We start from the raw sequence: 56,350 nt of genomic DNA, 5'->3' as shown, positions 1-56,350 counted from the left end.
TGATCGGCATCTCGACGCCCAGCGCACGCGCGCGCTGCAGCACCGTCGCGGCGCTGTAGACGCCTTCGGAGACGTGGCCGAGCTCGGCCAGGATGTCGGGCAGCGCCTTGCCGGCGGCCAGCGCCAGGCCGACCTTGCGGTTGCGCGACAGGTCGCCGGTGGCCGTGAGCACCAGGTCGCCCAGGCCCGACAGCCCCATGAAGGTGGCCGCCTGGCCGCCGAGCGCGACGCCCAGCCGCGTCATCTCGGCCAGCCCGCGTGTGACCAGCGCGGCGCGGGCGTTCAGGCCCGTGGCGGCGAGGCCGTCGCCGATGCCGGTGGCGATCGCCAGCACGTTCTTCACCGCGCCGCCGACCTCGACGCCGACGATGTCGCGTGCCGTGTAGACACGCAGCGTGTCGCTGTGGAAGGCCTCGACGGCGGCCGCGGCCAGGGCGTCGGACTCGCTGGCGGCGACCAGCGCCGTCGGCTGGCCGCGCAGCACCTCGAGCGCGAAGCTCGGGCCCGACAGCACGCCGCCGGCGGCGCCGGGGCGAAGTTCGCGCGCGATCTCGTGGCCGAGCAGGCCGGTGCCGCTCTCGAAGCCCTTGCAGGCCCAGAGCGCGGGGCGATCGTCGGGCAGCGAGCCCAGGTGTTCGCGCAGCCCGGCCATCGGCGTGGCGATGACCAGCAGGCCGCCTTCGCAGTGCGCAAGCGCGGCGTCGCGGTCGGCGCTGACGCGCAGGCCGGCGGGCAGCGGCTCGTCGCCGAGGTAGCGGGTGTTGCGGCCGGTGGCCGCGATCTCGGCAGCCTGGGCGGCGTCACGGGTCCAGAGCAGGACCTCGTGACGCGGCGCGGCCGCGGCGGCGAGCGCCGTGCCCCAGGCACCGGCGCCGAGGACGGCGATCTTCATCGTGTCGGCAGCGCGGGGGCGGGGCCGGGCGGCCCCGCGAAGGCGATCAGTTCGCCGAGGTGATGATCGGCGAGCCGCCGTTGGCCTGGGCGGCCTCGGCCTGCATGCGGGCCTCGAACATGGCCTGGAAGTTGACCTCGTTCAGCAGGATCGGCGGGAAGCCGGCGCGCGTGCAGACGTCCGAGACGATGGCGCGCAGATAGGGGTAGACCATCTGCGGGCAGACGATGCCCAGGATGCCCTGCATCTGCTCGTCGGGGATGTTGCGGATCTCGAAGATGCCGGCCTGCTTGGCCTCGACGAGGAACAGCGTCTTGTCGGCGACCTTGGTCGTCACGGTGGCGGTGACGGTGACCTCGAAGATGCCGTCGGCCACGACCTCGGCGGCCATCGCGAGGTTGATCTCGACCGCCGGCTGCTGCTGCTCGAGCAGGATCTGCGGCGAGTTCGGCTGCTCCAGCGACAGGTCCTTCAGGTACATGCGCTGGATCTGGAAAACGGGGGTCTCGTCGGCCATGGTGCTTCCGTGTTGGGAGGTGGCCGCCCGGGTTCGGGCGGCAGCGGCCGGCGATTATGGACCAGCGCACCGGGGCGTCCGCCCCGGGCCGGTCAGCCCGCGAGCAGGGGCGCGAGGCCGCCGCGCTGGTCCAGCGCGATCAGGTCGTCGCAGCCGCCGACGTGGGTCTCGCCGATGAAGATCTGCGGCACGGTGCGGCGTCCGGTGAGCGCGATCATCGTGTCGCGCTGGGCGGGGTCCAGGTCGACGCGGATCTCCTCGATCGCCTCGACGCCGCGCTGCTTGAGCAGCGCCTTGGCGCGCAGGCAGTAGGGGCAGACCTGGGTCGTGTACATCCGGACGGAACTCATGCGCTTTCCTCGCCCGCACGAGGATGGCGGGCTCAGGCCGGATTGTCCGGCGGATGAGAAGACCCGGAGGGCGCGTGGGGCGAGCGCCGACCGGGCGAGGCTCAGGCGCCCTTCGGCGCCTGGGGCGGCTCCGACGGCTCGGCGGCCGGGGTCTCGGCGACGGGGGTCTCGGCGACCGGCGCCGGGGCGGGCGCGGGCTCGGCAGCGGGCGCCTCGGCGGCCGGCGCCGGCAGCGGCTTGGGCTCGGCCTTGGCGGCCTTGGCCTTCTTCTCGGTCTTTTCGGCCTTCTCGGGCTTGTCGGCCTTGGCACCGCTTTCCATCGGCAGGTTGGCTTCGCGCCAGGCGGCATTGCCGCCGGCCACCGCGACGGCCTTCTCGTAACCCGCCTTCTGCAGCTGCGCCGCGGCGCGGCCGGCGCGTGCGCCCGAGGCGCACAGCAGCAGGATCGGCAGCGTCTTGTTGCCCGGCAGGCCCTTGGCGTCGGCCAGCGTCGCCAGCGGGATGTTGCGCGCGCCGACGGCGTGGCTCTTCTCGTACTCGGCGGGCTCGCAGACGTCGATCAGCACGCCCTTCTCGCGGTTGATCAACCGCACCGCCTCGGCAGGCGGCACGCCGCGGCCGGTGCCGCCTTGGATCGTCTGCCACAGGAGCAGGCTGCCGGAGAGGGCGGCCATGAAGACGAGCAACCAGTTTTCGATGAGGAAGTTCAAGGCGTCGGGGTCAAGGGCGGCAGAGGGCGCGAATTATAGAATTCGGGCCATGCACAAGCTCGTCCTGATCCGTCACGGGGAATCCACCTGGAACCTCGAGAACCGTTTCACCGGCTGGACCGACGTCCCGCTGACCGACACCGGCGTCGCCCAGGCGCGCGAAGCGGGCCGCCTGCTGAAGGCCGCCGGCTACGAGTTCGACGTCGCCTACACCTCGGTGTTGAAGCGTGCCATCTGGACGCTGTGGCACTGCCTGGACACGATGGAGCGCACCTGGCTGCCGGTCGTCAAGGACTGGCGCCTGAACGAACGCCACTACGGCGCGCTGCAGGGCCTGAACAAGGCCGACATGGCCAAGCAGTACGGTGACCAGCAGGTGCTCATCTGGCGCCGCAGCTACGACACGCCGCCGCCGGTGCTCGACGCCGCCGACCCGCGTGGCCAGCGCCAGGACCCGCGTTACGCCAAGCTCGCCCCCGAGCAGGTGCCGCTGACCGAGTGCCTGAAGGACACCGTCGCGCGCGTGCTGCCGTTCTGGAACGAGGAGCTCGCGCCGGCGATCAAGAGCGGCCAGCGTCTGGTCATCGCCGCGCACGGCAACAGCATCCGCGCGCTGGTGAAGTACCTGGACGGCATCAGCGACGCCGACATCGTCGGCCTCAACATTCCCAACGGCATCCCGCTGGTCTACGAGCTCGACGACGAGCTGAAGCCGATCCGCAGCTACTACCTCGGCGACCCCGAGGCGGCCGCCAAGGCCGCGGCTGCGGTGGCGAACCAGGGCAAGAAGGCCTGACGCGCCCTCCCCCGAGCACGACGGACGACGCCGGCCTCGCGCCGGCGTTTTCGTTGGCGCAACCAGCGGGTGGGGTCAGGTCTCGCGCCGGGAGGGGTCACGCCGGGAGGGGTCAGGTCTCGTGAGACCTGACCCCGGCCTGCCTAGAGGGGGTCATGCCTAGAGGGGGTCAGGTCTTGTGAGACCTGACCCCAGCCTGCCTGACCCCAGCCTGCCCAGCCTGCCCCGTCCCGCAGCGCCGCCGCCAGCAGCGGCACCACCGACACCGCGTTGCTCTCGTGCGCGATGCAGTCGCTGCTCCAGACGTGACGCACGCCGGCGGTGCGGAGTTCGGCCAGCGCGTCGCCGACGAACAGCGCGTGCGTGACGGCGACGTCGACGCTGGCCGCGCCACGTTCCAGCAGCCCGCGTGTCGCGGCCTGCAGCGTGCGCCCGGTGCTGGCGACGTCGTCGAGCAGCACGACGGCGCGCCCGGCGACGTCGGCCGCCGGCAGCGCGACGGCGACGTCGCGGTCGCCGTGGCGCTGCTTCAGGCAGACCGCGTGCTCCAGCCCGGCGGCCTCGGCGGCCACCGTCACCCACTGCTCGGACTCGGCGTCCGGGCCGACGAGCAGCGCACCCGGCACACGTTCTGCGGCCAGCCGGCCGAGCAGCGGCGCGGCACCGAGCGCGACGCCGCGCCGCCCGGGCACGACCTCGGCCATCGAGGCGACACGGTGCAGATGCGGGTCGACGGTGATCACGGCGTCGAACCAGGCCGCCAGCGCCCGCCCCAGGTGGCGCTGGCTGACGACCTCGCCCGGCGTGAAGGCGATGTCCTGGCGCATGTAACCGAGGTACGGCGCGACCAGCGTCAGCTCGGTAGCACCGAGTTCACGCGCGCCGCCGGCGACCAGCATCAGCTCGGCCAGGCGCTCGTTGGGCCGCTGCAGACCACGCAGCAGCGCGACCCGCGGCGGCAGCGCCGCAGGCAGCCGCAGCCGCGACTCGCCGTCGGGGAAGACGTGGCGCTCGACCACCGCCAGCGGCCAGCCCAGCGCCGCGGCCAGCGGCCGGGCCAGCGTCAGTTCGTCGTCGAAAGCGAGCAGCAGACTCATCGGGCAGCTCCGGCGAGGGCGTAGGCGCAGTCGTGCAGCGCCTCGCGGCGCGCGAACTCCAGGTCGGCGGCGACGCAGGCGTGGATGCGGTACAGCGGCTCGCCGCGGCGCACCGCGGCGCCGATCTTGACGAACAGGTCCAGCCCGGCGCCGGCCATCTGCGGCGCGCCCGACAGCCCGGCGATGCGCGCCAGGCGCAGGTTGTCGATGCCGGCGACGACACCGTCGGCAGGCGCCGGCACGTCGAAGACCAGCGGCCCCGGCGGCGGCGGCTCGGCGCGCCGGCCCTGGGCCTCGATGATCGCCTCCAGCCGCGCCAGCGCGCGGCCCGAGTCGAGGATCTGCGTGGCGATGCGCTCGCCGTCACCGCCACGCACCGCGGGGTCGAACTCGATCATGCGGCCGGCCAGGCGGATCGCCTTGGCGCGCAGGTCCTGCGGCGCCTGCGGGTCGTGGCGCAGCACCTGCATCACGTCGCGCGCCTCCAGCACCGGGCCGATGCCGCGGCCGATCGGCTGGCGGCCGTCGGTCAGCATGACCTCCAGCGTCAGCCCCAGGCGTTCGGCGACGAACTCGAAGACCCGCTTCAGGCGCTGCGCCGCGGCCTCGCCATGCACCTTGGCCGTCGGCCCGACCGGGATGTCCAGCACCAGGTGCGTCGAGCCGGCGGCGATCTTCTTGGACAGGATGGAGGCGATCATCTGCCCCGGCGAGTCGATCGCCAGCGGGCGTTCGACGGCGATCAGCACGTCGTCGGCCGGCGACAGCGCCGCCGTGCCGCCCCAGGCCAGGCAGCCGTTGACGGCGTGCACGATCTGCTTGAGCCGTTCTGGCGCGAGTTCGACCTCGGCCAGCACCTCCATCGTGTCGGCGGTGCCGGCCGGCGAGGTGATCGCGCGCGACGAGGTCTTGGGGCACAGCAGGCCGTGCTCGGCGACGATGGGCACGACGAGCATCGAGGTGCGGTTGCCCGGCACGCCGCCGATGCAGTGTTTGTCGACGATCGGCCGGCCGCCGCCGCTGCCGTTCCAGTCCAGGCGCCGGCCGGCGGCGATCATCGCCTCGGTCAGGTGCAGCACCTCCTCGCGGTCGAGCTCGTACTGCTGCGTCGCGACGACGAAGGCGGCGAGTTCGACCTTGGTGTAGCGCTCGGCGGCGATGTCGGCGACGACGGCGTGCAGCTCCTCGCGGCCCAGGCGCTCGCCGGCGATCTTGCGCCGCAGCGCGGCGTGCGACGGCGGCGGCGCGGCGTGTTCGATCGAGACGCTGTCGCCTTCGGCGGCGCCCAGCCGCGCGAACGCCTGTTCGCTCAGGCCCAGCTGCAGCGGCTCGAGCAGGCGCAGGTCGTCGACGACGTTGAGCACCGCGGCGATGCTCCGGCCGCCGGCGGCGATCGTCACCTTGGACAGCGCCTGGAAACCGGCGGCGCGCACCACCGGGCAGTCGCGGTGCAGGAAGGCGACGTTTTCGCGCCAGGTGTCGATGCCGAGGCGGCGCACGGCGAGGGTCGGACGGTTCATCGCGGGCACGCTCGCTCGCGCGAGGCGTTCAGTCGGGCAAGACGCTGGCGATCTGTTCACGCACCCGCGCCGCCAGCGCGCGACGGTCGGCGTGGGCACTGGCTTCGGCCGGCAGCACCGTCAGGTGCAGCACGACGCCGCGCGCCCGGGCGAGTTTCCAGACGTTGGCGGCCAGCGTCTCGGCGCCGACCCAGCGGGCCGACGGGCTGACGGCGTGGCCGGGCTCGGCATAACGCAGCGCCACCGCCTGCACCGGCGTGGCGGTGGCGATCGCCGCCTGCAGCAGGTTGGCATGGAAGGGCAGCAGCGCATGGCCGTCGCCGGTCGTGCCTTCGGGGAAGACGGCGACGGTGTCGCCGGCCTGCAGCGCCTCGGCCATGCGGTGCACGACACGCAGCGCATCGCGTTTGCTCTCGCGCTCCAGGTACAGCGTGCCGGCGGCGTCGACCAGGCGGTTGGCCACCGGCCAGTGGCGCACGTCGGCCTTGGAGACGAAACGCGCCTCGGGGCAGACGGCGTGGATGGCCATGATGTCCAGCCACGACAGGTGGTTGGCGACGATCAGCTTGGCGCCGGGGCGGAATTCGCCCTGCACCCGCAGCTCGACACCCAGGCAGCGCAGCATCGTCGCGGCCCACCAGCGGGTGCGCCGGTGACGGCCCGCGGCGTCCAGCCGAGGGAAGACCCACAGCGCCATCGCCACGCCGCGCAGGCCGTGCAGCAGCACGCCGGCGACGCGCCAGGGGGCGAGCAGCACCGCGGTCAAGCGGCCTCGTAGGCGACCGTGCCGGCGACCAGCGTCGCACGCACCCGGCCCGGCAGCGCCATGCCGGTCGACGCGAACGCGAACGGCGTGTGTTTGCCCTGGCTGGCCAGCGCCGCCGGCGCGACCTGCCATTCGGCTTCGGGATCGAAGACGCAGACGTCGGCGACACCGCCTTCGACCAGCCGGCCGGCACTCGACGCCAGCGAGCCGACGGCCTCGCCGAGCACCCGCACCGGCGCCTGCGTCACCGGCGCCAGCGCCTGCGACAGCGTCAGGCCGTGGTCGCGGCCCCAGCGCAGCGCCAGGCTCAGCAGCAGCTCCAGCCCGGTGGCGCCGGGCTCGGCCTCGCCGAACGGCAGGTTCTTCATGTCCTCGGCGACCGGGTTGTGGTCCGAGACCAGCGCGTCGATCGTGCCGTCGGCCAGCGCGGCGCGCAGCGCGTCGCGGTCGGCGCCCTGGCGCAGCGGCGGCGTCAGGCGCATGTCGGCGTTGAAGAAGCCGATGTCGACGTCGGTCAGGTGCAGCGAGTTGATGCTGACGTCGGCCGTGACCGGCAGGCCCTCGGCCTTGGCGGCACGCACGAGCCTGACGCCGGCGGCGCTGGACAGCCGGCACAGGTGCACGCGGCAGCCGGTGACCCGCACCAGCTCGAGGATGGTCTGCAGCGCCACCGTCTCGGCGGCCACCGGCACGCCCGACAGCCCCATGCGCGTGGCCACCGCGCCCGAGGCGGCGACGCCCTTGCCCAGCCAGCCGTCCTGCGGCCGCAGCCAGACGGCGTAGCCGAAGGTCGCGGCGTACTGCATGGCGCGCAGCAGCACCTGGGTGTCCTGGATCGCGACGTCGACCTGCGAGAAGCCGACGCAGCCGGCTTCGGTCAGCTCGGCCATCTCGACCAGCGTCGTGCCTTCGAGCCGGCGCGTCAGCGCGCCCAGCGGGAACAGCCGGCAGCGGCTGAGCTTGCGGGCACGGAACTTCAGCATCTCGACCAGGCCGGGCTCGTCGAGCACCGGGTCGGTGTCGGGCAGACAGACGAGGCTGGTGACGCCGCCGGCGGCGGCGGCCGCCAGCTCGCTCTCGAGCATGCCTTCGTGTTCCTGGCCGGGTTCGCGCAGGCGCGCGGCGAGGTCGACGAGGCCGGGCGCGACGACGAGGCCCGAGGCATCGATCGTGCGGTCGGCCTGGAAGTCGCCGACGGCGCCGAGGCCGACGATGCGGCCGGAGGCGATCGCGAGGTCGGCCGTCTCGTCGCGGCCGGTGGCCGGGTCGACGACGCGGCCGTTGCGGATGAGGATCTTCATGGGGTTCAGGCCTGGTTGCCGGCGATCGTCGACATCACCGCCATGCGCACCGCGATGCCGAAGGTCACCTGCGGCAGGATGACGCTGTGCGTGCCGTCGGCGACCGAGGACTCGATCTCGACGCCGCGGTTGATCGGCCCCGGGTGCATGACGATGCAGTCGGGCTTGGCCAGCGCCAGCTTCTCCGGCGTCAGGCCGTAGTTCTTGAAGTACTCGCCGGCCGACGGCAGCAGCGCGCCGCTCATGCGCTCGTTCTGCAGGCGCAGCATGATGATCACGTCGGCGTCGCGGATGCCTTCGGCCATGTCGTGGCAGACGCGCACGCCCATGCCGGCCAGGTCGCCCGGCACCAGGGTCTTGGGGCCGACGGCGCGGATCTCGGGCACGCCGAGCACGTTGAGCGCGTGGATGTCCGAACGCGCCACGCGCGAGTGCACGATGTCGCCGACGATGGCCACCGTCAGCTGCGTGAAATCGCGCTTGTAGTGGCGGATCGTGTACATGTCGAGCAGCGCCTGCGTCGGGTGCGCGTGGCGGCCGTCACCGGCGTTGACCACGTGCACGTGCGGCGCGCAGTGCTGGGCGATCAGGTAGGGCGCGCCGCTTTCGCTGTGGCGCACGACGAACATGTCGGCGTGCATCGCCGACAGGTTGGCGATCGTGTCCAGCAGGCTCTCGCCCTTGGCGGTGCTGCTCTTGTTGATGTCGAGATTGATGACGTCGGCCGACAGCCGCGTCGCGGCGATCTCGAAGGTCGTGCGGGTGCGCGTGCTGTTCTCGAAGAACAGGTTGAACACGCTCTTGCCGCGCAGCAGCGGCACCTTCTTGACCTCGCGGTCGTTGACCGACAGGAAGGTGCCGGCGGTGTCCAGGATCTGCGTCAGCACCGCACGCGGCAGGCCTTCGATGGACAGCAGGTGGATCAGCTCGCCGTGGCGGTTGAGCTGGGGGTTGCGGCGCGACAGCATCAGCGGGCCTCCCGCCGCAGGGCGCGGTCCTGAGGTCTCATGCGGCCTCCTCGATGGCGAAAGTGAAGCGGCCGTCCTCGGCACGCGCCAGCGACAGGCGCTGCGTGGACGGCAGGGTGATGCGCGCCGCGGCCAGCGCCGCGGCGATCGGCAGCTCGCGGCCGCCGCGGTCGACCAGGACCACCAGCGTCACGCTGGCCGGGCGGCCGAAGTCGTAGAGCTCGTTGATCGCGGCGCGGATCGTGCGGCCGGTGTAGAGCACGTCGTCGACGAGCACGACATGGCGGCCGTCGACGGCGAACGGCAGCTGCGTCGTGGCGGTGCCGGCGGCCAGCCCGCGCGAGCCGAAGTCGTCGCGGTGCAGCATGCTGGAGATGACGCCGTGCGCGCCGGGCAGGCCCAGGTCGCGCTGCAGGCGTTCGGCCAGCCAGGCGCCGCCGGACCAGATGCCGACGAGCACCGCGTCGGGCGGGAGGACGGCGCGCAAGCCCTGGCGCAGTTCGGCGTAGAGCGCCTCGGCATCGAGCTGCAGGACGGTCATGGGGCGAGGGTTCTCAGGTGTTGGTCGAGGATCAGTGCGGCGGCCGCGGCGTCGGCGTCGCGGGCCCCGGCGGCCAGCGCGTCGACGGTCGTGTAGCGCTCGTCGACCTCGTGCACCGGCAGCCGGAAGCGGCCGTGCAGCTGGCGAGCGAAGCGCCGCGCGCGGCGCGTATTGTCGTGCTCCGCGCCGTCGGGATGGAACGGCACGCCGACGACCAGCGCGTCGGGCTGCCACTCGTCAATCAGCCGGGCAATGGCCTCGAAACGTGCGTCGCCTTCGGCGGCGACGGTCTTCAGCGGCCGGGCTTCGGCCAGCAAGGTGTTGCCGACGGCGACGCCGACGCGGCGCACGCCGAAGTCGAAGGCGAGAAAACTGCGCGCGGGGGCAGGCGGAGCGGCCGGGCTCATTCGGGAACGACGTGACGGGTCACGCGTCAGGCGTGCCCGGCCTCCTGCGACAGCATGCGCGGGTCGACACCCAGCAGCGACAGCGCCTGGTCGTAGCGCTGCTCGACGGGGGTCTCGAAGATGATGCGCGGGTCGGCGTCGACGTTGAGCCAGCCGTTGCGGCGGATCTCGTCCTCGAGCTGGCCGGCCTCCCAGCCGCTGTAGCCCAGCGTCACCAGCACGCGGCGCGGGCCGCCGCCCTGCGACATCGCCTCGAGCACGTCCTTGCTGGTCGTCATCTCCAGGCCGCCGGGCACCGACATCGTCGAGCTGTAGGCGCTGCCGTCGCCGGCCTTCTCGTGCAGCACGAAGCCGCGTTCGGTCTGCACCGGGCCGCCGAAGAACACCGGCTGCTCGGCGAACTCGTCGCGGTCCAGCGGCAGATCGACACGCTCGAACAGGTTGCGCAGCTTGATGTCGATCGGCCGGTTGATCACCAGCCCGAGCGCACCACGCTCGTTGTGCTCGCACAGATAGACCACCGAGCCGGCAAAGGTCTCGTCGGCCATGCCGGGCATGGCGATGAGGAACTGGTTCGACAGGTCGATGGCGGCCATGCGCCTATCTTATTCCGCGGCACACTGGCGGATGTGAAGAACGGCATCGACAACGCCCTGGTCTGGCTGCGCCGCGACCTGCGCACCGAGGACAACGCGGCCCTGTACCACGCGCTGCGCGCGGCGCGGCGGGTCTGGTGCGTGTTCGTCTTCGACCCCGAGATCCTCGAGCCGCTGCCGCGCGCCGACCGGCGCGTGGAGTTCATCCGCGACAGCGTCGTCGGCGTCGACGCCGAGCTGCGCGCGCTGGCCGCCTCGCACGGCATCGACGGCGCCGGGCTGATCGTGCGCCACGGCCGGCCGCTACAGGAGATCCCGCGGCTGGCGGCGGCGCTGGGCGCGCAGGCGGTCTACGCCAGCCACGACGACGAGCCCGAGGCGCTGGCGCGTGACGCCCGCGTGCGCGGCGCGCTGGCCGACGCCGGCATCGCCTTCCACGGCTCGAAGGACCACGTGATCTTCGAGCGCGACGAGGTGCTGACCCAGGGCGGCGGCCCGTTCTCGGTGTTCACGCCGTACCGCAACGCCTGGCTGAAGAAGCTCGACGACTTCTACCTCTCGTCCTACCCGGTCGAGCGCCACGCCGGCGCGCTGGCGCCCAAACCCGCCGGCGAGACGCTGCCGACGCTGGCCGACATCGGCTTCGAGAGCACCAACCTGCACGCGCTGAAGCTGCCCAGCGGCCCGGCCGGCGGCCGCGAGCTGCTGGCCGACTTTCTCGAGCGCGTCGACCACTACGCCGACTGGCGCGACTTCCCGGCCGTCAAGGGCCCGAGCTACCTGGGGCCGCACCTGCGTTTCGGCACGGTGTCGATCCGCCGCCTGGCGCGCGAGGCCCACCAGCGTTTGACGGCCGGCTCGCGCGGCGCCGAGGTCTGGCTGTCGGAGCTGGTCTGGCGCGACTTCTACCACCAGCTGCTGCACCACCACCCGCGGGTCGTCGGCGGCTGCTTCAAGCCCGAGTACGAACGGCTGCACTGGGAGCACGGCAAACACGCCGACGAGCTCTTCGCCGCCTGGTGCGAGGGCCGCACCGGGTATCCGATCGTCGACGCGGCGATGCACCAGCTCACGCGCACCGGCTACATGCACAACCGGCTGCGCATGATCAGCGCCAGCTTCCTGACCAAGGACCTCGGCATCGACTGGCGCCGCGGCGAGGCCTGGTTCGCACGCCACCTGAACGACTTCGACCTGGCATCGAACAACGGCGGCTGGCAGTGGGCGGCCTCGACCGGCTGCGACGCCCAGCCCTACTTCCGGATCTTCAACCCGGTCAGCCAGAGCGAACGTTTCGACCCCGAGGGGCGTTTCATCCGCCGCTACCTGCCGCAGCTGGCCAAGCTGCCCGACGCGGCGCTGCACGCGCCCTGGCGCGCCCGCCCGGCTGACCTGGCCGCCGCCGGCGTCGTGCTGGGCCGCGACTATCCCGCGCCCGTCGTCGCCCACGAGGAGGCGCGCGAACGCACGCTGGCGCGTTTCGCGGCCGTCAAGCCGTCGGCCGCACGTGCCGCCGGCCGGGCCCGGCCGGCGGCGGGCCGCGACTCCTGAGCTGGCTCAAGATCCGGCGCGACGGCGGCGATTCGCGCGATTTCTCGCTTCATTCCATCCCCTCACGTGCCGATAAGACGACGGGGCCGGCCCGACATCCGGGGCCGGCATTGGACGTCAGGAGCGTGCGCGATGCACGTCGCACAAAAGAAGATCTGGGTACAGCTGATCAGCACCATCGCGATCGCGCTCACGGTGGTCTGGGCGGTGGGCATCGTCTGGCAGGGCCGGGTCAACCGCGAGGCCGCGATCGAGCAGGCGACCGCCTTCTCCAGCAGCATGCACGACGCCACGATGGCCGGCCTGACCGGCATGATGGTCACCGGCACCGTGGCGCAGCGCGCCGTGCTGCTGGACCAGGTGCGCCAGCTCGACAACATCCGTGACCTGCGCGTGCTGCGCGGCGAGGCCGTCAACAAGATCTTCGGCAACGGCACCGGCGCCGACGCCAGCGACCCCGACGCCGCCGAGCGCGCCGTGCTCGCCACCGGCAAGACCGAGATCCACGTCGCCAGCGACGACAAGGGCGAGTACCTGCGCGTCGTGCGCCCGGCGATCGCGTCCAAGAACTACCTCGGCAAGGACTGCACGACCTGCCACCAGGTGCCCGAGGGCACGGTGCTGGGCGCGGTCAGCATGAAGGTCTCGCTGGACCAGACCAACGCGCTGATGGCGCGCCAGCGCTGGCAGACCATCCTGATGGCCATCGTCACCTGCATCCCGGTGCTGATCGTCATCTACCCGTTCATCCGCCGCGTCGTCACGCGGCCGCTGGAACAGGGCGTCGACCTGGCGCACGGCATCGCCTCGGGCGACCTGACGCGCGACGTCGTCGTCGACAGCCGCAACGAGATCGGCCACCTGCAGCGTGCGCTGCACGAGATGCGCGGCAGCCTGGCGTCGATCGTCGGCCGCGTGCGCCGCGGCACCGACACCATCGCCCAGGCCTCGGCGCGCATCGCCGGCGGCAACAAGGAGCTGGAGTCGCGCACCGAGCACCAGGCCCAGGCGCTGCACGAGACCGCGGTGTCGATGTCGCGCCTGACCGACGCCACGCGCCAGAACGCCGAACACGCCAGTCAGGCCAACGCGCTGGCGATCTCGGCTTCCGACGTCGCCAAGGCCGGCGGCGCGGTCGTGGACCAGGTGGTGACGACGATGGACTCGATCAACGCCGCGTCCAAGCGCATCGCCGAGATCAACCGCGTCATCAACGACATCGCCTTCCAGACCAACCTGCTGGCGCTGAACGCCGCGGTCGAGGCCTCGCGCGCCGGGGAGCACGGCCGCGGCTTCGCCGTCGTCGCCAGCGAGGTGCGGGCGCTGGCCCAGCGCTCGTCGCAGGCGGCGCAGGAGATCAAGACGCTGGTCGACTCCACGGTCGAGCAGGTCGTCGGCGGCTCGCGCATGGCGCACCGCGCCGGCCAGACCATGACCGAGGTCGTCGACAGCGTGAAGCGCGTCACCGACATCATGTCGGAGATCGACGCCGCCAGCCGCGAGCAGATGGCCGGCATCGAGGAAGTCAACCGCACACTGTCCAGCCTGGAAGGCGTGACCGGCGACAACGCCCGCCTGGTGCAGGAGGCGGCGCATGCCACCGCCGCGCTGGCCGAGCAGGCAACCGCGCTGGACGAGGCGGTGAAGCTGTTCCGCCTGCCGGCGCGCACCGACGCCTGACGGCGGGCCGCGGCCGGCGGCCGCGGCTCAGAACAGGACGACGTCGTCGCCGCCCTGGCGGTGTTCGACGAGGTCGCCGCGGGCCACCAGCTCGGTGTGGCTGGCGACGCGGTTGCGGCCGGTCTGCTTGACGAAGTAGACCGCCTGGTCGGCACGCTCGAAGGCCGAGCTCGGCGTGTCGCCCGGCCGCACCGCGGTGAAGCCGATGCTGACCGTGATGCGGCCCACACGCGGGAAGGCGTGCTCCTCGATCGTCGTGCGCAGGCGCTCGAAGGCACGGCCGGCGGCCTCGCCGTCGTCGCAGCGCATCAGCACGACGAACTCCTCGCCGCCGAAGCGGTAGAGCTGGTCGCCCTGGCGGAACACGCCGCGCATCAGCCGCGACAGCAGCAGCAGCACCTCGTCGCCGATCAGGTGGCCGTGGCAGTCGTTGACGTGCTTGAAGTGGTCGATGTCGACGACGCCCAGCCAGGCGGCGCCACCGCCGCGGCGCTGCCCCAGCGCGTCGCGTGATGGCGGCGGCAGCGGCACGGTGCAGCGCATGAAGCTCTCGTCGAAGGTCTTGCGGTTGAGCAGACCGGTCAGCGTGTCGCGTTCGCTGTAGTCCAGCAGCGACTGGAAGTTGCGGTAGACGCGCAGCACGCTGCCGATCAGGCGCAGCTGCTCGGCGCCCAGCGGCGCATGGCTGCGCAGCTCGAGCACGGCGTCGCAGTCGCGCTCCAGGTCCAGCGGCAGCAGCGTCAGCGCCGGCTGGCCGTCGAGCATCAGGCCTTCGCGCTGGCGCAGACAGGTCTGGCGCACCGGGTGCTCGGCCAGCGGCGGCAGCGCCGACAGGTCGGCCCACAGCGGGTCGGCACTGGGCACCAGCTCGCCGGCGGCCAGCCGTGCGCGCGTGAACCAGCGGCGGTCCTCGCCTTCGCCGACGATGCGGTAGATGGCGATGTCCAGCGGGCGCAGCAGGTCATGCAGCGCGCTGACCAGCGTCGCGTCGAGCGCGTCGCGGTCCCGGAACCCGGTCAGTTCCGCAAGATGATCGGCAACCCGGGACACCGTTCAGCTCGGCCTGGCCGCTCCCGCGTAACGTGCGACGAGGGCCAGCAGCTCCTCTTCCGCATAAGGTTTGCCGAGGTAGTGGTCGGCCCCCAGGTCCGCGGCGTGGTCGCGATGCTTCTGCGCGATGCGCGAGGTGATCATGACCACCGGCAGCCCGGCCAGCGCGGCGTCGGCGCGCACCGCGCGCAGCAGGTCGAAACCGTCCATGCGCGGCATCTCGATGTCCGACAGCATCACCGCCGGCCGCTCCTGGGCCAGCCGCTCCAGCGCCTCGACGCCGTCCTTGGCGGTCTCGACGCGCCAGCCCTCGCGGTGCAGCAGGCGCTGGGTGACGCGGCGCACGGTCAGCGAGTCGTCGACGACCAGCACCAGCGGCGGCAGCGGCTCGGCAGCCACCGGCTCGGCGACGTCCGGCAGCCGCTCGACGCCGCGGCCTTCGAGCCGCGCCCGCGCCGCCGGGCCGTACAGCGTGGCCAGCGCCACCGGGTTGTAGATCAGCGCCACCGCGCCGCTGGGCAGCAGCGTCACGCCGGCCAGGCCGGGCACACGCGCCAGCTGCGGGCCGACGTTCTTGACGACCACGTCCTGGTTGCCGACGACCTCGTCGACGTGCAGCGCGACACGCTGCTCGGCCGAGCGCACGACGACGACGGCCTGGCTGCGTGTGCCGGCGGCGCCGCGTTCGGGGCCGTCGAGCAGCGCGGCCAGCCAGTGGAAGGGCAGCGCCTGGTCACCGTCGGTGTAGACGCCGCTGGCGTAGGCCGCCTCGACCTCCGCCGGCGAGGCACGCCGCACGGCCTCGATCAGTGTCGACGGCACGGCCACCGACAGCTCGCCGCAGCGCAGCATGACGACCTGCGTCACCGCGGTGGTCAGCGGCAGCAGCAGGCGGAAGCGGGTGCCACGCTCCGGCGCGTGGTGCACCTGCACGCGGCCGCCCATCGCGGCGACCTCGGCGCGCACGACGTCCAGGCCGACGCCGCGGCCGGCCAGCTCGGTGACGTCGGCGGCGGTGCTGAAACCCGGCGTGAAGATCAGCTGCGCCAGCGCCTCGTCGTCGACGGTGGTGTCGGCGGCGAGCAGGCCGCGCTCGACGGCGCGCGCGCGGATGCGCGCCAGGTCCAGGCCGGCGCCGTCGTCGCGCAGCTCGACGCCGACCTCGTTGCCTTCCTGCGTGATGACCAGCGTGATCGTGCCGGTCGTGTCCTTGCCGGCGGCAGCGCGCACCGCGGCCGGCTCGATGCCGTGCACGACGGCGTTGCGCAGCAGGTGCTCGAACGGGCCGATCATGCGGTCGAGCACGCCGCGGTCGACCTCGATGGCGCCGCCCAGGATGTCCAGGCGCACGCTCTTGCCGGTCTCCTTGGCGGCCTGGCGCACGGTGCGGTAGAGGCGGTCGCTGGCGCTGTCGAACTCGACCATGCGCGTGCGCAGCAGGTCACCCTGCAGCTCGCGCGTCAGGCGGGCCTGCGCGGCGAGGTCGTCTTCGGCCGACTGCAGCGTGCGCTGCAGGCTGCGCTGCAGCGTCGCGACGTCGTTGACCGACTCGGCCATGAAGCGCGTGAGCTCCTGCAGCCGCGTGAAGCGGTCCATCTCGAGCGGGTCGAAGACCTCGGCGGCAGCCTTGGCGGCCTCCAGCCGCGAGGCCATCTGCGACTCGGCCTGCAGCTCGATGTCGCGCAGCTGGCTGCGCATGCGCTCCAGGCTGCCGGTGAGCTCGCCCAGCGAGCCCTGCAGCTGGCGCACGCTGCCGTCGAGCCGGGCACGCGCGATGCTGACCTCGCCGGCATGGTTGACCATGCGGTCGAGCAGCGCCCCGCGCACCCGCACCGCGGCCGTCGAGGCCGGGGCGGCACGCTCCGCCGGCACCACGACGGCGGGCGCCGCCACGGCGAAGCGGCTCCAGTCGATCTCGGCCACCGGCGCGGCCGGCGGCTCGGCGGCCGCGGCCTGGGCCTCGGCCGGCGGCAGGGGCGCCGCCTCGACGGCCTCGGCGACCTCGGCCGGCGGCTCGGCGGCCGGCGGCGCACGCAGGGCCTCGAACTCGGCGACCATCGTGTCGGCGCGTGCGAGCAGCGTCTCGACCTCGCTGGCGTGCACGCCGCCGCGGTCGCCCAGGCGCTCGATCGCGGTCTCCATGCGGTGGGCCCGCTCGCCCAGGCGCATCGCCCCGGCCAGGCGGGCACCGCCCTTGAAGGTGTGCAGCGTGCGCAGGCAGGCCGCCGCGGCGCCGCCGTCGGCCGGGTTGTCGGCCCACTCGCGCAGGCGCGACAGCAGCTGCGGCAGCAGTTCGTCGGCTTCGTCCTCGAAGATCGGGAACAGCTCGGGGTCGAGCGCGTCCTCGGCGTCGAGCTCCTCGTCGCCATAGCCGCTGTCCAGCGGCCCGAGGCCGGAGGTGTCGGCCGCCGGCGGCGGCAGATCGGGCCAGCGCTCGTGGTCGGCCAGGCGCTCGACGATGGCCGGCGCCACCGGCCGCAGGAAGCCCGCGGCGAACTGGTGCAGCAGGCGGCGGACCTCCTCGGCGGCCTCGGCAAACAGCGTCGGTTCGCCGTCGCGGCCGCGGCCGCCGGCACGCGAGCGCATCAGCGCATGCTCCAGCGAACGCGACAGCGCCGACAGGTCGGCGTAGCCCACGGTGGCCGAGCTGCCGGCCAGCGAGTGGGCGAGCGCGATCGCGGTCTCCGACACCGGCCGGTGTTCGGCTTCCAGCGCCCATTCGGCGAGTTCGGTGCCCAGCCGGCGCGACAGCTCGTCGGCCTCGTTGAGGTAGATGTTGAACAGCGGCAGCGGCACACGCAGCGGGCCGATGACCTTGACCGGCTCCTCGTCGGGCACCGGCGACTCGGCCTCGGCCGGCTCGACGGCCCGGAGCTCCGGCGACGGCGCCTCGTCGGCCGACAGCGGCGCGGCGGCGGAGGCGTCGACGCTCTCCGGCTCGGGCGTGGCCGGCGGCGACACCGGCTCGGCGGCGGGCACGGCGAACACCTCCGGCATCGGCACGCCGTCGGCGTCGGCGTCGGCCTCGGGCGCCGCGTCGGGCTCGGCCCCGGCCCCGGGCTCGGGCTCGACTTCGGCGTCGATCTCGGCAGGCTGGAGGCCGGGTTCGGCGGCCTCGGGTTCAACCGGCGACGGCGGCACCGGCTCGGCCGGCGGCGGAGCCTCGGCCGCGGGCGCGGCGGCAAATTCGGCCGGCCAGTCGATCTCGGCGCCTTCGAGCACCTCGGCCGCGGGCAGCGGCCCGGGCACGGTCTCGACGAACACCGGCTGCGGCAGCGGCTCGTCGGCCGGCACCTCGAGGCGCTCGGGCCAGGTGGTCTCGTCGGGCGCCGGTTCGGCGTCGGCGGCAGGCACCGCGGGTTCGGCCGGCAGCGCCGCGGGCTCGGGGCCGATGGCGGCGAGTTCGCCGAGATCGAAGTCGAAGTCGGCGTAAGCGGCCTGCGGCGCGGGTTCGGCTGGCGCCGCAGGTTCTAGCGGCTGCAGGGCCTCGATGGCGTCGAAGCTCTCGGCGAGCTCGGCGGTCTCGACCGGCTCGGGAGCGGCTTCGGCTTCGGCCTCGGGCTCGAGCGCGCCGAGGTCGAGGCGGAAGTCGACCTCGTCGGCGGGCAGCGGCAGCGCCGGGGCGGCGGCCGGGGCAGCCCCGAGGTCCAGGTCGAGATCGGCCGCGCTCGGCAGGTCGGGCACACGCTCGGCCAGCGCCGGGGGCGAGGTGTCGGTGCCGAAGTCGAACTCGAAGTCCGGCAGCAGCGCCGCGTCGGGGACCGGCTCGACGACCGGCTCGGGCAGCGGCTCGACGGCCGGCTCGACGGCCAGCTCGGCCACGGGCTCGAACGCCGGCGCTGCGGCTTCGGCGGCCGGCACGACGGCCGGCGGCACCGCGGCTGCACCGATCGCCAGGCGCTGGCCGTCCAGGCGCAGGCCGTCGGCGGCGCGCACCACGGGTTGCGAGGCGTGGCCCTCGTCGCGGCCGGCGCTCAGCGCGGCGACCCAGGCCGCGAAGTAGTCCAGCGCCTCGGAGGTGAAGGAGCGCAGCGCCGGGTCCAGCCGCGGCGACTGCGCCAGGCGCGAGTTGAACAGCTGCTCGCAGGCCCAGGCGGCTTCGCCGAAGTCCTTCAGCCCGACCATGCGCGAGCTGCCCTTGAGCGTGTGGAACGCGCGGCGCACCGCGGTCATCTCGCCCAGGTCCTCGGGTTCGTCGGCCAGACGCGCGAGCGCCTCGCGCGCCGCCGGGATGACCTCGGCGGCTTCCTCGAGGAAGACGCCGCGCATCTCGTCGTCCTCGGCCGTGGCGGCGGCCGCCACGGGCTCCGGCGGCCGCGCCGGCGGCGCCGGAGGCGGCGGCAGCTCGGCCGGGCGGGCCGGCGGCGACGGCGGCGGCACCGTCGGGCGCGACGCCTGGCCCATCACGGTGGACAGGCGCCCGCTCTCGGCGTCGTAGCGGAACAGCGACTTGGCGAGCGCCGGCTGCACGCCCAGCATGTCGATCAGGAAGCTCAGCGCGCCCAGGTTCTCGGCCAGGCGCTCGAAGCTCAGCCGTGCCGGCTCGTGCGTCGGGTCGACCTCGGTCTGGGCCAGCGTGTCGACCTCGTCGCGCATGCGCAGCACGGCCTGCGAGGCCTGGTCCAGGCCGAGCACCGACAGCACGCCGCGCATCGCCGACAGCTGGCCCGGCACCGGGATCAGCGTCTCGCGCTGCGCCGGGGCCCGGAAATAGGTGTCGATCTGCTTCTCGATCTCGGACAGGCTGCTGCGCAGCTCCTGCACGACGCTGCCCATGGTCTGGCGGTCGCTGACGCGGCGGTACAGCTCCTCCATCCACGGCTCCAGCGGCAGCTGCGGCTGGCCGCGGCGCACGTCGTCGACGCGGCGCGCCAGGCGCTGCACGCGCTCGGGCAGCGCCGGATGGTCGAACTCGCCGTCTTCCAGCGACGCGTCCAGCGACAGCAGCGCGGTGGCGACTTCCATCGCCAGCGCGGCCGGCGGCGCCTCCTGCGCCGCGACGGTCTGCGTCGCGGCGTCCTGCAGCACGTTGGCCAGCACCTCGCCGGACGGGAACAGCCGCTGCACCGAGTCGCCGACCAGCGTGAACTGCTCGGCCAGGCCGGTCAGGCGGTGCAGCTCGCCGGCCGCGACCGCCGACCAGGCGTCCTTGGCGCCGCCCACACGCTTGCGCGCCTGCGCGACCCAGGCCGGGTCGAAGCGGCCCAGGCGCGCGACGTCGTAGTCCGCGGCGGCACTGTCGTCCAGGCGCCAGGCCTCGCGCACCGCGGCCAGCCGCGGCGCCTCGCCGCCGGCCGGTGCACGGGCGTGGGCGCAGAAGAACAGCAGGTCCTGCGCCAGACGGTCGGAGACCTCGTCGGCGTCGCGCATCGTCGTGCGCAGCTGCGACAGCAGGCGCGACGCGATGCGCTTGGTGTAGACGTCGCTGGACAGCAGGCCGCGGGCCTGGGCCTCGAAGAAGGCCGCCGCCAGACGCCACAGCGTCGACAGCCGGCCCTGCGTGCCGGCGGCCAGCGAGGCGCAGACCTCGCCCATCGCGTCCAGCCGCGCCGGCTCGGGCTGGCGCATCAGCGCCAGCGACAGCGACTCCATCGCCGTGCGCGCCGCGGCGTCGGGCGCATGCGGACGCACGCCGGGCTCGGGCGGCAGCTCGATCCAGCGCCAGTCCTGCGGCCAGAGGTCCGCCGGATGCGCACGCTCGGCACCGGCCAGGCCCTGCACCGCCAGGTACTGCGGGAACATCGCCACCGGCGACACCGGCCGGCGCGCGAGCAGCCGCGACAGGTAGTCCAGCAGCGCGAACGAAGCCTTCTCCAGCGTCTGCACCGCCTTGGCGTCGACCAGCGCCGGCTTGGCCACCCAGCGCTGCACCAGCGTCTCGCTGGCGCGCAGCATCTGCGCCGCCGCCGGCAGGCCGACGAGCTCGAGCGCGCCGACACCCTGGTGCAGGTGCACACGCGCGGTGCGCAGCACGGCCGGCTCGACGGCGTCGACGTCGGACGCGGCCGCCGCCTCCGACTCCTTGAGGTGCCGGTGCAGCGCCTTGTGCGCCAGCTCGAGCGAACGGCGCAGCTCGCCGTGCACCCAGGCCAGCGGGCTGAGGTCGTCGGCGCTGCCGCCGAGGCTGTCGGTGACGGCGTTCATCCGCGTGGCGTCAGCTGATCTTGAAGCGGGAGATCGACGCGCGCAGCTGCTCGGCGGCGCGCGAGAGCTCGTGCACCACCTGGGCGGTCGAGCGTGTGCCCTCGCCGGTCTGCTCGGTCACGGCCAGGATGTGCTGGATGTTGGTGGCCACGCCGCTGGCCGACTCGGCTTCGCTGGAGGCCTGCTCGGAGATGCGCCCGATCAGCTCGGCGAGCTCGCGTGTCACGCGGTCGATGTCCGCCAGCGCGCTGCCGGCCGCGTCGGACAGCCGCGCGCCCTCGATCACGCCCTGCGTCGAGCGTTCCATGGCGGCCACCGCGTCCTGGGTGTCGGTCTGGATGGCGCGCACGATGGCCGCGATCTGGCGCGTCGCCTCGGCCGAACGTTCGGCCAGACGCTGCACTTCCTCGGCGACGACGCTGAAGCCGCGGCCGGCTTCGCCGGCGCTGGCGGCCTGGATCGCGGCGTTCAGCGCCAGCACGTTGGTCTGCTCGGTGATGTCCGAGATCAGCTCGGTGATCTCGCCGATCTCCTGCGAGCTCTCGCCCAGACGCTTGATGCGCTTGGAGGTCTCCTGGATCTGGTCGCGGATGGCGTTCATGCCGCCGATCGAGTTCTGCACCGCCTGCTGGCCGGTGGCCGCCACCTCCAGCGACTGGCGCGCGACCTCGGCGCTGCGCTGCGCCTCGGCCGACACCTCGGTGATGCGGTCGGCCATCTGCAGCACCGACTCGCCGGTCTCGCGGATGACGCGCAGCTGCTCGGTCGACGCCGCCAGCAGCTCGGAGGAGGTCTGCTCGACCTGCTGCGTCGTGTCGGCCACGCGCGTGACGGTGCCCTGCACCGAGGTGACCAGCGAACGCAGTTCCTCGACGGTGTAGTTGACCGAGTCGGCGATCGCGCCGGTGATGTCCTCGGTGACGGTGGCCTGCTGCGTCAGGTCGCCCTCGGCGACGCTCTGCAGCTCGTTCATCAGGCGAAGAATGGCGGCCTGGTTGGCGTCGTTGACACGCTTGGCCTCCAGCTCCTGGCGCTCGGCTTCCTGGCGCTGGGCCTCGGCGAGGCGGGCGCGGTTGGTCTGGTCGGCGACGAACAGGCGCAGCAGGCCGAAGGCGCCTGCGGCCAGCAGCAGCGCCGACAGCAGCGCCGGCACGAGCACGATGGCGCGCAGGCCGCCGGCGTCGGCCAGTTCACCCTGCAGCTCGTCGAGGCCGCGGCGCAGCGGTTCGCTGTCGCGGATGATCGCCGCCTGGGCCTCGCGCGCACCGACCAGGCCCTGCAGGTTGCCCAGGATGGCGCCGGCCTCGGTGCGCGTCTTGTCGTACTGGGCGAGCAGCTCCTGCAGCTGCTCGCGCACCTGGGGCTCGCGCGTGCCGGGCAGGCGCAGCTCGGCGCTGCCGTCGAGCAGGCCCTGGGCGATCTCGCGGAAGGAGTTCAGGTCCTTGCCGAGCAGGAACACGGCCTCGGCGCTGACGCCCTCGGTGGTCTGGAACTCGTTGGCGCTCTTGCCGATGCGCTGCGTCAGCATGACCAGCTGGCCGACGGCCGACAGCTCGCCGGCCGAGGCGCCGCCCTGCAGCTTCAGCGAGGACACCGTCTCGGCGATCTCCAGCAGATCGGCCGACTGGCGGTTGATGGTGCGCAGCGCGGCGCCGACCTGGGTCAGCGTCTTCTGCTGGGCAAGCACCGAGCGCGCGCTCTTGTCGGCGCGCTCGACCATCGGCAGCAGCGCCTGCACCCGGTCGCCCAGGCTGCCGGAGACCGCCGGCACGTCGCCGCCCTCGGCCAGGCCGCGCACGTTGCGCGACAGGATCTCGGCGCTCTCGCGCAGTTCGGGGAAGGCCTGCGGGTTGCCCAGCAGCGCCTGCGACACCGACTTGGCGAGCCGCTGCGACTGCGTCTGCGCTTGGCCGGCGGCCGAGACCTGCTGCGCGCTGCGGCTGGCCGAGACGATGCCGGCACCGCCGCTGAGCACCAGCCCGGTCAGGCCGATGCCGAAGGCGAAGGCCATCAGCTGCTGCTGGCGCGCCAGCGGCATGCCGCCGACGATCGGCAGGCCGGTGGCGATCTCGGGGGCGCTGTCCTCGGGCACGCGGGTGTTGGCGTACTCGCCGGCCAGCTCCGACGGGGCTGCTTCCGAGATGATCGAGGAGTCCTCGGGGCGCGGCCGGCTGTCGGGCGCCAGCGTGCCGGGGCCGAGGCGGATCGTCGCGTCCATGGCGTCGCCGGCGACGGTTTCCTGGGACGGCGCGTCAGGCACCGACGGGCGGCCCCGCGCGGGGCCCTTCAACTTGTCGAGAAAGCTCATTCGATCCTCGCGGCGTTCGTCATCGGGCGATGCCGAGAAACTGTTCGTGCTGGACGAGCGCGGCCGGGTCGATCTCCTGCCACACGCGCTGACGGTCGTCGCGCCACCGGGCACCGGCGAACGACGGGCGCGACACGTCGTCCTCGGGTTCACGCTGCAGCTGGCCCGCGGTGCGCAGGCCGGCCAGACGCTCGAACATCAGCGCGACGTGGCTGCCGACGGCCGGGTTCAGCGCCAGCAGCCGGGCCTGCTCGCGCACGCCCTCGGCCGCCGACTGCGTCGGCCGCAGGCCCAGGAAGGCCGCCAGGTCGACGACGCCGTGCAGGCCGCCGCGCAGGTTGGCGACGCCGACGAACCAGGGCCGCGTGTGCGGCACCGGCGCCAGCGTGCCGACCGGGAAGATCTCGCCGGCGCCGGCCAGCGGCACGAGCAGGCCGACGCCGGCGCACTCGATGGCCAGCCAGGAGGCGGCGGGGGCTTCGCTGCGGACGGCGCTCAGCCGCTGGGCCAGGCGGCTCTGCAGGTCCCGCAGGGCTTCGCGCTTGGCCATCGCCTCAGTCGAAGGCGCGGATCTTGGACAGCAGCTCGTCGGCCTGGACCGGCTTGACGATGTAGTCGCGTGCGCCCTGGCGCAGGCCCCAGACCTTGTCGGTCTCCTGGCCCTTGCTGGTGCACATGATCACCGGCACCGCGGCGTAGCGCGGGTCGCGCGTGATCTGGCGCGTGAGCTGGAAGCCGTTCTGGCCCGGCATCACGACGTCCATCAGGATGAGGTCGGGCAGGTCCTCGTCGAGGCGGCGCATGGCCTCCTCGCCGTTCTCGGCGGTGCGCACGGCGTAGCCGCGCTTGCCGAGGATGTCCGACAGGTGGTGCAACTCGGTCTTCGAGTCGTCGACGACGAGGATCTTGCGGATGGCCATCGGAAGCGGGTCTCGGGTTCTGACGGGCGGCAGCGCCGCGGGTTCAGGCGGCGGTGCGGCGGAAGGACTCCACCGCACGCAGCAGTTGTTCCTTGGTGAACGGCTTGGTGAGGTAGTCCTCCGAGCCGACCATGCGGCCACGGGCCTTGTCGAACAGGCCGTCCTTGGACGACAGCATGATCACCGGCACCTTCGCGAAGCGCGGGTTGCGCTTGATGATGGCGCAGGTCTGGTAACCGTCCAGCCGCGGCATCAGGATGTCGCAGAAGATCAGTTCGGGATCGTGGTCGCTGACCTTGGCGAGAGCGTCGAAGCCGTCCTCCGCCAGCACGACCTCGTGGCCGCCCTGGCGCAGGAAGATCTCGGCACTGCGCCGGATCGTGTTGCTGTCGTCGATCACCAGGACCTTGGCGCCGGAGGACACGGCTTCGTTCACGTCACTGTCCACCTGTTGGAGTGCCCGGCGGCACGGAAGGCCGCCGACGGCGTTCAGATTTCGACCATTTCGAAATCTTCTTTACGGGCTCCGCATTCCGGACAGGTCCAATTCATCGGAACGTCGGCCCACGCGGTGCCGGCGGCGATCCCGTGCTCGGGATCCCCGGCGGCTTCGTCGTAGATCCAGCCGCAGATCAGACACATCCAGGTTCGGCTATGGCTCACTTCGGGGCGGTCCCTCACTACAATGGGCAACGATTGTAGTCACGCATATCCGCGAAAAATCAAGGATTTGTGAGGACATACGCACCATTCTTCAGGTTTCGCTCGAGGTCTCCGACAGGCCCCGGGCGGAACGCGCAAAGGCATCGCGATGACCCCCGACCCCCACCCCGCCACGGAGCTGCAGGATCCTGCGCAGGAGCCCCCGCCGCCGGCGTGCGTGATCAGCTTCAACGCCAGTGACCCGAGCGGTGCCGGCGGGCTGGCCGGCGACGTGGCGACGATAGCCGCGATGGGCGCCCATGCGCTGCCGGTGGTCACGTCGATCGTGATGCGCGACACGGCCGAGGTCTTCGATCAGCACGAAATCGACGACGACGCCGTCGTCGAGCAGGCGCGCACCATCCTCGAGGACGTCACGATCTCCGGCTGGAAGGTCGGCTTCCTGGGCAACGCCGAGACCGTGAGCGCCGTCGCCGAGGTGCTGTCCGACTACGCCGACGTGCCGCTGGTGGCCTATCTGCCCGGCCTGTCCTGGCTCGACGAGGAGCAGCTGCAGCCCTACCTCGACGCCTTCCGCGAGCTGATCCTGCCGGCCACCGAGGTGCTGGTGGGCAGCCACAAGACGCTGCAGGACTTCCTGCTGCCCGACTGGGACAGCGAGCGCCCGCCGTCGGCGCGCGAGCTGGCGGTGGCCGCCGGCGAACACGGCACGCGCTACGTGCTCGTCACCGGCGTGATGCTCGCCAGCAAGGGCCACGAGCAGTACATCGACAACGTGCTGGCGTCGCCGCAGGGCGCACTGACCGGCGAGAAGTTCGAGCGTTTCGAAACCGCGTTCGTCGGCGCGGGCGACACGCTGTCCGCGGCCCTGGCCGCACTCCTGGCCGCCGGCAGCGAGCTGCAGGCGGCGGTGGGCGAAGCCCTGTCCTTCCTCGACCAGAGCCTGGACGCGGGTTTCCGCCCCGGCATGGGCAACGTCGTGCCCGACCGCTTCTTCTGGGCTCTGCCGCCAGCCGAAGACGGCGAGCCCGAGCCCGGCCCCGACGAGCCGGACCCCGGCTTCGACGATCCCAAGACCCAAGGCGCCCCGCGGCGCGTGCACTGAAAACACTCTCGATGACCACCAACGAACAGCTCTTCGCCCGCGCCCAGGCCGTCATTCCCGGCGGCGTCAACTCGCCCGTGCGCGCCTTCCGCGCCGTCGGCGGCACGCCGCGTTTCATCGCCCGCGCCGAAGGCCAGTACATCTGGGACGCCGAGGACAAGCGCTACATCGACTACATCGGCTCCTGGGGCCCGATGATCCTGGGCCACGGCCACCCGGCGGTGCTCGAAGCGGTGCAGAAGGCGCTGCGCGAGGGCTTCAGCTTCGGCGCGCCGACCGAGCGCGAGATCGAGCTCGCCGAAGCCATCATCGCCCAGGTGCCGAGCATCGAGCAGGTGCGCCTGGTCTCCAGCGGCACCGAGGCCGGCATGAGCACGCTGCGCCTGGCGCGCGGTGTCACCGGCCGCAGCAAGATCATCAAGTTCGAGGGCTGCTACCACGGCCACGCCGACGCGCTGCTGGTCAAGGCCGGCTCGGGCCTGGCGACCTTCGGCCACCCGACGTCCGCCGGCGTGCCGGCCGAGGTCGTGCAGCACACGCTGGTCCTCGAATACAACAACGTCGAGCAGCTCGAGGAGACCTTCGCCGCCCAGGGCGACGAGATCGCCTGCGTGATGCTGGAGGCGATCGCCGGCAACATGAACTTCGTGCGTGCCTCGGTGCCGTTCGTGACCAAGCTGCGCGAGCTGTGCACCAAGCACGGCGCGCTGCTGGTCTTCGACGAGGTGATGACCGGCTTCCGCGTCGCGCTCGGCGGCGCGCAGAGCGTCTACGCCAAGCTGATCCCGGGCTTCGAGCCCGACATGACGGTCTTCGGCAAGGTCATCGGCGGCGGCATGCCGCTGGCGGCCTTCGGCGGCAAGAAGGACGTGATGAAGCAGCTCGCGCCGCTGGGCCCGGTCTACCAGGCCGGCACGCTGTCGGGCAACCCGGTGGCCACGGCCTGCGGCCTGGCGACGCTGGCCGAGATCACCAAGCCCGGCTTCTACGAGGCGCTGGCGGCCAAGACGCAGAAGATGGTGCAGGGCATCGCCGACGCCGGCCGCGAGGCGGGCGTGCCGATCGTCACCGACAGCGAAGGCGGCATGTTCGGCTTCTTCTTCGCCGATGCGCTGCCGCAGAACTACACCGCGGTGATGGCCACCGACAAGGAGCGCTTCAACCGCTTCTTCCACGGCATGCTCGACCGCGGCGTCTACCTCGCCCCGGCGATGTACGAAGCCGGCTTCGTCAGCGCCGCGCACACCGACGAGGACCTGGCGGCGACCGCCCAGGCCGCACTGGAAGCGCTGAAGGCGGGCTGAGGCCCGACGCGGCGGCCGCGTGCCGCCGCCACGCCCCGACGGCCGCCCCAGGGCGGCCGTTTTTCATGGGCTGACGCGGGACCGCCGTCCCCCGTCGGACCCGCTGCCTAGAATGCCCGGATGCATCTCCACATCCTCGGCATCTGCGGCACCTTCATGGGCGGCATCGCCGCCCTCGCCCGCGAAGCCGGCCACCGCGTGACCGGCTGCGACGCCAACGTCTACCCGCCGATGAGCGACCAGCTGCGCTCGCTCGGCATCGAGCTGATCGAGGGTTTCGGGGCCGACCAGCTGGCGCTGAAACCCGACGTCTTCGTCGTCGGCAACGTCGTCACGCGCGGCAACCCGCTGATGGAAGCCATCCTCGACGCCGGCGCCGCCTACACCAGCGGGCCGCAGTGGCTGGCCGAGAACGTGCTCTTCGGCCGCCACGTGCTGGCCGTCGCCGGCACGCACGGCAAGACGACGACGACCTCGATGCTGGCCTGGATCCTCGAGCAGGCCGGGCTGGAGCCGGGTTTCCTGGTCGGCGGCGTGCCGCTGAACTTCGGCGTCTCGGCGCGCCTGGGCGGCGGCCGCTTCTTCGTCATCGAGGCCGACGAGTACGACACCGCGCTGTTCGACAAACGCAGCAAGTTCGTGCACTACCGGCCGCGCACGGCGATCCTGAACAACCTCGAGCACGACCACGCCGACATCTTCCCGGACCTGGCGGCGATCGAGACCCAGTTCCACCACCTCGTGCGCACCGTGCCGGCGAGCGGCCGGCTGGTGGTCAACGCCCGCGACGAGGCGCTGCAGCGTGTGCTGCAGCGCGGCTTCTGGAGCGAGGTGCAGCGTTTCGGCCCGAAGCGCGAGGAGCCCGGCGCGCTGCGCGCACGCGGCGAGCCGCACGCCTTCGACGTGCTGCGCGGCAGCCTGAAGATCGGCCGCGTCGACTGGGCGCTGCTGGGCGAGCACAACCAGCTCAACGCGCTGGCGGCGATCGCCGCCGCCGAACACGCCGGCGTCGCGCCCGAGACCGCGGCGGCTGCGCTGGCGAGCTTCCAGAACGTGCGCAGGCGGCTGGAGCTGCGCGGCGAGGCCGGCGGCGTCAAGGTCTACGACGACTTCGCCCACCACCCCACGGCGATGCGCACGACGATCGACGGCCTGCGCCGCAAGGTCGGCGCGGCGCGCATCCTCGCCGTCTTCGAGCCGCGCTCGAACACCATGAAGCTCGGCACGATGAAGGCCCAGCTGCCCTGGGCGCTGGAAGACGCCGACCTTGCCTTCGGCCTGCAGGGCGACTGGGGCTGGAGCGTCAAGGAAGCGCTGGCGCCGCTGGGCGCCAAGGCGGCGACGGCCGACACGGTGGACGCGCTGGTGGCCGCGATCGCGCGCGCCGCTCAGCCGGGCGACCACGTCGTCTGCATGAGCAACGGCGGCTTCGGCGGCATCCACGCCAAGCTGCTGGCGGCGCTGCAGGGGAAGGCGTGAGCGCAGGACCGACCCACCTGCTGTATCTGCACGGCTTCCGCTCCTCGCCGCAGTCGGCGAAGGCGCGGCGCGTCGGCGCCTGGCTGGCCGAACACCGGCCCGACGTCCAGTTCTGGAGCCCGCAGCTGCCGCCGTCGCCGCGTGCCGCGGTGGCGATGCTGCTCGAGGGCACGGCCGACTGGCCGGCGACCTCGGTCGTGGTCGGCAGCTCGCTCGGCGGCTTCTACGCCACCGCGGTCGCCGAGGCGCGCGGCTGGACGGCCGGCGTGCTGAACCCGGCCGTCGACCCGGCACGCGACCTCGCGGCCTACATCGGCGAGAACAAGCAGTTCCACAAGCCGGAGGAGAGCTTCTTCTTCCTGCCCGAGTACGTCGACGAGCTGCGTGCGCTGACGGTGCCGGCGATCACCCGGCCCGAGCGCTACTTCGCCGTCGTCGCCACTGGCGACGAGCTGCTGGACTGGCGCGAGATGCACGCGCGCTACGCCGGCGCGACGATCCGCCTCGTCGACGGCAGCGACCACGCGCTGTCCGACTTCGACGAGCACCTGCCCCACCTGCTGAGGTTTCTGCGGCTATGCGATTGAAGGACAAGGTCTGCATCGTCACCGGCGCGGCGCAAGGCATCGGCGCGGCCACCGTCGCCAAGTTCGCGGCCGAAGGCGCCATCGTCATCGCCTGCGACCGCCACGCCGACGTCGTGCCCGGCGCCGCCGAGAGCCTGGCCGTCGACGTCACCGTGCGCGCCCAGGTCGATGCGATGGTCGCCGCGGTGAAGGCGAAACACGGCCGCATCGACGTGCTGGTCAACAACGCCGGCATCACGCGCGACGCGCGGCTGGTGAAGATGACCGAGGAGCAGTTCGACGCCGTCATCGACGTCAACCTGCGCGGCGTCTTCCACTGCGCGCAGGCGGTGGCGCCGATCATGATCGAGCAGGGCTCGGGCGTGATCCTCAACGCCAGCAGCGTCGTCGGCATCTACGGCAACTTCGGCCAGACCAACTACGCCGCGTCCAAGTTCGGCGTCATCGGCTTCACCAAGACCTGGAGCCGCGAACTCGGCCCCAAGGGCGTGCGTGTCAACGCCGTCGCGCCGGGTTTCGTCGCCACACCGATCCTCGACACGATCCCGGAGAAGGTGCTGACGCACATGCGCGAGCAGGTGCCGCTGCAGCGCCTGGGCCGGCCCGAGGAGATCGCCGCCGTCTACGCCTTCCTGGCCAGCGACGAGGCCAGCTATGTCAACGGCGCGGTGCTGGAGGTCTCGGGCGGGATGACGGTGTAACGGGCCACGGCGCCGGCTGCGCGGCGTGGCTCCACGAGCACGGTTTTCGCGCCAGCGGCGGCGCGAGGCCGGCCGACGGGGCGTGTCCCTGCGTTCATGTCCCTCGCCCCGGCCGGCGGCCGGGTCTCCTCCTTGACTTCACTCCGGGACACGCCCCGCCGGCCGGCCCGAACCGGCTGTTGCACATGGCACGCCAGCTGCCCGACGCCTCGGCGATGCCGCCCGGTGGCCGTGGCCCGCCGCGGCTGAAGCGAGTGCAGCGAGACGCACTGCTGAAGCCTGACGCCGATCGAACCCCGGCGATCCGGCAAGCCCGGCACCCGGGCCGCTGGTGGACAATCGCCCGGTGACTTATGCCCTGTTCGACGACGCCGGGAAATTCCACGCCGGCCGCGTGATGTCCGAAGCCGAGAGCTCGATGCAGATCGAGCTCGATTCCGGCAAACGCGTGAAGGTGAAGGCGGCCAACGTGCTGCTGCGCTTCGAGAAGCCGGCCCCGGCCGAGCTGATCGCCCAGGCGCAGGCGCTGGCGGCGGAAATCGACCTCGACCTCGCCTGGGAGTTCGCGCCCGAAGGTGAGTTCGGTTTCGCCGACCTGGCGCGCGACTATTTCGACGCCTCGGCCGGCCCCGACAAGCAGGCCGCGGCACTGTTCCGCCTGTTCGAGGCGCCGCACTACTTCCGCCGCCTCGGCAAGGGCCTGTTCCGCAAGGCACCCGAGGAGACCGTCAAGGCGGCGCTGCTGGGCATCGAGCGCAAGAAGCAGCTCGCGGCGCAGATCGAGGCCTGGGCCGGCGAGATCGCCGCCGGCCAGTGCCCGGCGCCGGTGCGCGAGCAGCTCTACAAGATCCTGTTCCGCCCCGACAAGAACGCGCCCGAGTACAAGGCCGTCGTCGAGGCCGCCAAGCGCACGCAACGCGCACCGCTGGACCTGCTGAAGGACGCCGGCGCGATCGACAGCCCGTACCAGTTCCACTGGCGGCGTTTCCTGTTCGAGACCTTCCCGCACGGCACCGGCTTCCCGGCGCTGGCGGCGCCGGCGATCAAGGACGAGCTGCCGCTGGCCGCGGTGCAGGCCTTCTCGATCGACGACTCGCAGACGACCGAGATCGACGACGCGCTGTCGGTCCAGGGCCTGGGCACCGGCACGGTGATCTTTGGCATCCACATCGCCGCCCCGGGGCTGGCGATCCAGCCGGACTCGCCGGTGGACAAGGTCGCGCGCGACCGCCTGTCCACCGTCTACATGCCGGGCTGGAAGATCACGATGCTGCCCGACGAGGTCGTGCAGGCCTACACGCTGATCGAGGGCCGCGACTGCCCGGCCGTCAGCCTGTACGCGACGGTCGACGAGGCCACGTTCGAGGTTCGCGCGGTCGAGACGAAGCTGGAACGCGTGCCGATCGTCGCCAACCTGCGCCACGACCAGCTCGACGACGTCATCACCGAGGCGTCGCTGGCCGGCGAGGCGCCGGCCGACTACGCCTTCGCCACCGAGCTGGCCTTCTGCTGGCGCTTCGCGCAGGCGCTGAAGGCGGCGCGCGAGGTCGTGCGCGGCAAGCCCGAGAACTTCAACCGCCCGGACTACAACTTCCGCCTCGAAGGCCACACGGCCGAGCCCGACGGCAGCGAACGTGTGCAGATCACGACGCGCCGGCGCGGCGCGCCGCTGGACCTGATCGTCTCCGAGGCGATGATCCTGGCCAACAGCCGCTGGGGCGGCTGGCTCGCCGAATGCGGCGTGCCGGGCATCTACCGCAGCCAGGCCAGCCTGCTGCCCGGCATCAAGGTGCGCATGGGCACCAAGCCGGCGCCGCACGCCGGCATGGGCGTGGCGCAATACACCTGGGCCACGTCGCCGCTGCGGCGCTACGTCGACCTCGTGAACCAGTGGCAGATCATCGCCTGCGCACGCCACGGCCGCACCGCGGCGCTGGCGGCGCCGTTCCGGCCCAAGGACGCATCGCTGTTCTCGGTGATCTCGGGCTTCGACGCCGCCTACTCGGCCTACAACGACTTCCAGCACGGCATCGAACGTTTCTGGACGCTGCGCTGGATCGAGCAGAACGCCGTCACCGAGCTGGAGGCCGCGGTGATGAAGGGCGGCCTGGTGCGCGCCGAGACGCTGCCGCTGGTCTTCCGCGTGCCCGGCACCGAGGACTGGCCACGCGGCGCGCGGCTGCGCGCCCGTGTCGCCGGCATCGACCTGCTGACGCTGGACCTGCACGCCACGCTGGTCGCACGCATCGAGGACGAACCGCCCGAGGCGGTCGCCGAGGTCGACGACGAAGCCGAAGCCGTCGGCCCGCTGACGCTGGCCATCGACGTCAACGACGCCCCCGCCGGAGATGCTGGCGCTTAAGCTGTCGTTGCCGGCGCTGCTGGCCAAGCTGACGGCGCTGCAGGCGGCGCTGCTGGTCTCCGTGGGCCTGCACGCGGTGCTGCTGACGGTGCGTTTCGTCGATCCGGAGGCCTTCAACCGCGTCTTCCGCGACACGCCGCTGGAGGTCATCCTCGTCAACGCGCGCTCCAACGAGGCGCCGACCGAGGCCCAGGCCATCGCCCAGGTGCGGCTGGCCGGCGGCGGCGACGCCGACAAGGGCCGCGCGACCTCGCCGCTGCCCCGCACGCCGCAGGCCCAGCCCGGCGACGCCGCCGACGACGCCCGCCGCCGCATCGAGGACCTGCAGCAGCAACAGCAGCAGCTGCTCGCCCAGCTGCGGCGCGAACTCGCGGCGCTGCCGCCGCCGGACCCGCAGCGCGACACCGGCAGCCCGCAGGAGCGCGAGCGCGAGGAACACCGCCGCCAGCTGCTGCAGATGCTCGCCGAGATCGAGAAGCGCATCAACGAAGAGAACGCCCGCCCGCGCAAGCGCTACATCAGCCCGGCCACGCGCGAGGAGGTCTACGCGCTGTACTACGACCTGCTGCGCCGGCGCATCGAGGACCGCGGCACGCGCAACTTCCCCGAGCGCAACGGCGTCAAGCTCTACGGCGAGCTGGTGATGAACGTCACCGTCGACGCCGCCGGCCGTGTCGTCGACACCGAGATCGTGCGCCCGAGCAGCTCGCGCGTGCTCGACCAGCAGGCGATGGCCATCGTGCGCGCCGCCGCTCCGTTCGGCCCGTTCACGGCCGCGATGCGCCGCCAGGCCGACGAGATCGTCGTCACCTCGCGCTTCCGCTTCACGCGCGAGGACGGCCTGGAAACCACGCCGCTGGCCCGCTGACCCCATGACCGCTCCCGACCGCTACGCCGTGCTCGGCCACCCGGTGGCGCACAGCCAGTCCCCGTTCATCCACGCCGAGTTCGCACGCCAGACCGGCGAGGCCGTCGATTACGGCCGCGTCGAGTGCCCGCTCGACGGCTTCGAGGCCACGCTGCGCGCCTTCGCCGCCAGTGGCGCCCGCGGCTGCAACGTCACCGTGCCGTTCAAGTTCGAGGCCCCTCGGCTGGCCGCGCACGTGACGCCGCGGGCCGCGCTGGCCGAGGCGGCCAACGTGCTGCGTTTCGACGCCGACGGCTGGAGCGCCGACAACAGCGACGGCATCGGCCTGGTGCGCGACCTGGAACGGCACGCCGGCCAGCCGGTCGCCGGCCGGCGTGTGCTGCTGATCGGCGCCGGCGGTGCCGCCGCCGGCGTGCTGGGGCCGCTGATCGAGGCGCGGGCCGCCGCCGTCACCGTCGTCAACCGCACGCCCGCACGTGCCGAGGCGCTGGTGGCGCGCCACGCCGCGCTGGCCGCCGAACACGGCTGCACGCTCGCCGCCGCCGGGCTGGACACGCCCGGCAGCGGCCACGACATCGTGCTCAACGCCAGCGCGAGCAGCCTGTCCGGCGCCGCGGTGCCGGTGCCGGCATCGGTGCTGGCGCCGGGCGCACTCGCCGTCGACCTGATGTACGGGCCGGCCGCCGAACCCTTCCTGGCCTGGGCGCGCGCCGCCGGCGCCCGCGCGCACGACGGTCTGGGCATGCTGGTCGAGCAGGCGGCCGAGGCCTTCTGGTTCTGGCGCGGCGTGCGCCCCGACACCGCGCCGGTGCTGGCCGCGCTGCGTGCGCGTCTGGAGGCCAAGGCGTGAAACGCCAGCTCTGGCGGCTGGCCGTGCTCGTCGTCGTCTGCGGCCTGGCGCTGCAGGTGTTCTTCGCGCTGCGCGTCGCCGCGATGGCGGCGCTCGACCCGCAGTCCACCGCTTTCCAGCGCAGCGAGGCCTGGCGGCTGCTCGTCGAGCGGCAGCGCATCGACTGGACGCAGGCCTGGGTGCCGCGCGAACGCCTGGGCCGCAACATCCAGCGCGCGGTCATCGCCAGCGAGGACGCCGGCTTCGCCGAACACTCCGGTGTCGAATGGGACGCGATCGAGCAGGCCTGGGAACGCAACCAGCGCGCCGAGGCCCGCCTGGAGGCCGGCCGCGCGAAGACCGCCAAGATCGTCGGCGGCTCGACGATCACGCAGCAGCTGGCCAAGAACCTGCTGCTGTCGGGCGAACGAACAGCCCTGCGCAAGGCCCAGGAACTGGCGATCACGATGATGCTGGAAGCCTTCCTGTCCAAGGAGCGCATCCTGGAGATCTACTTGAACAACGTCGAATGGGGCGAAGGCGTGTTCGGCGCCCAGGCCGCCGCACGCCACTACTTCCGCGTCGATGCCGAGCGCCTGTCGGCGACGCAGGCGGCGCGCCTGGCGGTGATGCTGCCGGCGCCCAAACGTTTCGAGAAACGGCCGAACTCGGGCTACGTCGCCGGGCGTGCGCAGACCATCGTCGCGCGCATGGGCGCGGTGGAGCTGCCATGAGCGCTCAGGACTTGTCCGGGGCTCATTCCCGCGTGGCGGGACCGGCCGCCAGGCCGAAGGGTGCCCCAGCGAACCCTCAGGACTTGTCCGGGGCTCATTCCCGCGTGGCGGGACCGGCCGCAGGACTGAGGGTGCCCCAATGAGCCTTCATCAAGCCGAGATCGCCGCGGCGGCGGCGCGCCTGGTCGTCGAGGACGGGCTGGAGTACGCCGCCGCCAAGCGCAAGGCGGCGCGCGACCTGGGCCGGCGCAGCGGCCGGGCCGGCGAACTGCCGGGCAACGAGGAGGTCGAGGACGAGGTCCGCGCCTACCTGGAGCTGTTCTGCGCCGACACCCAGCCGGCCGAGCTGCGTGCGTTGCGCGAGACCGCCCGAGTCTGGATGCACCGGCTGGCCGAGTTCCGCCCGCACCTGGCCGGCGCCGTCTGGCGCGGCACCGCGACACGGCGCTCGGCGGTGCTCATCGACCTGTACTGCGACGATTCCAAGGCCGCCGAGATCGCGCTGATCAACGCCGGCGTCGACTACGACGTCGCCAGCATCGAGCGCCCGGGGGCCCCCGAGACCTCGGTGCTGATCGTCGGCAGCCGCAACGCCGAGCTCGGCGAGATCGTCACGCTGCATCTGGTCGTCAACGAGCACGACGCGCTGCGCGGCGCGCTCAAGCCCGATGCCCGCGGGCGCAGCTGGCGCGGCGACCTGGTGGCGCTGGAGCGGCTGCTGGCCGAGGGCGACGCATGATCCGACGCGCGCTTCTGGCCGCCGCGGTCGGCGGCGTCGGCGCCGGCCTGGCCTGGCGCTGGTTCGACGGCCGCCGGCTGTCGCCCGGCGACGAAGCGCTGTGGGCCGCCCGCTACCCGCGCCCGGACGGCCGCGAGCTGGCGGTCGCCGAACTGCGCGGCCGCCCGCTGATCGTCAACTTCTGGGCGCCGTGGTGCCCGCCCTGCGTCCAGGAGATGCCGGCGCTGGACCGGCTGCAGCGTCGGCGCTCCGACGTGACCGTGCTTGGAATTGCCGTTGATCAAGCCGAGCCGGTGCGCCGTTTCCTCGAGCGCAGCCCGGTCTCGTTCCCGATCGTGATCGCCGGTTTTGCCGGCATCGGCCTGTCGCAAGCCCTGGGCAACCCCGGCAGCGGCCTGCCCTACACGGTGCTGATGGCCTCTTCCGGCCGCCAGGTGCGGCACAAGTTCGGCGAGACCGACGACGCCGAGCTCGAGTCCTGGCTCGGCTGATCGCCGCGGCGCCGCAACGGGCGTTTTGAGCGATCTTCGATAATTTGCTGCCATCTGCGACCAAATTGGCGTAGAGTCCGCCCTCTCCACGAAGCCGCCAGGCCCCGACCCGAGCCGGCAGGAGCTTCGCAGTTCTGGAAAATAGGCATCAGAAGCGAGCCGTTCAGCCAGACTTATTGACCAGCAGCAGCCACGGCGAGCCCCGACAGGTTCACGCTAGGCCGCTCACCACGTTTCCCGCGCGGGACACCCCCGCCCGTCAGAAGAGGACCGACATGGACCTGAGAAAGCTCAAGACGCTCATCGACCTCGTTTCCGAGTCGAACATCTCCGAACTCGAAATCACCGAAGCCGAGGGCAAGGTCCGCATCGTCAAGGGCGGCGTCGCGACGGTGGCGATGGCGCCGGTCGTCGCCGCGGCGCCGGCCGCCGCGGCGGCGCCGGCCGCTGCCCCGGCCGCACCGGCCGCCGCCGAACCGGCAGCTCCGGCCGAGCCCGCCGGCAAGGTCATCAAGTCGCCGATGGTCGGCACCTTCTACCGCGCCGCCAGCCCGGGCGCCAAGCCGTTCGCCGACGTCGGCCAGCAGATCAAGGAAGGCGAGCCGGTCTGCATCATCGAGGCGATGAAGATCATGAACGAGATCGAGGCCGACTGCGCCGGGCGCATCGTGCGCATCCTGTGCGAGAACGGCCAGCCGGTCGAGTTCGGCCAGCCGCTGTTCATCGTCGAGTAAGCGCGACCGCCGTGTTCAAGAAGATCCTCATTGCGAACCGGGGCGAGATCGCCCTGCGCATCCAGCGGGCCTGTCGCGAGATGGGCATCAAGTCGGTCGTCGTCTACTCCGAGGCCGACCGCGAGGCCAAGTACGTCAAGCTCGCCGACGAGGCGGTCTGCATCGGCCCGGCGCCGTCGGCCCAGAGCTACCTCAACATGCCGGCGATCATCTCGACGGCCGAGGTCACCGACGCCGAGGCGATCCACCCCGGCTACGGCTTCCTGAGCGAGAACGCCGACTTCGCCGAGCGTGTCGAGAAGAGCGGCTTCGTCTTCATCGGCCCGACGCCCGAGGCGATCCGCATGATGGGCGACAAGGTGTCGGCCAAGCAGGCGATGCTGCGCGCGGGCGTGCCCTGCGTGCCCGGCACCGACGGCGCACTGCCCGAGGACCCGAAGGAGATCATCCGCCAGGCGCGCGCCATCGGCTATCCGGTGATCATCAAGGCCGCCGGCGGCGGCGGCGGCCGCGGCATGCGCGTCGTGCACACCGAGGCCGCGCTGCTCAACGCCGTGCAGACGACGCGCACCGAAGCCGGTGCCGCCTTCGGCAACCCGGCCGTCTACATGGAGAAGTTCCTGGAGAACCCGCGTCACGTGGAGATCCAGGTGCTGGCCGACAACTACCGCAACGCGGTCTGGCTCGGCGAGCGCGACTGCTCGATGCAGCGCCGCCACCAGAAGGTCATCGAGGAAGCGCCCGCGCCGAACATCCCGCGGCGCATCGTCGACCGCGTCGGCGAACGCTGCGCGGCGGCGTGCAAGAAGATCGGCTACCGCGGCGCCGGCACTTTCGAGTTCCTGTACGAGAACGGCGAGTTCTTCTTCATCGAGATGAACACGCGCGTGCAGGTCGAGCACCCGGTGACCGAGCTGGTGACCGGCATCGACATCGTGCAGATGCAGATCCGCATCGCCGCCGGCGAGAAGCTGCCGTTCGCCCAGCGCAACATCCAGCTGCGCGGCCACGCGATCGAGTGCCGGATCAACGCCGAGGACCCGTACAAGTTCACGCCGTCGCCGGGCCGCGTGACGATGTGGCACCCGCCGGGCGGCCCGGGCGTGCGCGTCGACTCGCATGCCTACACGAACTACTACGTGCCGCCGAACTACGACTCGATGATCGGCAAGGTCATCGTGCACGGCGACACGCGCGAGCAGGCGCTGGCGCGCATGCGCAGCGCACTCAGCGAGACGGTGGTCGAGGGCATCCAGACCAACATCCCGCTGCACCGCGAGCTGATGCTGGACGCCAAGTTCGTCGAAGGCGGCACCAGCATCCATTACCTGGAAGGCTGGCTCGCGCAACACAAGCGATGATCCGCTGATGATGTTTGAACTGGTGTTGCGGGCGCCCGAGGCGCTGGTGGAAGCCGTCTCCGACGCGCTGTCCGACGACCTGGACGCGCTGTCGGTCTCGGTCGAGGACGCCGACGCCGGCACCGACGCCGAGCAGGCGCTGTTCGGCGAGCCGGGCATGCCGGCGCCGCGCCCGGGCTGGGACCGCTCGACGCTGCGCGCCTTGTTCGAGGACGAGGCCGCGGCCGAACGTGCGGCGACGCTGCTGCTGGCGCAGGACTGGACCGAGGGCCTGTCGCTGCAGGCGCTCGAGCCGGTGGCCGAGCAGGACTGGGTGCGCATCACGCAGTCGCAGTTCGGCCCGGTCGAGATCACGCCCAGCTTCTGGATCGTGCCGAGCTGGCACGAGCCGCCGGCCGCCGCCGAGCGCGTGATCCGGCTCGATCCGGGCCTGGCCTTCGGCACCGGCACGCACCCGACGACCCGCATGTGCCTGCGCTGGATCGCCACGAACGCCCGGCCGTGGAGCCGCGTGCTCGACTACGGCTGCGGCTCGGGCATCCTGGCGATCGCGGCGGCGCTGCACGGCGCGGCGGCGGTCGACGCGGTCGACATCGACCCGGCTGCCGTCGACTCGACACGCGCCAACGCCACGGCCAACGGCGTGACGCTGAACGCCGGCCTGCCGGACGCGGCCGGCGGCGCCTACCCGCTGGTGCTGGCCAACATCCTGGCCACGCCGCTGAAGCTGCTGGCGCCGCTGCTGGCCGGCTTCGTCGCGCCGGGCGGCTCGCTGGTGCTGGCCGGCATCCTGGAGCGCCAGGCCGACGAGCTGAAGGCGGCTTACGCGCCGTTCCTGACGCTCGAAGTGAGCGACCGCGAGGACGGCTGGATCCTGATGACGGCAACGCGCATGGCATGATCGACGCATGACGCTCGCCGCCCGGTGCCCGTCCTGCGGTACCGTCTTCCGTGTGGTGCAGGACCAGCTTCGGGTCTCCGACGGCTGGGTTCGCTGCGGCCGCTGCGGCGAGGTCTTCAACGCGATCCAGAACCTCGTCGACCTCGACGTCGAGACGCCGCCGACACCCCCCCGACCGTCTGACCCGGAGCCGCCCGCAGCGCCGGCCTTCGACAGCCGTCCGGCGATCGACGCCGGGCCGGCAGACGAGCCCGACCCCGAACCCGCGCCCGAGACCGGTGCGACGCCGCCGGCCGAGCCGACGCACGCCGAGACCGTGCTGCTCGAACGCCATGCCGGCCTCGACGAGCCGCACCGGGAGGCGCCCGAGGATTGGGCCCCGGCCGCGACGGCCGACACCCCGCCCGAGGCGGCAGACGCCGAGCCCGTGGCCGCCGTGACCGAACCGGACACGCCACCGGCCGCGGCCGCCGAGGAGCCCAAGCCCGCCTTCCTGCGCCACGCCGAACGCCGCGAGCGCTGGCGCCGGCCGCGCGTGCGCGCCGCGCTGGCCGCCCTCTGCGTCGCCGGGGCCGCCGGCCTCGCGCTGCAGGCCGCCTACGAGTACCGCGACTTCGTCGCCGCCCGATGGCCGGCCACGCAGCCGCTGCTGGAGGCCTTGTGCCAGGCACCGGACTGCACGATCGCGCCCCCGCGCTCGATCGAAGGCCTGAGCGTCGAGAGCAGCGGCCTGGTGCGCGTCGAAGGCACGGCGATGTACCAGCTGCAACTGCTGCTGCGCAACCGCTCGGCGCTGCCGCTGGCGGTGCCGGCGCTGGACCTCACGCTGTCCGACAGCCGCGGCGGCATCGTCGCGCGCCGCGTCATCACGCCGGCCGAGGCCGGCATCGCCACGCCGGCGGTCGCGCCGGCAGCCGAAATGCCGATCCAGGTCACGCTGACGGCCGCCGGCAAGCCGGTGGCCGGCTATACGATCGAGATCTTCTACCCCTGAGCCTGCGCGCCGCGCGCGCGCCACTTCCCCGGAGTCTTCTATGCCCGCGTTGATCTGCGGATCGCTCGCCTTCGACACCATCACGACCTACCCCGGCCGCTTCGCGGAGCAGATCCTGCCGGAGCAGATGCACATCCTGAACCTGTCGTTCCTGGTGCCCACGCTGCGGCGCGAGTTCGGCGGCTGCGCCGGCAACATCGCCTACACGCTGCAGGCGCTGGGCGGCGAGGCGGTGGTCATGGCCGCGCTCGGCAACGACGGCGCCGACTACCTCGCGCGCATGAAGGGCTGGGGCGCCGACACCTCGCTGGTGATGGTCGACGAGGCCTCGTACACGGCGCAGGCGATGATCATCACCGACGTCCAGAACAACCAGATCACCGCCTTCCACCCGGGCGCGATGCAGAACGCGCACCTGGCCAAGGTGCCGGCGCGCGCCGACCTGAAGATCGGCATCATCTCGCCCGACGGCCGCGAGGCGATGGGCGAACACGCCGAGCAGATGCACGCCGCCGGCATCCCGTTCATCTTCGATCCGGGCCAGCAGCTGCCGATGTTCGACGGCCCGGCGCTGCGGCGCATGGTCGAGATCGCGAGCTGGGTCGCCGTCAACGACTACGAAGGCCGCATCCTCTGCGAACGCATCGGCACCGACCTCGCCGGCCTGTCGCGCTCGAACCTGAAGGGTGTCGTCGTGACGCTGGGCGAACGCGGCTGCGAGATCTGGACCGACGGCGAACGCCGCGAGGTGCCGGGCGTGGCCGCCGCCGGGATCGTCGACCCGACCGGCTGCGGCGACTCCTTCCGCGCCGCCCTGCTCTACGGCCTGGAACGCGGCTGGGACCTGGAACGCTGCGCCGCGCTGGGCAACCGCATCGGCGCGCTGAAGATCGCCAGCAAGGGCGGCCAGAACCACGTCGTCGACCGCGCCGCGCTGGGCCTCTGACGCCCGCCGCGCAGGCATGAAAAAGCCCGGCCGAGGCCGGGCTTGCAGACCACGACACCGGCCGCCTCGAGCGGCCGGTTCGTCATCAGGGCTTGTTGCCGGTCGGGAACGGCCAGGCGGCCGCCGGGCTCAGCGTCGTCTTGGCGGCCGGCGCGGGCGCCGCCGCCGGCGCAGGTTCGGCCTTCTTCGGCGCGGCCTTCTTCTTGGCCGGGGCCTTGGGCTCGGCCGCCTTCGGCGCCGGGGCCGCAGCCTTCTTCACGGTCGCCGCCTTCTTGGCCGGCGCCGCCGCCTTCTTCGCGGGGGCGGCCTTCTTCGCCGGAGCCGCCGCCTTCTTGGCCGGCGCTGCCGCCTTCTTCGCCGGAGCCGCCGCCTTCTTGGCCGGCGCTGCAGCCTTCTTCGCCGGAGCAGCGGCCTTCTTGGCCGGGGCCGCGGCCTTCTTCGCCGGCGCCGCCGCCTTCTTCACGGCAGCGGCCTTCTTCGCCGGGGCTGCCGCCTTCTTCGCCGGAGCGGCCTTCTTGGCCGGAGCCGCCGCCTTCTTGACCGCGGCGGCCTTCTTCGCCGGCGCAGCCTTCTTGGCCGGCGCAGCGGCCTTCTTCTCAGCCACGACCTTCTTGGCCGGAGCCGCCTTCTTTGCCGGCGCGGCCTTCTTGGCGGGCGCCTTCTTCGCAGTTGCCATCACGATCTCCTTGATCAAGTTGCAAAGAGCACCGCGCCGTCATGAGCGGCACGGCAATCCGTCGTCCGGCGTTCTGACGCCCGGCTGGGGCCGGGCACTCGCCCCGGTACGACGAATGGGGCAGCGGCCACGGGACGGCGCATCTGGCGGCGCTGTTCCCGGACCGCGGATGTGAAACGTCGCACGGGCCCCGCGAAGGCACCGTGCGACGGCAGCGGGCCGTGGCCCGCCGGGTTCGGGGAGCGGCGTTTCCCGCTCAATCCCATGACAGAGCGCCACCGCTCTGGTAGTCGATGACGCGGGTCTCGAAGAAGTTGCGCTCCTTCTTCAGGTCGATCATCTCGCTCATCCACGGGAACGGGTTCTCCTCGTTCGGGAAGAGCGCCTCCAGGCCGATCTGCGTCGCGCGCCGGTTGGCGATGTAGCGCAGGTAGCCCTTGAACATCGACGCGTTCATGCCGAGCACGCCGCGCGGCATCGTGTCCTCGGCGTAGCGGTACTCGAGCTCGACGGCGCGCTCGAACAGCGCGCGGATCTCGGCCTTGAACGCCGGCGTCCACAGCTGCGGGTTCTCGAGCTTGATCTGGTTGATCAGGTCGATGCCGAAATTGCAGTGCATCGACTCGTCGCGCAGGATGTACTGGTACTGCTCGGCCGCGCCGGTCATCTTGTTCTGCCGGCCCAGCGCCAGGATCTGCGTGAAGCCGACGTAGAAGAACAGGCCTTCCATCAGGCAGGCGAAGACGATCAGGCTCTTCAGCAGCGTCTGGTCGGCCTCGGGCGTGCCGGTGCGGAAGGCCGGGTCCATGATCGCGTCGATGAACGGGATCAGGAACTCGTCCTTGTCGCGGATCGCCGCGACCTCGTGATAGGCGTTGAAGATCTCGCCTTCGTCCAGCCCCAGCGACTCGACGATGTACTGGTAGGCGTGGGTGTGGATCGCCTCCTCGAAGGCCTGGCGCAGCAGGAACTGGCGGCACTCGGGCGCGGTGATGTGCCGGTAGGTGCCGAGCACGATGTTGTTGGCGGCCAGCGAGTCGGCGGTGACGAAGAAGCCGAGGTTGCGCTTGACGATGCGGCGCTCGTCCTCGGTCAGGCCGTTCGGGTCCTTCCAGAGCGCGATGTCGCGGCTCATGTTCACTTCCTGCGGCATCCAGTGGTTGGCGCAGGTGGCGAGGTACTTCTCCCAGGCCCACTTGTACTTGAACGGAACCAGCTGGTTCACGTCGGTCTGGCCGTTGATGATGCGCTTGTCGGCGACGTTGACGCGCCGCGTGTGGGCCGTCGCGGCGGGGCGCGAAACCGGCGTGGCATTCGTGGCCGCGACGCTTCGTGCGGCGGTGTCCGACGGGGGCGTCATCGCCACAGGGGCGATCGCCGGGGTGCTGCGTACTTCGTCTTCCCAGACCAGCATGTGTGGACGTCCTGTTGTTGAATTATCGAGGGCTTGCTCGGGATCACCAAGCACTAGTTGCCATGGGTGCGCATTCGGTGAACGCATGAGGTTCCGAAGAATGCGCACTTCGAGCGTTAGACGCTCCGAAGCCTTACTGGCAGGCCTCGCAATCGGGGTTGTCGATCGAGCAGAAGCGCACGTCGCTCGCGGGCTCGGCGGCCGCGGCGGCTTCCAGCCCGCCATGGCGCGGCACGGCGTTCATCGCGCCCGGCGCCACCGTGCTCTTCTCGGCGTGCGTCGCGCTCATCGTGCGCAGGTAGTAGGTGGTCTTCAGGCCGCGTGTCCACGCCAGCTTGTAGATCTCGTCGAGCTTCTTGCCCGAAGCGCCGGCCATGTAGATGTTCAGCGACTGCGCCTGGTCGATCCACTTCTGGCGCCGCGCCGCGGCCTCGACGAGCCAGCGTGCGTCGACCTCGAAGGCGGTGGCGTAGAGCTGCTTGAGCTCGTCGGGCACGCGGTCGACGGCGCGCAGCGAACCGTCGAAGTGCTTCAGGTCCATCACCATCACGTCGTCCCACAGCCCCAGGCGCTTCAGGTCGCGCACCAGGTACTCGTTGACGACGGTGAACTCGCCCGACAGGTTGCTCTTCACCGAGAGGTTGCCGAAGCAGGGCTCGATGGAGGCGTCGACGCCGATGATGTTGGAGATCGTCGCTGTCGGCGCGATCGCCACGCAGTTGGAGTTGCGCATGCCGTGCACGGCGATGCGCGCACGCAGCGCGGCCCAGTCCAGCGTCTGGCTGCGGTCGACCTCGACGTGGCCGCCGCGCTCGGCGGCCAGCAGGTCCAGCGTGTCCTGCGGCAGCACGCCGCGGTCCCACAGAGAGCCGCGGTAGCTGGAGTAGCGCCCGCGCTCCTCGGCCAGCTCGCTCGACGCCCAGTAGGCGTGGTAGCACAGCGCTTCCATCGAGCGGTCGGCGAACTCGACCGCGGCGTCGCTGGCGTAGGGCAGGCGCAGCTGGTACAGGCAGTCCTGGAAGCCCATCAGACCCAGGCCGACCGGACGGTGGCGCAGGTTGGCGTCGCGCGCCTTCTTGACCGCGTAGTAGTTGATGTCGATGACGTTGTCGAGCATGCGCATCGCCGTCGACACCGTGCGCTTCAACTTGGCCTGGTCGATGCCGCCGCCGGCGACGTGCTGCGCCAGGTTGATCGAGCCGAGGTTGCAGACCGCGATCTCGCTGTCGCTGGTGTTCAGCGTGATCTCGGTGCACAGGTTGCTGGAGTGCACGACACCGACGTGCTGCTGCGGGCTGCGCAGGTTGCAGGCGTCCTTGAACGTGATCCACGGATGCCCGGTCTCGAAGAGCATCGTCAGCATCTTGCGCCACAGGTCGCGCGCCGGCAGGCGCTTGCTCGGACGGATCTCGCCGCGGTCGGCCTTGCGCTCGTAGGCCACGTAGGCCTGCTCGAAGGCAGCGCCGAACTTGTCGTGCAGGTCGGGGCACGACGAAGGCGAGAACAGCGTCCAGTCGCCGCCTTCCATCACGCGCTTCATGAACAGGTCCGGAATCCAGTTCGCGGTGTTCATGTCGTGCGTGCGCCGGCGGTCGTCGCCGGTGTTCTTGCGCAGCTCGAGGAACTCCTCGATGTCCAGGTGCCAGGTCTCGAGATACGCGCAGACCGCGCCCTTCCTCTTGCCGCCCTGGTTGACCGCCACCGCGGTGTCGTTGACGACCTTCAGGAAGGGCACGACGCCCTGGCTCTTGCCGTTGGTGCCCTTGATGTGGCTGCCCAGCGCACGCACCGGGGTCCAGTCGTTGCCCAGGCCGCCGGCGAACTTGGACAGCAGCGCGTTCTCCTTCAGCGCCTCGTAGATGCCTTCGAGGTCGTCGGACACCGTCGTCAGGTAGCAAGACGACAGTTGCGAACGCCGCGTGCCGCTGTTGAACAGCGTCGGCGTCGAGGACATGAAGTCGAAGCTGGAGAGCACGTCGTAGAACTCGATCGCACGCGCCTCGCGGTCGATCTCGTTGAGCGCCAGGCCCATCGCGACACGCATGAAGAAGGCCTGCGGCAGCTCGATGCGGCGACCCTCGACGTGCAGGAAGTAGCGGTCGTACAGCGTCTGCAGACCGAGGTAGTCGAACTGCAGGTCGCGCTCGGGCTTCAGCGCCGCGCCCAGCCGGGCGAGGTCGAAGCGCTGCAGCTCCTCGTCGAGCAGTTCGGCCTGCACGCCCTGGCGCACGTAAGCGGGGAAGTACTCGGCGTAACGCGCGGCCATCGCCTCGGGGCGCACGTCGGCGCCGAGGATCTCGCGGCGGATCGTGTGCAGCAGCAGGCGCGCGGTGGCGCGCGTGTAGGCCGGGTCCTTCTCGATCAGCGTGCGCGAGGCCAGGATCGCCGCCTTGTAGACCTCGTCCAGCGGCACGCCGTCGTAGAGGTTGCGGCGCGTCTCGGCGAGGATGGGCTCGGCACGCACGTCCTCGCCCAGACCGGCGCAGGCCTGCTCGACCAGCGAACGCAGCGCGTCCAGATCCAGCGGCAGGCGCTGGCCGCCGTCCAGGACGTGCAGCTCGGGCGCCGCCGGCTGGGGCGCCGCGGCCTGGCGCGAGCGCTCCTGCGCCCGGCGTTCGCGGTAGAGCACGTAGGCGCGCGCGACCTCGTGGTGGCCGCCGCGCATCAGGCCGAGTTCCACGTGGTCCTGCACGTCCTCGATGTGGAAGGTGCCGCCGCCCGGGCGCGAACGCACCAGCGCCCGCACGACACCTTCGGTCAGCTGGTCCACCGTCTCGCGCACGCTGGCCGAGGCCGCACCCTGCGCGCCGTGCACGGCCAGGAAGGCCTTCATCAGCGCGACGGCGATCTTGTTGGGCTCGAAGGCGACGACCGAGCCGTTGCGGCGGATGATCTGGTAGCCGCTGACGGACGCGGCGGCCGGGGCGACGGCGGCGCTTCGAGCGGGCACGACGGCCTCGGTCGCGGGCGACTGGACTGCTTGCATGGGGTTCCCCTGTCGGTGTGGTGGGCGGAAGGCTGGGCGCGCTTTCGGCGCGGCGCGGCCGGGGAGGACCGCGGCACGGGCCGCACGCCGCAGCCCCCGGGGAAGCGGCCGACGGCGCCGGAGCACGACGCGAGCAGACACTATATCTAGCGCCACCAAAGCCTGCAATGCACTAGGAATAGCGTTCGCATGCGTGAAATCCCGCACCAGGAGCGGGCCGCGAGGCACCCTCGTGGAGCACCACGGGCGCACCTTCGAGAGACTGGCGGGCGAAGCGGAGAGAGGCGGCTCAGCCGACGGCCGGCGCCACGCGCAGCGCGGGTGCGCGCACGGCCAGCAGCCGCGCCAGACGCGGCCAGTCGAAGCCTGCGCCAGGGTCGTGCTTGCGCCCCGGCGCGACATGCTCGTGGCCGGTCAGCTCGGCCAGCGGATAGGCGCGCGCCAGCGCCGGCAGCAGCCGCGCCAGGCGGGCGTACTGCGCGGTCTCGAAAGGTTGGCCTTCCAGCCCTTCGAGCTCGATGCCGATCGACCAGTCGTTGCAGTTCTCGCGCCCGCGCCACACCGAACGCCCGGCATGCCAGGCGCGATCGTCGCAGGACACGAACTGCAGCAACTCGCCGCCGCGGCGGATGACGAAGTGCGCCGACACCTGCAGCCCGCGCAGCCGGTCGTAGTACGGGTGGGCGTCGCAGTCCAGCGTGTTCGTGAACAGGCGTTCGATGGCGTCACCGCCGTACTCGCCCGGCGGCAGGCTGATCGAGTGCAGCACCACCAGCGAGACCGCCGTGCCCGGTGGCCGCGGGCCGAAGTTGGGCGACGGGACGACCCGCGCGCCGGCGTACCAGCCGTCGCGCCAGTGACGCGGCGAGCCCGCCACTCAGTCGTCGCCGCTGCCGATGCCCAGCCGCGCCATGCGGTAGCGCATCTGGCGCAGCGACAGCCCGAGGCTGGCGCCGGCGGCGGTGCGGTTGTAGCGGTGGCGCTCGAGCGAACGCTCGAGGATCTCGCGCTCGACCTGGTCGAGGTAGGCCGCGAGGTCGTCGGGCAGCGGCACCTCGGCCGGCGCCGGCCGCAGCGGCGCTGGCGCCGGCGGCTCCAGTTCCTGGTGCCCGGAGTCGGCGAACACGGCTTCCGGCAACCCGAGGTCGCGGCACTCGACGACGCTGCCGCCGGCCAGCGTGACGGCACGGTGCAGCAGGTTCTCCAGCTCGCGCACGTTGCCGGGAAAGGCGTAGCGCGAGAGGTGCGCCAGCGCCTGGGCCGACAGCACCGGCGGCGGCGACACCCCGGCGTCGCCGGCGATGCGCTCGAGCACCGCGGCGGCGATCGCCGGCAGGTCCTCGAGCCGCTCGCGCAGCGGCGGCACGACGATCTCGATGACGTTCAGGCGGTAGAACAGGTCCTGGCGGAAACGCCCGGCATGCACCTCGGCCGAAAGGTCCTTGTGGGTGGCGCTGACGATGCGCACGTTGACCGACTGCTCGGCGACCGCACCCAGCGGCCGCACCGCACGCTCCTGCACCGCGCGCAGCAGCTTGCTCTGCATCGCCAGCGGCAGGTCGCCGATCTCGTCGAGGAACAGCGTGCCGCCCTGCGCGGCCTGGAAGAAGCCTTCGCGGTCCTCGACGGCGCCGGTGAAGGCGCCTCGGCGGTAGCCGAAGAACTCGGCTTCGAGCAGCGACTCCGGGATCGCGCCGCAGTTCACCGCGACGAAGGGCATCGCGTGGCGCGGCGACAGCTCGTGGATCGCACGCGCAACCAGCTCCTTGCCGGTGCCCGACTCGCCGTGCACCAGCACCGGCGCCATGCTGCGGGCGACCTTGCCGACCAGGCTGCGCACCTGCTGCAGCGCGGCCGACTCGCCGGCCATGCGCTCCAGCGCGCGGCGCGGCGGCAGCGTGTGGCGCGCGTCGGCCGGTCGCGCCGCACGCGCGCCGTCGGTCGCCGGCGTGCGCCCCAGCGCCGACGCGACGACGGCGCGGAACTGACGCAGGTCGACCGGCTTGGTGAGGTAGTCGTAGGCGCCGGCCTTCAGCGCCTCGACGGCGTTCTCGGCCGAGCCGTAGGCGGTGATGACGATGCCCTTCTCGCCGCGCCCGGCATCCTCCAGCCGGCGCAGCAAGTCCAGCCCGGTGCCGTCGGGCAAACGCATGTCGGTGATCAGCAGCTGGAAGCGGCGCGACTGCAGCGCGGCCCAGGCTTCCTCGACGGTCTCGGCGCTCTCGACGTCGTAACCCTCGCGCAGCAGCGTCAGCTCGTAGAGCGTGCGCAGGTCGGGCTCGTCGTCGACGACGAGCAATCGGGGCGGCGTGGCGGCGCTCACGGGGTCAGTTGCAGCGGGGAGTCGGCTGCCGGCAGCGGGCAGCGTTTCATCGTGACGACGAACTCGTTGCGGGCACCGACGTCGGCCTCGCGCCGGCGGTAGCCGATGCTCGCGCCGTAGCGCTCGCAGAGCTCGCGGCAAATATACAGGCCGAGGCCGGCGCCACGGCTGCGCGTCGAGAAGAACGGCTCGAAGATGTAAGGCTCGACCTCCGGCGCGATCGCCGGCCCGTCGCTGGCGACGACCAGCTGGGCCTGTGTCTCGGACAGCGCGAAGAGCTGCAGCCGGATCGCCGCCGGGGCCTCGCTGGCGTGGCGGCGGGCGTTGTCGAGTAGGTTGACGAGCACCCGGCGCAGATGCTCGGGATCGAAGCCGACACCCAGCGGCGCCTCCGGCAACTCGACACGCAGCCGGCTGGCATGGCCGAGCGGCAGCGAGGCCGTCGCGGCCCAGTCGGCGGCGGCACAGCCGACCTCGGCGGTGGCGTCCAGCGGCACCGGCACGGCCTGCGGGCCGCCCGGCGCCAGCTCCATGACGTCGTCGACGATGCGCTTGAGCCGGTCGACGTTGTCCGCGACGATGCGCGCCAGGCGCCGCTGCGCGGGCGCGAGCTCGTCTTCCAGCAACAGGGCGTTGGCCTGGGAGATCGCGGCCAGCGGGTTGCGGATCTCGTGCGCGATGCCGGCCGACACGCGGCCCATCGCCGCCAGCTTCTCCTGCTGCAGCCGGGCCTGGGCGATGCGCACGTCCTCCAGCAGCAGCACGCACAGCGGCTCGCCGGGCCCGCCCTCGGCCGGCGAGCGCCCGCGCACGAAACGCACGCGCAGGCGCAGCGTGCGCGGCACACCGCCGTCGAAGGCCAGCGTGACCTCGCGTCCGGCCTCGGGCCACTGGCGCTCGGCCAGCGCCTGGGACACCGAGCGCGCGAGCGGCGCCCAGCTCGCCCGCGTCTCCAGGCCGAACGGCGCCGGCGGGCTCAGCCCGGCGTCGACCAGCAGCGCACGCGCCGCCGGGTTGGCGGCGCGCACGCGCAGCCGCCCGTCGACGACCAGCACGCCGTCGACCATCTCCTCGATCACCAGCCGGTTGAGCTGGGCCTGCTGGCGCGCCAGCTCGAGGCTGCCGCGAGCGGCCTGCTCCTCGCGCGCCAGGCGCGCCGACAGCTCGCCCGACAGCAGCGCGATGACGAACAGGCCCAAGCCGGCCAGGCCGGACTGCAGCAGCGAGCCGGCGAGTTCGAGGTCGTCCCAGCCGCCGCGCGAGACGCCGGCCAGCAGCAGCAGCGCGACGCCGGCGGCGGTGCCCAGCGCCACCAGGCGCGGCCCGACGACACCGGCCATCAGCACCGGCAGCACCAGCAGTGCCGAGTAGTTGACCGGGCCGCCGCTGCCACCCAGGTGCAGCGCCCCGAAGGTGACGAGGTCGACCCCGACGGTGGCCAGCCACTGCCGCCGGCGCAGCATCGGCGAGGCCACCGGCGTGGTCAGCGGCTGGAAGCGCGGCAGCAGCCACAGCGCGATCGCCTGCACCGCGTAGGCGATGCAGATCAGCGTCAGCGGCAGCGACAGGCGCGCGCCGAGCAGGTTGCCGGCGCCCTGCACCGCCACCAGCGCGATGCCGAAGGCCGCGCGCACCGCGGCATAGGTGCGGTGGATGCGCGCCAGCGCGCTGTCCTCGGCGCCGATGACACGCTGCGACCACAGCGAGCGCAGGCGCTGGTCGATCTCCTGGTTGCCGCTGGCGGCCCAGTTCGGGTCGAAGCTGGACTCGTGGCCGAACCACGAGGACTCCGCATGCGGCGGCGTCGCCCGCCGGTCGCCCTGGCGCCGATCGCCCTGCCGACGGTCCTGCGCCGGCGCGTCCATCCGCGGCCTAGCGCGGCCCGGCGAGGCGGTGCGCCTCGCTGCAGTAGCGGCGGCCGGCGACGTCGGCGAGCGCCTCGTCGGCCGGCAGGTGCACGCCACAGCGGGCGCATTCGACCATCTCCTGCGGCTGCGCCGGCGCCGCGGCGCCGCGGGCGCGCCGGGCCGGCGCCGCAGCCTCACGGCCACGACCGCGGCCGAACATCAGCCAGAGCACGAAGCCGACGACGGCGATGACGAGCAGGTACTTCACGCCGGCGGCCGCCCCAGCAGCACCTCGAAGACGAAGCGCGAGCCGGCATACGCGAGCAGCAGCAGCACCGCGCCGACATAGACCCAGCGCGTGGCCTGGCGGCCGCGCCAGCCCTGGCGGTGGCGGCCGACGAGCAGCGCCGCGAACACCGCCCAGCCGAGCAGCGAGAACACCACCTTGTGGTCCCAGCGCCAGCCGACCGAGGTCAGCGCGCCCAGCGCGATCGTCGCCGTCAGCACCGAGAAGCCGGCCTCGACGAAGCGGAAGGTCAGGCGCTCGAGCAGCAGCAGCGGCATGCCGGTGCGCGGCTGGTGGATGCCGGAGTGCTCGCGCAGCCGGCGCTCGCTGGCGTCGAGCATCATCGCGTGCACGACCGCGGCGCCGAACAGGCTGTACGAGCCGACACCGAGCGCGAAGTGCAGCGGCGCCAGCGGCGAGTGGTACTGGTGCGGCTCGCCCGGGAACAGCGCCGCCAGCACGACGACGACCGCACCGCAGACCGCCAGCCAGCGACGCACCGCCGGCAGCGGCATGAAGCGGTTTTCCACCGTGTGCACCGCCATCACCAGCCAGACCGTCAGCGACAGCACCGGGCCGAAACCGACCCGTGCACCGGGCACCTCCTGGCCGATGCCACCGATGTCGAGCACCAGCGCCGCGAGGTGGGCGATCCAGCCGACGTGCAGCGCGGCGATCCAGATGCGGCCCGACTTGGCCAGGGGCAGCGCGGCGACAACGTAGCCGGCGATCGCCAGCAGCGCGACGAACAGCGGCAGGCCACCGCTCACCACGGGAGAGGCACTCGATAGAATCATGCTGACAGTGTACTTTTTGCAGGCCGTTCCCGGCCTGAAGCGGCGATGGCCTCGAACCTATCCGACCGGCTTTCGAGGCTGGTCAAGACGATGCGCGGCCAGGCCCGCATCACCGAAGGCAACGTGCAGGACATGCTGCGCGAAGTGCGCATGGCCCTGCTCGAGGCCGACGTCGCGCTGCCGGTGGTGCGCGACTTCATCGCCCGCGTCAAGGACAAGGCGCTCGGCCAGGAGGTCGCCGGCTCGCTGAACCCGGGCCAGGCCCTGGTCGGCATCGTCCACAAGGAACTCGCCGCGACGATGGGCGACGGTGTCGCCGACCTGAACCTCGCGGTCCAGCCGCCGGCAGTCATCCTGATGGCCGGTCTGCAGGGCGCCGGCAAGACGACGACCACCGCGAAGCTGGCCAAGCACCTGATCGAGCGGCGCAAGAAGAAGGTGCTGACGGTCTCCGCCGACGTCTACCGCCCGGCCGCCATCGACCAGCTGAAGACGGTGACGAAGCAGGCCGGTGCCGAGTGGTTCCCGAGCGCGCCGAGCGACAAGCCGCGCGACATCGCGCTGGCCGCGCTGGACCACGCCCGTCGCCACTACTTCGACGTGCTGCTCGTCGACACCGCCGGCCGGCTGGCGATCGACGAGGCGCTGATGGCCGAGATCCGCGAGCTGCACGCCACGCTGAAGCCGGTCGAGACGCTGTTCGTCGTCGACGCGATGCAGGGCCAGGACGCGATCAACACCGCCAAGGCCTTCAAGGAGGCGCTGCCGCTGTCGGGCATCGTGCTGACCAAGCTCGACGGCGACTCGCGCGGCGGCGCCGCGCTGTCGGTGCGCCAGGTCGCCGGCGCGCCGATCAAGTTCGCCGGCGTGTCCGAGAAGATCGACGGCCTGGAGGTCTTCGACGCCGAGCGCCACGCCGGGCGTGTGCTCGGCATGGGCGACATCGTCGCCCTGGTCGAGGAGGTGCAGAAGGGCGTCGACCTGAAGGAGGCGCAGAAGCTCGCCGACAAGGTCAAGTCCGGCGGCTTCGACCTCAACGACTTCCTCTCGCAGATCAGCCAGATGAAGAAGATGGGCGGCCTGGCCGGGCTGATGGACAAGCTGCCCACCCAGATCACCGCCAAGGCCAAGGGCGCCGACATGGACAAGGCGGAGCGCGACGTCCGCCGCATGGAAGGCATCATCAACTCGATGACGGCGCTCGAGCGGCGCAAGCCCGAGCTGATCAAGGCCAGCCGCAAGCGCCGCATCGCCGCCGGCGCCGGCGTTCACGTCCAGGAAGTCAACCGCCTGCTCAACCAGTTCGAGCAGATGCAGGGCGTGATGAAGAAGATGAAGGGCGGCGGCCTGATGAAGATGATGAAGCGCATGGGCGGCATGAAGGGCATGCTGCCGCCGGGGATGGGCGGCTGAGCCGGCGCGCTTTCAAACGGCCAGCGCTGCGCACCACCGAACAGACGGGGTCACGAACAGCCGCGAACAGCACGGGGTCAGGTCTCTCAAGACCTGACCCCGTTCTTTCTGACCCCGTTCTTTCGGCTCTTCGCCAGGCGCGAACGGTCCACCGGGCCGTTCACGTCCGGGCTCACCCCAGCAGCGCGTTCGCGAATTCCCGCGCGTCGAAGGTCTGCAGGTCTTCCAGCCGCTCGCCGACGCCGATGAAGTAGACCGGCACGACGCGGCCCTGCTCGGCGCACCAGCGGGCGATCGCGGCCAGCACGCCGCCCTTGGCGGTGCCGTCGAGCTTGGTGACGATCAAGCCGGTGAGGCCCAGCGCGGCGTCGAAGGCCTTCACCTGGGCCAGCGCGTTCTGGCCGGTGTTGCCGTCGATGACCAGCAGCACCTCGTGCGGCGCCCCCTCCTGCGCCTTGCCGATCGTGCGCTTGATCTTCTTCAGCTCGTCCATAAGGTGCAGCTGCGTCGGCAGGCGCCCGGCGGTGTCGGCGATGACGACGTCGCAGCCGCGCGCGCGGCCGGCGGTGACGGCGTCGAAGCTCACCGCGGCCGGGTCGCCGCCCTGCTGGCTGACGATCTCGACGCGGTTGCGGTCGGCCCAGACGGCGAGCTGCTCACGCGCCGCGGCGCGGAAGGTGTCGGCCGCAGCCAACAGCACACGGCGGTCGGACTCGGCCAGATGGCGCGTCAGCTTGCCGATCGTCGTCGTCTTGCCGGCACCGTTGACGCCGGCCACCATCACGACGGTCGGCGTCTGCTGGCCGATGACCAGCGGCTTCTGCAGCGGCGCCAGCAGCTCGGCCACGGCGTCGGCGAGCAGCGCCTTGACGACCGCCGGCTCGGTGGCCTTGGCCTCCTTCACACGGCGCTTCAGGTCCTGCAGCAGGTACTGCGTCGCGCCGACACCGGCATCGGCCACCAGCAGCGCCGACTCCAGGTCCTCGTACAGCGCATCGTCGATCTTCGTGCCGGTGAAGACCTGCGTGATGCTGCTGCCGGTCTTGCGCAAGCCGAGCTTCAGCCGGTCGAGCCAGCGCGAGCGCGGCTCGGCCACGGCCGGCACCTCGGCCACCGGAGCGACCTCGACGGGCGCCGGTCCGGGCACGGCCTCGGGCTCCGGCGCCGCCGCCAGCGCCGCACGCTCGAGCTCGTCATCCGACAGCGCCGGGGCCTGCTCCGAGGCCTCGGCGGGCGTCGGCTCGACGGGGGCGGCCGGGGCCGGTGTGACCTTCTTCTTGAAAAAGCTGAACATCGGAGGTGACGAGTTGGCGAGAGCCTTGTTATACTGCTGGGCTCAGGCGCTTTAGCTCAGTTGGTTAGAGCGACGGAATCATAATCCGCAGGTCCGGGGTTCAAGTCCCTGAAGCGCCACCAGATTACTTAGTTCTCCCTGTGTAGCGGGCGACTGCAGACACCTTCCACCAACTCCGCCGGTGCAAATGGCGGTTTCGCAGTGTGAAGGTCTGGCATGTCGACTTCCATCCCCTCCGCCGGTCTCCCGGGCGCCGTCGATCGTTGCAGCGATCCGGCAACAGGGAGCCACACCGCTGGCACGCCTGCCGCGGTGACCCTTCCGCATAGCCTGATGCTTGCCGGCGCCCTGCCGGTGCGCGATGGCTCCATCACGATCTCGCGGCTCTGCGACCTCTACATGGCGCAGTACACCGGGCGCGACCGCACCGTTCCGCAGCGCCTGGACTTCTGGCGCAGCCAGATCGGCTCAATCCCGCTGGAGCAGTTGACCGATGACGAGGTACACCTCGGCATCGAAGCACTGACGCAGCGCACTAGTCGTTACTACGCCGGCAAGGACGCTGACGGGAGGCCGATCTTCCGCGCGAAGCGCAAGCCGCTGGCAGGCTCGACGATCAACCGCTACATCTCTGCGCTGGCGTCGGTCCTCACCTGGGCGATTCGCAAACGGATTGCCCCAAAGGGCTTTGATCATCCCGTCCGCCGGATCGAGCTGAACCGAGAAGGATCCGGGAAGACCCGCTTCCTGTCGGACGACGAGCGCCGTCGCCTGCTTGAGGCCTGCAAGGCGTCGACGTGGCCCCGCCTGTACCTGCTGGTCCTGATGGCCCTAACGACGGGCGCCCGCAAGAGCGAGTTGCTCGGCCTGCATTGGCGCGACGTGGACCTCGAGCGGGCCCTCGCCTTCGTTGACGTCTCAAAGAACGGCGACCCCAAAGGCTTGCCCCTGTTGCCGGCCGTCATCGAGCAACTGCACCAGTTCAAGGGCGCACCGACCACGCTCGTCTTCCCCTCACACCGCGATTCGAAGAAGCCGATCAGCTTCGAGAAGCCGTGGCACGACGCGCTGAAGGCGGCGGGAGTCAAAGCATTCCGCTTCCACGACCTGCGCCACAGCTGCGCCAGCTTCCTCGCGCAGAACGGCGCCTCCCTGCTGGAGATCGCGGACCTGCTCGGGCATCGCCAGATCTCCATGACGAAGCGCTACAGCCACTTCGCGGCCGGCGACCGTAGTGCGCTGGTGGAACGCGTGATGGGCGACATCCGCTGAGCGAGCCCGTGGGCCGCTCCTGCTGAGCGCCCTCGTTGCAACTGTCCCCCGTTTTCCTAGAAACGGGACAGCGACAGGCCGAGAGTGCCGGTGTTCGCGGGTGTCTGCAACGCCCGCTACACCGGAGAACCACTTGGAATACGTCGAGACTGCGACTGAAGGCGGCTCCCTCCTCGCTGAACCTGTCCTCGATCTGAGGGCGCAGCTGGTGCCGTGGGAGGACTACCAGCGAGCCAACGACCACGTCTTCCCCACTGCCGAAGCGTGGCGCTGGTTTGTCCGGCAAAACCGGGCCGAGCTGCTGGCCCGCGGCGCGCTGTGCCTGTTGAACAAGCGGTCGTTCGTCGTGCCCGTGGAATGCAACGCGGCTCTGCTCGATATCGGGCGGCGCTTGGCCGCGGGCCGCGCCGCATGAACGCCGTCGAACATCGCGCCGTCGAGGAGGCCCAACTCCTTGAACTCATCGGCCAGGCGGTCGATGCCATCGGCGGCTACAACGTCGTGGGGTATCTCCTCCGGCCCGACCTACCGAAGAGGAAGGCTGGCCCGTGGCTTCGCGCCTGCCTGGACCCGCAACGGCGGGAGAAGTTTGGGCATCGCGAGTTCTTCGGCCTGCTCAAGCTCGCAGCCGAGCACGGCCACCACGACCTCGCCCGACGATTCGGGGAGATGGCCGGCTACAAGGGTTGCGGCGTCGTGGCGGCCAAGAGGCACACGCTGCCACCAGGCGCTGGAGCCGGCGATCAGGAGGGCGGCATGACGACGTTGAGCGTCCAGCTGAGCCTGGACACCAGTCCGTTTGAAGCGTGCCTGTCAGCGCTTGCCGATGCGGCCGACGGCTCTCTCGAAATCCGCCAGCGCCTTCGCGCCCTGTGCGACAGCGGCGTCCAACTGGCTGTGATCAACCCGGAAGGCCTGCCCGCAGGCGCTGCAGGTGCGATCCGGTACCGCCTTGAGCCGGCAGAGTGTCTCGCGGAAGTGCTGGCCGCAGTGAGGGCAGGCAGTGTTTAGCAGTTGCGAGTCAAGGTTCGGTTTCATCGGCGGCGCTCCCTTGGTGGGCGACTTCCGCGCCCTGCATTCCAGCGTACGCGAGGAGATCGCCTGATGGGCTCGCCGTTCATCACGAGCAC

General features: G+C 71.9%; 51 protein-coding genes and 1 tRNA gene (1 of these 52 cut by a window edge). 24 read left to right on the top strand and 28 right to left on the bottom strand.

Annotated elements, in window-relative coordinates; translation table 11 throughout:
• The 4 genes from G5B56_RS17130 to G5B56_RS17115 all read right to left on the bottom strand — a co-directional run.
• Window positions 1-892, bottom strand: the 5' portion of a protein-coding gene (locus G5B56_RS17130; protein ID WP_164963994.1) for an NAD(P)H-dependent glycerol-3-phosphate dehydrogenase. It extends 89 nt beyond the left edge of the window; only the first 892 of its 981 coding nucleotides appear in the window; its start codon is at window positions 890-892; the stop codon falls past the left edge of the window.
• Between the two features lie 46 nt (window positions 893-938).
• Complete coding sequence (gene secB, locus G5B56_RS17125; RefSeq protein WP_009855268.1) at window positions 939-1,409, bottom strand: protein-export chaperone SecB; 471 nt, start codon at window positions 1,407-1,409, stop codon at window positions 939-941.
• Window positions 1,410-1,501: 92 nt separating this feature from the next.
• Complete coding sequence (gene grxC, locus G5B56_RS17120) at window positions 1,502-1,759, bottom strand: glutaredoxin 3 (protein WP_009855269.1); 258 nt, start codon at window positions 1,757-1,759, stop codon at window positions 1,502-1,504.
• A 101-nt stretch (window positions 1,760-1,860) separates the two neighbouring features.
• Window positions 1,861-2,469, bottom strand: coding sequence for a rhodanese-like domain-containing protein (locus G5B56_RS17115; RefSeq protein ID WP_009855270.1), 609 nt, complete (start codon window positions 2,467-2,469; stop codon window positions 1,861-1,863).
• Window positions 2,470-2,518: 49 nt separating this feature from the next.
• Between G5B56_RS17115 and gpmA the strand changes: the two genes are divergently transcribed.
• The gene (gene gpmA / locus G5B56_RS17110; protein ID WP_009855271.1) at window positions 2,519-3,265 is read left to right on the top strand and encodes a 2,3-diphosphoglycerate-dependent phosphoglycerate mutase; all 747 of its coding nucleotides are present in this window, start codon (window positions 2,519-2,521) and stop codon (window positions 3,263-3,265) included.
• Between the two features lie 143 nt (window positions 3,266-3,408).
• On the opposite strand, the gene G5B56_RS17105 is transcribed toward gpmA, so the two are convergent.
• Genes G5B56_RS17105 through G5B56_RS17070 form a run of 8 tightly spaced genes read right to left on the bottom strand, consistent with a single transcriptional unit; the run spans window position 3,409 to window position 10,461 of the window.
• Window positions 3,409-4,362, bottom strand: a complete 954-nt coding sequence (locus tag G5B56_RS17105; protein WP_164963993.1) for a ribose-phosphate diphosphokinase — start codon at window positions 4,360-4,362, stop codon at window positions 3,409-3,411.
• Window positions 4,359-5,882 (bottom strand): thymidine phosphorylase family protein, encoded by a 1,524-nt coding sequence (locus tag G5B56_RS17100; RefSeq protein WP_164963992.1) that lies wholly within the window; start codon window positions 5,880-5,882, stop codon window positions 4,359-4,361. Before G5B56_RS17100 ends, G5B56_RS17105 begins: the two co-directional genes overlap by 4 nt.
• 28 nt (window positions 5,883-5,910) lie before the next feature.
• Window positions 5,911-6,639: a lysophospholipid acyltransferase family protein gene (locus G5B56_RS17095; protein ID WP_310733809.1), complete on the bottom strand. Its 729-nt coding sequence runs from the start codon at window positions 6,637-6,639 to the stop codon at window positions 5,911-5,913.
• Window positions 6,640-6,644: 5 nt separating this feature from the next.
• A complete protein-coding gene (locus G5B56_RS17090; protein WP_164963990.1) occupies window positions 6,645-7,949 on the bottom strand; it encodes a dihydroorotase in 1,305 nt (434 codons plus the stop codon).
• A gap of 5 nt (window positions 7,950-7,954) precedes the next feature.
• Window positions 7,955-8,917 carry an aspartate carbamoyltransferase catalytic subunit gene (locus G5B56_RS17085; protein ID WP_009855276.1) on the bottom strand — a complete coding sequence of 321 codons (963 nt, stop codon included), beginning with the start codon at window positions 8,915-8,917 and terminating at the stop codon, window positions 7,955-7,957.
• A 37-nt stretch (window positions 8,918-8,954) separates the two neighbouring features.
• A complete protein-coding gene (pyrR, locus tag G5B56_RS17080) occupies window positions 8,955-9,458 on the bottom strand; it encodes a bifunctional pyr operon transcriptional regulator/uracil phosphoribosyltransferase PyrR (RefSeq protein WP_009855277.1) in 504 nt (167 codons plus the stop codon).
• Window positions 9,455-9,865, bottom strand: a complete 411-nt coding sequence (ruvX, locus tag G5B56_RS17075; protein WP_009855278.1) for a Holliday junction resolvase RuvX — start codon at window positions 9,863-9,865, stop codon at window positions 9,455-9,457. The genes pyrR and ruvX overlap by 4 nt, the downstream gene beginning before the upstream one ends.
• 26 nt (window positions 9,866-9,891) lie before the next feature.
• On the bottom strand, window positions 9,892-10,461 hold the full coding sequence (locus G5B56_RS17070; protein ID WP_164963989.1) for a YqgE/AlgH family protein: 570 nt from the start codon (window positions 10,459-10,461) through the stop codon (window positions 9,892-9,894).
• Window positions 10,462-10,494: 33 nt separating this feature from the next.
• On the opposite strand from G5B56_RS17070, the gene G5B56_RS17065 reads away from it, so the two are divergent.
• Complete coding sequence (locus tag G5B56_RS17065) at window positions 10,495-12,012, top strand: deoxyribodipyrimidine photo-lyase (RefSeq protein ID WP_164963988.1); 1,518 nt, start codon at window positions 10,495-10,497, stop codon at window positions 12,010-12,012.
• A 132-nt stretch (window positions 12,013-12,144) separates the two neighbouring features.
• Window positions 12,145-13,692 (top strand): methyl-accepting chemotaxis protein, encoded by a 1,548-nt coding sequence (locus tag G5B56_RS17060; RefSeq protein WP_009855281.1) that lies wholly within the window; start codon window positions 12,145-12,147, stop codon window positions 13,690-13,692.
• A 27-nt stretch (window positions 13,693-13,719) separates the two neighbouring features.
• Here G5B56_RS17060 and G5B56_RS17055 read toward each other — a convergent pair whose 3' ends face one another.
• Genes G5B56_RS17055 through G5B56_RS17025 form a run of 7 tightly spaced genes read right to left on the bottom strand, consistent with a single transcriptional unit; the run spans window position 13,720 to window position 24,756 of the window.
• On the bottom strand, window positions 13,720-14,742 hold the full coding sequence (locus G5B56_RS17055) for a GGDEF domain-containing protein (RefSeq protein WP_009855282.1): 1,023 nt from the start codon (window positions 14,740-14,742) through the stop codon (window positions 13,720-13,722).
• Window positions 14,743-14,745: 3 nt separating this feature from the next.
• Window positions 14,746-20,886 carry an Hpt domain-containing protein gene (locus G5B56_RS17050; protein ID WP_164963987.1) on the bottom strand — a complete coding sequence of 2,047 codons (6,141 nt, stop codon included), beginning with the start codon at window positions 20,884-20,886 and terminating at the stop codon, window positions 14,746-14,748.
• A 10-nt stretch (window positions 20,887-20,896) separates the two neighbouring features.
• Entirely contained in the window at window positions 20,897-23,194 is a 2,298-nt protein-coding gene (locus tag G5B56_RS17045; protein WP_164963986.1) for a methyl-accepting chemotaxis protein, read from the bottom strand.
• A gap of 19 nt (window positions 23,195-23,213) precedes the next feature.
• On the bottom strand, window positions 23,214-23,744 hold the full coding sequence (locus G5B56_RS17040) for a chemotaxis protein CheW (RefSeq protein WP_009857634.1): 531 nt from the start codon (window positions 23,742-23,744) through the stop codon (window positions 23,214-23,216).
• Between the two features lie 4 nt (window positions 23,745-23,748).
• Window positions 23,749-24,114, bottom strand: a complete 366-nt coding sequence (locus G5B56_RS17035; RefSeq protein WP_009857635.1) for a PleD family two-component system response regulator — start codon at window positions 24,112-24,114, stop codon at window positions 23,749-23,751.
• 43 nt (window positions 24,115-24,157) lie between these two features.
• Window positions 24,158-24,550, bottom strand: a complete 393-nt coding sequence (locus G5B56_RS17030) for a PleD family two-component system response regulator (RefSeq protein WP_009857636.1) — start codon at window positions 24,548-24,550, stop codon at window positions 24,158-24,160.
• Window positions 24,551-24,603: 53 nt separating this feature from the next.
• Window positions 24,604-24,756, bottom strand: a complete 153-nt coding sequence (locus tag G5B56_RS17025) for a rubredoxin (RefSeq protein ID WP_081467630.1) — start codon at window positions 24,754-24,756, stop codon at window positions 24,604-24,606.
• Window positions 24,757-24,925: 169 nt separating this feature from the next.
• Here G5B56_RS17025 and G5B56_RS17020 point away from each other — a divergent pair, with 169 nt between their 5' ends.
• The 16 genes from G5B56_RS17020 (at window position 24,926) to G5B56_RS16945 (ending at window position 40,912) form a co-directional block, all read left to right on the top strand.
• Window positions 24,926-25,882 (top strand): bifunctional hydroxymethylpyrimidine kinase/phosphomethylpyrimidine kinase, encoded by a 957-nt coding sequence (locus G5B56_RS17020; RefSeq protein WP_029718530.1) that lies wholly within the window; start codon window positions 24,926-24,928, stop codon window positions 25,880-25,882.
• Window positions 25,883-25,893: 11 nt separating this feature from the next.
• A complete protein-coding gene (gene hemL, locus G5B56_RS17015) occupies window positions 25,894-27,186 on the top strand; it encodes a glutamate-1-semialdehyde 2,1-aminomutase (protein ID WP_009857639.1) in 1,293 nt (430 codons plus the stop codon).
• A gap of 120 nt (window positions 27,187-27,306) precedes the next feature.
• The gene (mpl, locus tag G5B56_RS17010; protein ID WP_164963985.1) at window positions 27,307-28,665 is read left to right on the top strand and encodes a UDP-N-acetylmuramate:L-alanyl-gamma-D-glutamyl-meso-diaminopimelate ligase; all 1,359 of its coding nucleotides are present in this window, start codon (window positions 27,307-27,309) and stop codon (window positions 28,663-28,665) included.
• Window positions 28,662-29,252 carry a YqiA/YcfP family alpha/beta fold hydrolase gene (locus G5B56_RS17005; RefSeq protein ID WP_164963984.1) on the top strand — a complete coding sequence of 197 codons (591 nt, stop codon included), beginning with the start codon at window positions 28,662-28,664 and terminating at the stop codon, window positions 29,250-29,252. The genes mpl and G5B56_RS17005 overlap by 4 nt, the downstream gene beginning before the upstream one ends.
• Window positions 29,243-29,953 (top strand): beta-ketoacyl-ACP reductase, encoded by a 711-nt coding sequence (locus G5B56_RS17000; RefSeq protein WP_164963983.1) that lies wholly within the window; start codon window positions 29,243-29,245, stop codon window positions 29,951-29,953. The genes G5B56_RS17005 and G5B56_RS17000 overlap by 10 nt, the downstream gene beginning before the upstream one ends.
• Before the next feature lie 346 nt (window positions 29,954-30,299).
• The gene (locus tag G5B56_RS16995; protein WP_206023542.1) at window positions 30,300-32,315 is read left to right on the top strand and encodes a ribonuclease catalytic domain-containing protein; all 2,016 of its coding nucleotides are present in this window, start codon (window positions 30,300-30,302) and stop codon (window positions 32,313-32,315) included.
• The gene (locus G5B56_RS16990; protein ID WP_206023541.1) at window positions 32,302-33,183 is read left to right on the top strand and encodes an energy transducer TonB; all 882 of its coding nucleotides are present in this window, start codon (window positions 32,302-32,304) and stop codon (window positions 33,181-33,183) included. Before G5B56_RS16995 ends, G5B56_RS16990 begins: the two co-directional genes overlap by 14 nt.
• A gap of 4 nt (window positions 33,184-33,187) precedes the next feature.
• Complete coding sequence (gene aroE, locus G5B56_RS16985; protein ID WP_164963982.1) at window positions 33,188-34,033, top strand: shikimate dehydrogenase; 846 nt, start codon at window positions 33,188-33,190, stop codon at window positions 34,031-34,033.
• Entirely contained in the window at window positions 34,030-34,746 is a 717-nt protein-coding gene (mtgA, locus tag G5B56_RS16980) for a monofunctional biosynthetic peptidoglycan transglycosylase (protein WP_164963981.1), read from the top strand. The genes aroE and mtgA overlap by 4 nt, the downstream gene beginning before the upstream one ends.
• Window positions 34,747-34,885: 139 nt before the next feature.
• On the top strand, window positions 34,886-35,485 hold the full coding sequence (locus G5B56_RS16975; RefSeq protein ID WP_009857647.1) for a hypothetical protein: 600 nt from the start codon (window positions 34,886-34,888) through the stop codon (window positions 35,483-35,485).
• Window positions 35,482-35,976: a TlpA disulfide reductase family protein gene (locus G5B56_RS16970; RefSeq protein ID WP_164963980.1), complete on the top strand. Its 495-nt coding sequence runs from the start codon at window positions 35,482-35,484 to the stop codon at window positions 35,974-35,976. The genes G5B56_RS16975 and G5B56_RS16970 overlap by 4 nt, the downstream gene beginning before the upstream one ends.
• Before the next feature lie 275 nt (window positions 35,977-36,251).
• Window positions 36,252-36,710, top strand: coding sequence for an acetyl-CoA carboxylase biotin carboxyl carrier protein (accB, locus tag G5B56_RS16965; RefSeq protein ID WP_029718532.1), 459 nt, complete (start codon window positions 36,252-36,254; stop codon window positions 36,708-36,710).
• 11 nt (window positions 36,711-36,721) lie between these two features.
• Complete coding sequence (accC, locus tag G5B56_RS16960) at window positions 36,722-38,071, top strand: acetyl-CoA carboxylase biotin carboxylase subunit (RefSeq protein ID WP_009857565.1); 1,350 nt, start codon at window positions 36,722-36,724, stop codon at window positions 38,069-38,071.
• A gap of 10 nt (window positions 38,072-38,081) precedes the next feature.
• Window positions 38,082-38,972, top strand: a complete 891-nt coding sequence (prmA, locus tag G5B56_RS16955) for a 50S ribosomal protein L11 methyltransferase (RefSeq protein WP_029718533.1) — start codon at window positions 38,082-38,084, stop codon at window positions 38,970-38,972.
• A gap of 7 nt (window positions 38,973-38,979) precedes the next feature.
• Window positions 38,980-39,966 carry a DUF3426 domain-containing protein gene (locus G5B56_RS16950; RefSeq protein WP_164963979.1) on the top strand — a complete coding sequence of 329 codons (987 nt, stop codon included), beginning with the start codon at window positions 38,980-38,982 and terminating at the stop codon, window positions 39,964-39,966.
• A gap of 40 nt (window positions 39,967-40,006) precedes the next feature.
• Window positions 40,007-40,912, top strand: a complete 906-nt coding sequence (locus G5B56_RS16945) for a carbohydrate kinase family protein (protein ID WP_009857562.1) — start codon at window positions 40,007-40,009, stop codon at window positions 40,910-40,912.
• Window positions 40,913-40,997: 85 nt separating this feature from the next.
• Here G5B56_RS16945 and G5B56_RS16940 read toward each other — a convergent pair whose 3' ends face one another.
• The 8 genes from G5B56_RS16940 to G5B56_RS16905 all read right to left on the bottom strand — a co-directional run bounded on the left by G5B56_RS16940 (window position 40,998) and on the right by G5B56_RS16905 (window position 51,241).
• Complete coding sequence (locus tag G5B56_RS16940; RefSeq protein ID WP_164963978.1) at window positions 40,998-41,588, bottom strand: histone; 591 nt, start codon at window positions 41,586-41,588, stop codon at window positions 40,998-41,000.
• A 256-nt stretch (window positions 41,589-41,844) separates the two neighbouring features.
• Window positions 41,845-43,002, bottom strand: coding sequence for a ribonucleotide-diphosphate reductase subunit beta (locus G5B56_RS16935; protein ID WP_164963977.1), 1,158 nt, complete (start codon window positions 43,000-43,002; stop codon window positions 41,845-41,847).
• A 133-nt stretch (window positions 43,003-43,135) separates the two neighbouring features.
• Window positions 43,136-45,988, bottom strand: a complete 2,853-nt coding sequence (locus G5B56_RS16930; protein ID WP_164963976.1) for a ribonucleoside-diphosphate reductase subunit alpha — start codon at window positions 45,986-45,988, stop codon at window positions 43,136-43,138.
• A gap of 289 nt (window positions 45,989-46,277) precedes the next feature.
• The gene (ampD, locus tag G5B56_RS16925; RefSeq protein WP_164963975.1) at window positions 46,278-46,865 is read right to left on the bottom strand and encodes a 1,6-anhydro-N-acetylmuramyl-L-alanine amidase AmpD; all 588 of its coding nucleotides are present in this window, start codon (window positions 46,863-46,865) and stop codon (window positions 46,278-46,280) included.
• Entirely contained in the window at window positions 46,866-48,311 is a 1,446-nt protein-coding gene (locus G5B56_RS16920) for a sigma-54 dependent transcriptional regulator (protein WP_164963974.1), read from the bottom strand.
• Window positions 48,308-50,176: a PAS domain-containing sensor histidine kinase gene (locus tag G5B56_RS16915; RefSeq protein WP_009857556.1), complete on the bottom strand. Its 1,869-nt coding sequence runs from the start codon at window positions 50,174-50,176 to the stop codon at window positions 48,308-48,310. The genes G5B56_RS16920 and G5B56_RS16915 overlap by 4 nt, the downstream gene beginning before the upstream one ends.
• Window positions 50,177-50,183: 7 nt before the next feature.
• Entirely contained in the window at window positions 50,184-50,426 is a 243-nt protein-coding gene (locus G5B56_RS16910) for a PP0621 family protein (RefSeq protein ID WP_009857555.1), read from the bottom strand.
• The gene (locus tag G5B56_RS16905; RefSeq protein ID WP_164963973.1) at window positions 50,423-51,241 is read right to left on the bottom strand and encodes an inner membrane protein YpjD; all 819 of its coding nucleotides are present in this window, start codon (window positions 51,239-51,241) and stop codon (window positions 50,423-50,425) included. The genes G5B56_RS16910 and G5B56_RS16905 overlap by 4 nt, the downstream gene beginning before the upstream one ends.
• Before the next feature lie 45 nt (window positions 51,242-51,286).
• Here G5B56_RS16905 and ffh point away from each other — a divergent pair, with 45 nt between their 5' ends.
• Window positions 51,287-52,654 carry a signal recognition particle protein gene (gene ffh, locus G5B56_RS16900; RefSeq protein WP_164963972.1) on the top strand — a complete coding sequence of 456 codons (1,368 nt, stop codon included), beginning with the start codon at window positions 51,287-51,289 and terminating at the stop codon, window positions 52,652-52,654.
• 172 nt (window positions 52,655-52,826) lie between these two features.
• Here the strand turns inward: ffh and ftsY are convergent, their stop codons facing one another.
• On the bottom strand, window positions 52,827-53,948 hold the full coding sequence (gene ftsY / locus G5B56_RS16895) for a signal recognition particle-docking protein FtsY (RefSeq protein WP_009857552.1): 1,122 nt from the start codon (window positions 53,946-53,948) through the stop codon (window positions 52,827-52,829).
• Window positions 53,949-53,993: 45 nt separating this feature from the next.
• Here ftsY and G5B56_RS16890 point away from each other — a divergent pair.
• The 4 genes from G5B56_RS16890 (at window position 53,994) to G5B56_RS16875 (ending at window position 56,231) form a co-directional block, all read left to right on the top strand.
• Window positions 53,994-54,070: transfer RNA gene (locus G5B56_RS16890), tRNA-Met, on the top strand.
• A gap of 94 nt (window positions 54,071-54,164) precedes the next feature.
• A complete protein-coding gene (locus G5B56_RS16885; RefSeq protein WP_164963971.1) occupies window positions 54,165-55,220 on the top strand; it encodes a site-specific integrase in 1,056 nt (351 codons plus the stop codon).
• A gap of 133 nt (window positions 55,221-55,353) precedes the next feature.
• Entirely contained in the window at window positions 55,354-55,635 is a 282-nt protein-coding gene (locus G5B56_RS16880) for a hypothetical protein (RefSeq protein ID WP_164963970.1), read from the top strand.
• Window positions 55,632-56,231, top strand: a complete 600-nt coding sequence (locus G5B56_RS16875) for a hypothetical protein (protein ID WP_164963969.1) — start codon at window positions 55,632-55,634, stop codon at window positions 56,229-56,231. The genes G5B56_RS16880 and G5B56_RS16875 overlap by 4 nt, the downstream gene beginning before the upstream one ends.
• The last annotated feature ends 119 nt before the right edge of the window (window positions 56,232-56,350 follow it).

It is taken from the genome of Rubrivivax sp. JA1026 (genome assembly GCF_011065555.1).
GTDB classification, from domain to species: domain Bacteria; phylum Pseudomonadota; class Gammaproteobacteria; order Burkholderiales; family Burkholderiaceae_C; genus Rubrivivax; species Rubrivivax benzoatilyticus.
This window is presented reverse-complemented; position numbering and strand designations above follow the sequence as displayed.

Coding starts and splice junctions, on each gene's coding strand:
- G5B56_RS16945 (WP_009857562.1), top strand. CDS start 40,007: ATGCCCGCGTTGATCTGCGGATCGCTCGCCTTCGACACCATCACGACC.
- ruvX (WP_009855278.1), bottom strand. CDS start 9,865: ATGAGCCCGGCCGCTCCGCCTGCCCCCGCGCGCAGTTTTCTCGCCTTC.
- aroE (WP_164963982.1), top strand. CDS start 33,188: ATGACCGCTCCCGACCGCTACGCCGTGCTCGGCCACCCGGTGGCGCAC.
- grxC (WP_009855269.1), bottom strand. CDS start 1,759: ATGAGTTCCGTCCGGATGTACACGACCCAGGTCTGCCCCTACTGCCTG.
- mpl (WP_164963985.1), top strand. CDS start 27,307: ATGCATCTCCACATCCTCGGCATCTGCGGCACCTTCATGGGCGGCATC.
- G5B56_RS17090 (WP_164963990.1), bottom strand. CDS start 7,949: ATGAAGATCCTCATCCGCAACGGCCGCGTCGTCGACCCGGCCACCGGC.
- G5B56_RS16950 (WP_164963979.1), top strand. CDS start 38,980: ATGACGCTCGCCGCCCGGTGCCCGTCCTGCGGTACCGTCTTCCGTGTG.
- accB (WP_029718532.1), top strand. CDS start 36,252: ATGGACCTGAGAAAGCTCAAGACGCTCATCGACCTCGTTTCCGAGTCG.
- G5B56_RS16975 (WP_009857647.1), top strand. CDS start 34,886: ATGAGCCTTCATCAAGCCGAGATCGCCGCGGCGGCGGCGCGCCTGGTC.
- G5B56_RS17035 (WP_009857635.1), bottom strand. CDS start 24,114: ATGGCCATCCGCAAGATCCTCGTCGTCGACGACTCGAAGACCGAGTTG.
- gpmA (WP_009855271.1), top strand. CDS start 2,519: ATGCACAAGCTCGTCCTGATCCGTCACGGGGAATCCACCTGGAACCTC.
- G5B56_RS17045 (WP_164963986.1), bottom strand. CDS start 23,194: ATGAGCTTTCTCGACAAGTTGAAGGGCCCCGCGCGGGGCCGCCCGTCG.
- G5B56_RS17020 (WP_029718530.1), top strand. CDS start 24,926: ATGACCCCCGACCCCCACCCCGCCACGGAGCTGCAGGATCCTGCGCAG.
- G5B56_RS17040 (WP_009857634.1), bottom strand. CDS start 23,744: ATGGCCAAGCGCGAAGCCCTGCGGGACCTGCAGAGCCGCCTGGCCCAG.
- ftsY (WP_009857552.1), bottom strand. CDS start 53,948: ATGTTCAGCTTTTTCAAGAAGAAGGTCACACCGGCCCCGGCCGCCCCC.
- G5B56_RS16930 (WP_164963976.1), bottom strand. CDS start 45,988: ATGCAAGCAGTCCAGTCGCCCGCGACCGAGGCCGTCGTGCCCGCTCGA.
- G5B56_RS16905 (WP_164963973.1), bottom strand. CDS start 51,241: ATGATTCTATCGAGTGCCTCTCCCGTGGTGAGCGGTGGCCTGCCGCTG.
- G5B56_RS17070 (WP_164963989.1), bottom strand. CDS start 10,461: ATGGCCGCCATCGACCTGTCGAACCAGTTCCTCATCGCCATGCCCGGC.
- G5B56_RS16970 (WP_164963980.1), top strand. CDS start 35,482: ATGATCCGACGCGCGCTTCTGGCCGCCGCGGTCGGCGGCGTCGGCGCC.
- G5B56_RS17100 (WP_164963992.1), bottom strand. CDS start 5,882: ATGAACCGTCCGACCCTCGCCGTGCGCCGCCTCGGCATCGACACCTGG.
- secB (WP_009855268.1), bottom strand. CDS start 1,409: ATGGCCGACGAGACCCCCGTTTTCCAGATCCAGCGCATGTACCTGAAG.
- G5B56_RS17000 (WP_164963983.1), top strand. CDS start 29,243: ATGCGATTGAAGGACAAGGTCTGCATCGTCACCGGCGCGGCGCAAGGC.
- G5B56_RS17025 (WP_081467630.1), bottom strand. CDS start 24,756: ATGTGTCTGATCTGCGGCTGGATCTACGACGAAGCCGCCGGGGATCCC.
- G5B56_RS17085 (WP_009855276.1), bottom strand. CDS start 8,917: ATGCTGTCGCGCCGCAACCCCCAGCTCAACCGCCACGGCGAGCTGATC.
- G5B56_RS16915 (WP_009857556.1), bottom strand. CDS start 50,176: ATGGACGCGCCGGCGCAGGACCGTCGGCAGGGCGATCGGCGCCAGGGC.
- G5B56_RS16940 (WP_164963978.1), bottom strand. CDS start 41,588: ATGGCAACTGCGAAGAAGGCGCCCGCCAAGAAGGCCGCGCCGGCAAAG.
- G5B56_RS16990 (WP_206023541.1), top strand. CDS start 32,302: ATGCTGGCGCTTAAGCTGTCGTTGCCGGCGCTGCTGGCCAAGCTGACG.
- G5B56_RS17050 (WP_164963987.1), bottom strand. CDS start 20,886: ATGAACGCCGTCACCGACAGCCTCGGCGGCAGCGCCGACGACCTCAGC.
- G5B56_RS16885 (WP_164963971.1), top strand. CDS start 54,165: ATGTCGACTTCCATCCCCTCCGCCGGTCTCCCGGGCGCCGTCGATCGT.
- G5B56_RS16935 (WP_164963977.1), bottom strand. CDS start 43,002: ATGCTGGTCTGGGAAGACGAAGTACGCAGCACCCCGGCGATCGCCCCT.
- hemL (WP_009857639.1), top strand. CDS start 25,894: ATGACCACCAACGAACAGCTCTTCGCCCGCGCCCAGGCCGTCATTCCC.
- G5B56_RS17105 (WP_164963993.1), bottom strand. CDS start 4,362: ATGAGTCTGCTGCTCGCTTTCGACGACGAACTGACGCTGGCCCGGCCG.
- pyrR (WP_009855277.1), bottom strand. CDS start 9,458: ATGACCGTCCTGCAGCTCGATGCCGAGGCGCTCTACGCCGAACTGCGC.
- prmA (WP_029718533.1), top strand. CDS start 38,082: ATGTTTGAACTGGTGTTGCGGGCGCCCGAGGCGCTGGTGGAAGCCGTC.
- ffh (WP_164963972.1), top strand. CDS start 51,287: ATGGCCTCGAACCTATCCGACCGGCTTTCGAGGCTGGTCAAGACGATG.
- G5B56_RS16875 (WP_164963969.1), top strand. CDS start 55,632: ATGAACGCCGTCGAACATCGCGCCGTCGAGGAGGCCCAACTCCTTGAA.
- G5B56_RS17060 (WP_009855281.1), top strand. CDS start 12,145: ATGCACGTCGCACAAAAGAAGATCTGGGTACAGCTGATCAGCACCATC.